The sequence below is a fragment of the Novosphingobium sp. Fuku2-ISO-50 genome, from assembly GCF_001519055.1.
Lineage (GTDB): Bacteria > Pseudomonadota > Alphaproteobacteria > Sphingomonadales > Sphingomonadaceae > Novosphingobium.
This window is the reverse complement of sequence record NZ_KQ954294.1, coordinates 115,344-173,014: the sequence shown is the minus strand read 5'-3', so window position 1 is coordinate 173,014 and position 57,671 is coordinate 115,344. Positions and strand designations below refer to the sequence as shown.

At 62.9% G+C, this 57,671-nt stretch carries 38 protein-coding genes and 1 tRNA gene (2 of these 39 cut by a window edge); 25 read left to right on the top strand and 14 right to left on the bottom strand.

Translation table 11 applies throughout. The features are described from left to right. Positions 1 to 261: the beginning of an aromatic ring-hydroxylating oxygenase subunit alpha gene (locus AQZ50_RS13745; protein WP_067747026.1), read on the bottom strand. The gene continues 606 nt to the left of window position 1, outside the view; the window shows 261 of its 867 coding nt (coding positions 1-261); the start codon lies at positions 259 to 261; its stop codon lies off the left edge, out of view. Between the two features lie 358 nt (positions 262 to 619). Here AQZ50_RS13745 and AQZ50_RS13740 point away from each other — a divergent pair, with 358 nt between their 5' ends. From AQZ50_RS13740 to AQZ50_RS13725, 4 genes are all read left to right on the top strand, one after another. Beyond that, positions 620 to 3,094, top strand: coding sequence for a TonB-dependent receptor (locus tag AQZ50_RS13740; protein WP_231730293.1), 2,475 nt, complete (start codon positions 620 to 622; stop codon positions 3,092 to 3,094). Positions 3,095 to 3,264: 170 nt separating this feature from the next. After that, positions 3,265 to 4,623 carry an NCS2 family permease gene (locus tag AQZ50_RS13735; RefSeq protein ID WP_082703654.1) on the top strand — a complete coding sequence of 453 codons (1,359 nt, stop codon included), beginning with the start codon at positions 3,265 to 3,267 and terminating at the stop codon, positions 4,621 to 4,623. Positions 4,624 to 4,735: 112 nt separating this feature from the next. Further along, positions 4,736 to 6,337: an MBL fold metallo-hydrolase RNA specificity domain-containing protein gene (locus AQZ50_RS13730; RefSeq protein ID WP_067747024.1), complete on the top strand. Its 1,602-nt coding sequence runs from the start codon at positions 4,736 to 4,738 to the stop codon at positions 6,335 to 6,337. Positions 6,338 to 6,453: 116 nt separating this feature from the next. After that, positions 6,454 to 7,173 (top strand): alpha/beta family hydrolase, encoded by a 720-nt coding sequence (locus tag AQZ50_RS13725; RefSeq protein ID WP_067747023.1) that lies wholly within the window; start codon positions 6,454 to 6,456, stop codon positions 7,171 to 7,173. 1 nt (position 7,174) lies between these two features. Here AQZ50_RS13725 and AQZ50_RS13720 read toward each other — a convergent pair whose 3' ends face one another. From AQZ50_RS13720 to AQZ50_RS13700, 5 genes are read right to left on the bottom strand one after another with little or no spacing between them, the layout of a single operon-like run. After that, on the bottom strand, positions 7,175 to 8,071 hold the full coding sequence (locus AQZ50_RS13720) for an HpcH/HpaI aldolase/citrate lyase family protein (RefSeq protein ID WP_067747022.1): 897 nt from the start codon (positions 8,069 to 8,071) through the stop codon (positions 7,175 to 7,177). Next, positions 8,058 to 9,329 (bottom strand): MFS transporter, encoded by a 1,272-nt coding sequence (locus AQZ50_RS13715; protein ID WP_067747021.1) that lies wholly within the window; start codon positions 9,327 to 9,329, stop codon positions 8,058 to 8,060. Before AQZ50_RS13715 ends, AQZ50_RS13720 begins: the two co-directional genes overlap by 14 nt. Beyond that, positions 9,326 to 9,778 carry a DUF2141 domain-containing protein gene (locus AQZ50_RS13710; RefSeq protein WP_231730292.1) on the bottom strand — a complete coding sequence of 151 codons (453 nt, stop codon included), beginning with the start codon at positions 9,776 to 9,778 and terminating at the stop codon, positions 9,326 to 9,328. Before AQZ50_RS13710 ends, AQZ50_RS13715 begins: the two co-directional genes overlap by 4 nt. After that, the gene (locus AQZ50_RS13705; protein WP_067747020.1) at positions 9,775 to 10,485 is read right to left on the bottom strand and encodes a sterol desaturase family protein; all 711 of its coding nucleotides are present in this window, start codon (positions 10,483 to 10,485) and stop codon (positions 9,775 to 9,777) included. Before AQZ50_RS13705 ends, AQZ50_RS13710 begins: the two co-directional genes overlap by 4 nt. A gap of 60 nt (positions 10,486 to 10,545) precedes the next feature. After that, the gene (locus AQZ50_RS13700; protein ID WP_067747019.1) at positions 10,546 to 11,928 is read right to left on the bottom strand and encodes a DEAD/DEAH box helicase; all 1,383 of its coding nucleotides are present in this window, start codon (positions 11,926 to 11,928) and stop codon (positions 10,546 to 10,548) included. 334 nt (positions 11,929 to 12,262) lie between these two features. Here AQZ50_RS13700 and AQZ50_RS13695 point away from each other — a divergent pair, with 334 nt between their 5' ends. Then, positions 12,263 to 12,838: a TMEM165/GDT1 family protein gene (locus tag AQZ50_RS13695; RefSeq protein WP_067747054.1), complete on the top strand. Its 576-nt coding sequence runs from the start codon at positions 12,263 to 12,265 to the stop codon at positions 12,836 to 12,838. Between the two features lie 10 nt (positions 12,839 to 12,848). Here the strand turns inward: AQZ50_RS13695 and AQZ50_RS13690 are convergent, their stop codons facing one another. Beyond that, complete coding sequence (locus AQZ50_RS13690; RefSeq protein ID WP_067747018.1) at positions 12,849 to 13,352, bottom strand: MmcB family DNA repair protein; 504 nt, start codon at positions 13,350 to 13,352, stop codon at positions 12,849 to 12,851. Between the two features lie 136 nt (positions 13,353 to 13,488). Here AQZ50_RS13690 and AQZ50_RS13685 point away from each other — a divergent pair. After that, positions 13,489 to 13,565 (top strand) — tRNA-Arg (locus tag AQZ50_RS13685). A 179-nt stretch (positions 13,566 to 13,744) separates the two neighbouring features. On the opposite strand, the gene AQZ50_RS13680 is transcribed toward AQZ50_RS13685, so the two are convergent. Next, on the bottom strand, positions 13,745 to 21,835 hold the full coding sequence (locus AQZ50_RS13680) for a hypothetical protein (RefSeq protein ID WP_067747017.1): 8,091 nt from the start codon (positions 21,833 to 21,835) through the stop codon (positions 13,745 to 13,747). Between the two features lie 971 nt (positions 21,836 to 22,806). On the opposite strand from AQZ50_RS13680, the gene AQZ50_RS20505 reads away from it, so the two are divergent. From AQZ50_RS20505 to AQZ50_RS13640, 9 genes are all read left to right on the top strand, one after another. Next, positions 22,807 to 23,022, top strand: a complete 216-nt coding sequence (locus tag AQZ50_RS20505; RefSeq protein ID WP_156427365.1) for a hypothetical protein — start codon at positions 22,807 to 22,809, stop codon at positions 23,020 to 23,022. Between the two features lie 221 nt (positions 23,023 to 23,243). After that, the gene (locus AQZ50_RS20120; protein ID WP_082703653.1) at positions 23,244 to 23,492 is read left to right on the top strand and encodes a LuxR C-terminal-related transcriptional regulator; all 249 of its coding nucleotides are present in this window, start codon (positions 23,244 to 23,246) and stop codon (positions 23,490 to 23,492) included. A 1,759-nt stretch (positions 23,493 to 25,251) separates the two neighbouring features. Further along, complete coding sequence (locus AQZ50_RS13670; protein WP_156427364.1) at positions 25,252 to 27,582, top strand: beta strand repeat-containing protein; 2,331 nt, start codon at positions 25,252 to 25,254, stop codon at positions 27,580 to 27,582. A 68-nt stretch (positions 27,583 to 27,650) separates the two neighbouring features. Further along, entirely contained in the window at positions 27,651 to 32,315 is a 4,665-nt protein-coding gene (locus AQZ50_RS13665; protein ID WP_156427363.1) for a beta strand repeat-containing protein, read from the top strand. Between the two features lie 319 nt (positions 32,316 to 32,634). Further along, positions 32,635 to 33,843, top strand: a complete 1,209-nt coding sequence (locus AQZ50_RS13660; RefSeq protein ID WP_197412492.1) for a glycosyltransferase — start codon at positions 32,635 to 32,637, stop codon at positions 33,841 to 33,843. 481 nt (positions 33,844 to 34,324) lie between these two features. Beyond that, the gene (locus AQZ50_RS13655; protein WP_197412491.1) at positions 34,325 to 35,644 is read left to right on the top strand and encodes a TolC family protein; all 1,320 of its coding nucleotides are present in this window, start codon (positions 34,325 to 34,327) and stop codon (positions 35,642 to 35,644) included. Beyond that, positions 35,641 to 37,761, top strand: a complete 2,121-nt coding sequence (locus AQZ50_RS13650; RefSeq protein ID WP_067747012.1) for an ATP-binding cassette domain-containing protein — start codon at positions 35,641 to 35,643, stop codon at positions 37,759 to 37,761. Before AQZ50_RS13655 ends, AQZ50_RS13650 begins: the two co-directional genes overlap by 4 nt. Beyond that, positions 37,758 to 38,930 carry a beta-barrel domain-containing protein gene (locus AQZ50_RS13645; RefSeq protein WP_231730290.1) on the top strand — a complete coding sequence of 391 codons (1,173 nt, stop codon included), beginning with the start codon at positions 37,758 to 37,760 and terminating at the stop codon, positions 38,928 to 38,930. Before AQZ50_RS13650 ends, AQZ50_RS13645 begins: the two co-directional genes overlap by 4 nt. 46 nt (positions 38,931 to 38,976) lie before the next feature. After that, positions 38,977 to 39,687, top strand: coding sequence for a S1 family peptidase (locus tag AQZ50_RS13640; RefSeq protein WP_067747010.1), 711 nt, complete (start codon positions 38,977 to 38,979; stop codon positions 39,685 to 39,687). A 54-nt stretch (positions 39,688 to 39,741) separates the two neighbouring features. Here AQZ50_RS13640 and AQZ50_RS13635 read toward each other — a convergent pair whose 3' ends face one another. Beyond that, positions 39,742 to 40,713 (bottom strand): GlxA family transcriptional regulator, encoded by a 972-nt coding sequence (locus tag AQZ50_RS13635; protein WP_067747009.1) that lies wholly within the window; start codon positions 40,711 to 40,713, stop codon positions 39,742 to 39,744. An 89-nt stretch (positions 40,714 to 40,802) separates the two neighbouring features. On the opposite strand from AQZ50_RS13635, the gene AQZ50_RS13630 reads away from it, so the two are divergent. From AQZ50_RS13630 to glnT, 10 genes are all read left to right on the top strand, one after another. After that, the gene (locus AQZ50_RS13630) at positions 40,803 to 42,056 is read left to right on the top strand and encodes a sarcosine oxidase subunit beta family protein (RefSeq protein ID WP_067747008.1); all 1,254 of its coding nucleotides are present in this window, start codon (positions 40,803 to 40,805) and stop codon (positions 42,054 to 42,056) included. Between the two features lie 12 nt (positions 42,057 to 42,068). Next, complete coding sequence (locus AQZ50_RS13625) at positions 42,069 to 42,329, top strand: sarcosine oxidase subunit delta (protein WP_067747007.1); 261 nt, start codon at positions 42,069 to 42,071, stop codon at positions 42,327 to 42,329. Continuing rightward, the gene (locus AQZ50_RS13620) at positions 42,326 to 45,313 is read left to right on the top strand and encodes a sarcosine oxidase subunit alpha family protein (protein WP_067747006.1); all 2,988 of its coding nucleotides are present in this window, start codon (positions 42,326 to 42,328) and stop codon (positions 45,311 to 45,313) included. Before AQZ50_RS13625 ends, AQZ50_RS13620 begins: the two co-directional genes overlap by 4 nt. Next, positions 45,306 to 45,818 carry a sarcosine oxidase subunit gamma gene (locus tag AQZ50_RS13615; protein ID WP_067747005.1) on the top strand — a complete coding sequence of 171 codons (513 nt, stop codon included), beginning with the start codon at positions 45,306 to 45,308 and terminating at the stop codon, positions 45,816 to 45,818. Before AQZ50_RS13620 ends, AQZ50_RS13615 begins: the two co-directional genes overlap by 8 nt. 19 nt (positions 45,819 to 45,837) lie before the next feature. Beyond that, a complete protein-coding gene (gene purU, locus AQZ50_RS13610) occupies positions 45,838 to 46,692 on the top strand; it encodes a formyltetrahydrofolate deformylase (protein ID WP_067747004.1) in 855 nt (284 codons plus the stop codon). Continuing rightward, a complete protein-coding gene (locus tag AQZ50_RS13605) occupies positions 46,692 to 47,555 on the top strand; it encodes a bifunctional 5,10-methylenetetrahydrofolate dehydrogenase/5,10-methenyltetrahydrofolate cyclohydrolase (protein ID WP_067747003.1) in 864 nt (287 codons plus the stop codon). Before purU ends, AQZ50_RS13605 begins: the two co-directional genes overlap by 1 nt. 106 nt (positions 47,556 to 47,661) lie before the next feature. Beyond that, entirely contained in the window at positions 47,662 to 48,537 is an 876-nt protein-coding gene (locus AQZ50_RS13600; protein WP_067747002.1) for a class II glutamine amidotransferase, read from the top strand. Next, entirely contained in the window at positions 48,537 to 49,223 is a 687-nt protein-coding gene (locus AQZ50_RS13595; protein WP_067747001.1) for a GltB/FmdC/FwdC-like GXGXG domain-containing protein, read from the top strand. Before AQZ50_RS13600 ends, AQZ50_RS13595 begins: the two co-directional genes overlap by 1 nt. An 11-nt stretch (positions 49,224 to 49,234) precedes the next feature. Beyond that, positions 49,235 to 50,563 carry an FMN-binding glutamate synthase family protein gene (locus tag AQZ50_RS13590; protein WP_067747000.1) on the top strand — a complete coding sequence of 443 codons (1,329 nt, stop codon included), beginning with the start codon at positions 49,235 to 49,237 and terminating at the stop codon, positions 50,561 to 50,563. A gap of 22 nt (positions 50,564 to 50,585) precedes the next feature. After that, positions 50,586 to 51,875 carry a type III glutamate--ammonia ligase gene (gene glnT / locus AQZ50_RS13585; RefSeq protein WP_067746999.1) on the top strand — a complete coding sequence of 430 codons (1,290 nt, stop codon included), beginning with the start codon at positions 50,586 to 50,588 and terminating at the stop codon, positions 51,873 to 51,875. Between the two features lie 236 nt (positions 51,876 to 52,111). On the opposite strand, the gene AQZ50_RS13580 is transcribed toward glnT, so the two are convergent. The 5 genes from AQZ50_RS13580 to AQZ50_RS13560 all read right to left on the bottom strand — a co-directional run. Continuing rightward, positions 52,112 to 52,561 carry an allene oxide cyclase family protein gene (locus tag AQZ50_RS13580; RefSeq protein WP_067746998.1) on the bottom strand — a complete coding sequence of 150 codons (450 nt, stop codon included), beginning with the start codon at positions 52,559 to 52,561 and terminating at the stop codon, positions 52,112 to 52,114. Between the two features lie 46 nt (positions 52,562 to 52,607). Beyond that, a complete protein-coding gene (locus tag AQZ50_RS13575) occupies positions 52,608 to 54,086 on the bottom strand; it encodes an APC family permease (protein WP_067746997.1) in 1,479 nt (492 codons plus the stop codon). Positions 54,087 to 54,111: 25 nt separating this feature from the next. Beyond that, positions 54,112 to 55,536 carry a gamma-aminobutyraldehyde dehydrogenase gene (locus AQZ50_RS13570; protein WP_067746996.1) on the bottom strand — a complete coding sequence of 475 codons (1,425 nt, stop codon included), beginning with the start codon at positions 55,534 to 55,536 and terminating at the stop codon, positions 54,112 to 54,114. A 111-nt stretch (positions 55,537 to 55,647) separates the two neighbouring features. Continuing rightward, the gene (locus AQZ50_RS13565; RefSeq protein WP_067746995.1) at positions 55,648 to 56,574 is read right to left on the bottom strand and encodes a LysR family transcriptional regulator; all 927 of its coding nucleotides are present in this window, start codon (positions 56,572 to 56,574) and stop codon (positions 55,648 to 55,650) included. 69 nt (positions 56,575 to 56,643) lie between these two features. Beyond that, positions 56,644 to 57,671, bottom strand: the 3' portion of a protein-coding gene (locus AQZ50_RS13560) for an aminomethyl transferase family protein (protein WP_067747053.1). It continues 106 nt past the right edge of the window; only the last 1,028 of its 1,134 coding nucleotides appear in the window; the start codon falls outside the window, past its right edge; it ends in the stop codon at positions 56,644 to 56,646.

Genomic DNA, 57,671 nt, shown 5'->3' with positions numbered 1-57,671 from the left:
GCGATCGGGCTCATCGGCTTCGGGAATGGGCAGAATCCCGCGCGTCGGTGTGCCGAGGCAGACCCAGACGAGGCCGTAGCGTTCGTCCTGATGCAGCGCAGCATGATCGACCCGCTGCACCGCGATCGTGCCGTCCGCATTGATCGTCACGACAAGCGGCACGCCCAGCAGCATGGTTTCATGCGCGCGCGCCGGATCGAGCATGCAGCGCGCTGCCACCGGGTGCCAATCGTTCCACAAGATCGGGTCTACAGGTGTCATCGGCCCCACTGTCGTTATCGCGGTTCATGCATTCGCGCCGGTTGGCTAGGCCGCGCGGCGACAAAGTCCAGCGCGTTTTTTCGCATCCGCCGTTGCGCTCTTTTGCTGGGGGATATGGGCGCGGCGTGCTTTGGCCTGCATCAAATTGCCACAAAGGGTGCGTGCGCAAATTTGTGACACTTTTCCTGAAAAACGATGCTGTGCGTTTTTTTCGTTTCGCAAACGCGAAAAATGGCATTGGCGAGAGGCATGCCCCGCAGCTAGGGTCTGGGGCTGAGGGAATGTGTACGGGTTGGGGCCAAGGGGGGCGCCGCCCGGCGGGCCGGTCGATCGGTCCAGATCAGAACAGGGAGAAATCATGAGGAATTGGGATCGCATCAGCGGGGCGGATTCGCGTCTGGTCGCTCGGGGGCTGCGTGGTGTCTGCATGGTTTCGGCGACTGCCCTGACTTTTGGGGCCCTGATGCTCGGCATGGCCGCAGCGCCCGCATTCGCCGCCGAAGCGAGTGCGCCGGCCGATAGCGCCGCGCCGATCACCGACATCGTGGTCACTGCGCAAAAGCGCGAAAGCAATGTGCAAAAGACGCCGCTGGCGATTACCGCGCTGCCGGCGGAACTGCTCAAGCAGAACGCGGTGGCCGATGCGGTCGATCTCAACGGACTGGTTCCCGGCCTTGTCGTGTCGACGTCCGAAGGTTTCGAACGCAATCTCGCCATTCGCGGGATCGGCTTCAACGTGCCGCAAAATGACAGCGCGCAGCCGTCGATTTCGTACCATGTCGATGGCGTCTACATCGCCAATCCGGTCGCGCTGAATACCAATTTCCTCGATGTCGATCATCTCGAAGTCGTGCGCGGGCCGCAGGGCACCGTCTATGGCCAGAATTCGACCGGCGGCACGGTCAATCTGGTCACTGTCCAGCCCAAGCTCGGCCAGACCACCGGCTTTCTCAAGGTCGATGCCGGGATGTATGCGCTGGGCCAGTTCGAAGGCGCGCTCAACCTGCCGATCGGCGATACTTTGGCGGTGCGCATCGCGGCGCAAGGCACGCATCATGACGGCTATGCCCGCGCGACCAATGTGCCGGGCACCAACGGCAATTACGCGCTGTCGAACGAAAACAGCCTGCACGGGCGGATCACGCTGCTGTTCCAGCCCGACGACAAGTTCAGCCTCGAACTGCGCGCCGAATATGCCCGCGCGCGCAATCACGAGACCGAAGGCAAGAACATCTTCGACCCCAATCCCAATCCCTGGCAGCAGACGTCGGACTGGCCGGGCCGGATCGAATATGACAACGACTTGTTCAGCGCCACGGCCAGCTACGATTTCGGCTTTGCCAAGCTGAAGGCGCTGGGTAGCTGGCAGATGGTCCGCCAGAACGGCTCGGTCAACGAAGACGGTCTCGACGTGGCCAACGCGGTCGCGATCTATGGCTATACCGACCCGACCAACCCGGCCAATGTCTACAACGACGTCCACGATATCCAGTATTTCTTCCACCGCTCGACGGCGCGCACGGCGGAAATCGATCTGGCCTCGCCCGGCGGGCAGACAATTGACTGGATCGTCGGGGGTTTCTACCTCAGCTCGGACTATCGCGTCGGTTATGATCAGTACGCGATCAATTCGTTTCCAACCACGGGCGATCCCGGTTCGCTGCTCAATCAGCTCTATCCGATCGTCACCGACCCCAACGCGCTGGGATTTGGCGGGAACAACGGCTTTTATTATCCCTATTTCTATTCCTATTCCTACCTGACGCGCCATTCCTGGTCGCTTTATGGGCAGGCCACGGCGCACCTCTCGTCAAGCCTGCGGCTGACCGGCGGCGTGCGCTATACGCACGATTCCAATACCACCAGCATTTGCGACTATGCCTGCGGCGCGCCGGTCAATGTTGCGCTGAGCAATACGGCATGGACGGGCAAAGTCGGCGTCGAATACGACGTTGCCGCGCGCACGATGGCTTATGGCAGCTGGTCGACCGGGTTCAAGCCGGGCGGCGGCAATATCTCGGCCACGCCGATCGTGCTGGGCTATACCTACAACCCCGAAACCATCAAGGCGTGGGAACTGGGGATCAAGACGACGCAGGCGGGCGGCAAGCTGCGGCTCAACCTCGCCGGGTTCTACTACTTCTACAACAACCTGCAATTCGAAGGCGAAGACGCCATCGCCTATCAGGGCGGGGTGGCCAATATCCCGGCGATGCATGTCTACGGGATCGAGGCGGAAATGAACGCGGTGCTGCCCGCCGGTTTCCGCTTTGACGGCAATCTGACTGTCGAAGGCAGCAAGATGACCGGGCATTACCAGCTGCTCGACAACATCACCGGTTATAACATCGACAAGAAGATCTTTGCCCAATACCCCTCCCTTGGCGACACCTGCGTGTTCGCCAGCCCCACCTGTGCGGCGCAGGACGTGGCGGCGCGGTCTTCGGCCTATTACGATGTCTATGGGAATCCGGCGCCGAACCTGCCGTCGGTGACCGCGACCGGTACGCTCAGCCACACGCTCGATCTCGGCAACGGCTCGTCGTTCCTGACGGCTGTGCAGGGCGAATATCGCCACAGCTATGTCAACGCGCCCTATGGCGATGTCGTGATCGACGGCGTGCACGTCTATCGCACGCCGGGCTATGTGTTGTGGAACCTGTCGCTGCGCTACAAGCCGAGCGATCCGCGCCTGACGTTCTCGGCCTCGGTCAAGAATGTGTTCAACACCGGCGCGGTGCTGGGGCAGTTCACCAACCAGTTCGGCGGCGAAGTCACGCGCCAGTACGAACCGCCCCGGCGCCTGATCGTGTCCGCCGAATACAAGTTCTGAGCATTCCCTCTTTCGCCACTCCCGCGCCCTCTTTCGTCACTCCCGCGAAAGCGGGAGTCCGGTCTGCCGTCTAGACCGGATGCCCGCGTGCGCGGGCATGACGAAAAGGGCGGGGCGTGGGTGATGCCCGGCCTTTGCCAAATCCCGCCCACCCCCTAATGGTTGAGCCCATGACCAGCGCCGCATCGCCCGCCTTTGAACCTGCCGCATCCACATGGCTTGACCGTCGCTTTGCGTTTCGGGCGCGCGGCAGCGATGTGCGCACCGAAGTGCTGGCGGGGTTCACCACGTTTTTCACCATGGCCTATGTCGTGGTGGTCAATCCGGCGATCCTGGGCATGGCGGGGATGCCGATCGCAGGCGTGGCGACGGCGACCTGCATCGGCTCGCTGCTTGCCTGCCTGATCATGGGGTTTCTGGCCGACGTGCCGGTGGCGATGGCGCCGGGCATGGGGCTCAATGCCTATTTCAGCTTTACGGTGGTGCAGCAGATGCACTTGCCCTGGCAGGTCGGGCTGGTCTGCGTGTTTTTGTCGGGGCTGTTCTTTCTGGTGCTGACTCGGCTGGGCGTGCGGCAGATGGTCATGTCGGTGATCCCGCATCACTTGCTTGCGGCGGTCGCGGCGGGGATCGGCATGTTCATCGCGCTGATCGGGCTGAAAAATGCCGGGATCGTGGTCGCCAATCCGGAAACGATCGTCGCGCTGGGTAAAATGACCGCGCCGGGACCGCTGCTCAGCCTGGTCGGCCTTGCGCTGATCATGGCCTTGACGCTGCTGGGCGTGCGCGGCGCGATTCTCATCTCGATTCTCGTCACCACCGTGATCGGCATCGCCACCGGCATGGCCCCGGTCGCGGCTGCGCATCAGGGCTGGGCGGACATGGGCTCGACCATCCTTGCGCTCGATCCGGCCTGGGCCTGGCGCCTGTTCGGCCATGGTTGGGGCGTGCTCGAAGTCGTGTTCGTGTTCCTGTTCGTCGACTTGTTCGAAAACATCGGGACACTGGTCGCCGTGACGCGCAAGGCCGGTCTCGTGCGTCCGGACGGATCGATCCCCGGGCTCAATCGCATGCTCTATGCCGATTCGATTTCGTCGATGATCGGCGCCTTGCTCGGCACGACGACAGTGACCAGCTATGTCGAAAGCGCGACCGGGGTCGAAGTCGGCGGGCGCAGCGGCCTGACCGCAGTGATCACCGGCCTCCTGTTCCTCGTCGCGCTGCCGTTTGCGCCTTATGCGCAGCTCGTGCCGCTGGCGGCGACCGCGCCCGCGCTGATCGTGGTCGGCGCGCTGATGATGGCGCCGCTCATCGAAATCGACTGGAACAAGAGCGAAGAGGCGATTCCCGCTTTTCTCGCGCTGGTGATGATCCCGCTGACGTTTTCGATCGCCAACGGGCTCGCTTTCGGGATTACCGCCCATGCGCTGATCAAGGCGCTGCGCCGCGAATTCACCCGCGAAAACGCGCTGCTGTTTGTGCTCGCGGTGCTGTTCGTGTTTCGCTTCGCCTATATCGCCGGGGTGTGATTTCGGCAGGGTACTTGCCGCAAATCAAACATCAGCCGGCTTCACCGTTGCAATCTGCGGGGCAAGGATCATCACGGTGATCCACCAACGCGGATTGGACGGGAGAGCGGGCATGGCTTTGAATTTCACGCTGCATGGCGCGGGCCGCACGGTTACCGGATCGACGCTTGAATTTGCGCACGGGGCCACGCGGATTCTGGTCGATCACGGCATGTTTCAGGGCTCGCGCTCGCTGGAAGAGCTCAACCGCGCTTCGACGCTGGACGATCCGGGCGCGATTGCCGCAGTAATCCTGACCCATGCGCATATCGACCATTGCGGGCTGCTGCCCCGCCTTGTCGCCGATGGCTATACCGGGCCGATCTGGTGCACGCGCGAAACCGCCGATCTGATCGAATACATGCTGGCCGATTCCGGACGAATCCAGGAATCCGAGGCCTTGCGTCAGAACCGTCGGCGCGATCGGCGGCACAAGGAAGATGTCGAACCGCTCTATACCGAGGCCGACGCGCTGGCCGCGTGCAAGCAGGCGCGTGTGATCGGCCTGCACGAATGGTTCGAGCCCGCGCCGGGATTTCGCGCGCGGCTGTGGAATGCGGGGCACATCCTTGGCGCGGCCTCGGTCGAGCTGGAATGCGACGGCGTCCATTGGCTCTGTTCGGGCGACATCGGCCCCGACAACAAGGCGTTCGAGCCCACGCCCGAGGGGCCGCAGGGCCTGGACTACGTGATATGCGAATCGACCTATGGCAATCGCGAGCGGACGCGTGTGACCATCGAGGAACGGCGCGCCCTGCTCGCCGGTGTGATCAACGAGGCGCTGGGGCGCGGGGGCAATCTGATCATCCCGGCCTTTGCGCTCGAACGCACGCAGGAACTCTTGCTCGACATCGCCACGCTGTCGCGCGAGGGGCATATCGGCAATGCGATGGTCTTTGTCGATTCCCCGCTCGCCAATCGCACCACGCAAGTCTTTGCCCGCTATCAGAACGAGCTTGAGGATACCGGCGGCAAGGACGTGTTTCACCACCCGTCGATCCACTATGTCTCCGAAGTCATGGAATCGATGCGGCTCAACACCGTGTCGGGCGCGATCATCATGGCGGCGTCGGGCATGTGCGAGGCCGGGCGCATCCGGCACCATCTGTTTCACAACCTGCACCGGCGCGAATCGACTGTGCTGTTCGTCGGCTTTCAGGCGCAAGGGTCACTGGGCCGCGTCATTCTCGACGGGGCGCAGCATGTCCGCATTTCGGGCCGCGATGTCGAAGTGCGCGCGACCATTCGCCAGATCGATTCCTATTCCGCCCATGCCGATCAGCGCGAATTGCTGGCCTGGATCGCCGCGCGCGGGCCGATCGCCGGAAGCCTGATGCTCGATCACGGCGAAAGCGATGCGATCGACACGCTTGCCGGGCTGGCAAGGGACCAGCACCTCGCCGCATCGGTGGTAATCCCGGAAATCGGCGAAACCTTTGAATTGAACGCCGGCCAACCGGCGCACCGCATCCGCGCCGCCGATCCGGCGCTCGCCCATGCGATCGGCCGTGACTGGCAGAACGAATATGCCGACCTTGCCAGCGGGCTCAAGCACCGGCTCGAAGCGATCAAGGATGCGGAGCGCCGCAAACAGGCGATCGCCGAAATGCGCAAGGTTCTCGACAGCTACACCGCGTTTCGCGAAGCGAAGAAGGACCGATCAGGCGCATCGTGACCACCATGGCGGCAATGGGAATTGAAATATCGCCCTGTTCTGACACTATCGCGGTCTCTGCGCCGGAGTGTCCGGTCTGAAACCTTGCTGTATCCGTTTGCGGCCCGGATTTCCCCATGACCATTCTTCTCCAGCCGACAACCGTGCCAACGCTGGTTTTTCTCGGCCGCAATGACCGGACGAGGAAATCCGATCTCATCGCGGGGATTGCCCGGCGGTTGGGCGATCAGGGTTGCACGCTGCACTGGTTCCGATCCGATCGGGCGCAGGCGTCAGACCGTATCGACCAGTCGATTGGCAAGCGTTGGCCGGTGCTCGGGGGGAGCCGTGCGCTGATGCCGCTGCATCGCCGGCTGTTGCGGGCGGCTGTCAAGACGGCGCTGGCCGTGGCGGATCGCAACCGCTGGGCCGTTCTGAAGGCGGCGATCGTGACCGAGCCGGTGATGGATGCGCGCGAACTGGCCGAATTTCTCGATGACCTGCCGTCTTCGCAGGTGCATGTGGTCGGCCACTCTGCCGGGGCGATCGTGGGGACGATGGTTGCGGCCCATCCCAAAGTCGCCGGGGTGATCTGCTTCGGCTATCCCTTTCGGCACCCGGCCCGCCCGCCCGAGCCCTATCGAACCAGACCTCTCGCGAGGGTGCCGCGGCCGCTGCTCGTGCTGCAGGGATCGGGCGACATCTATGGCTCCGATCCGTCGTCGATCATTCGGCTGCTACCCGCATCCGGCAAGCTCGTGATGCTGGTCTGCGATCACGATTATGACCGGGTTGCCCCGGCTGAGTTCGACAAGGTCTGGTGCGCCGTGTGCGATTTCCTGAGCGAAACGCGCTGACTTATTGCGCGCGCGCCGCGATCGCTTCGGCCCTGGCGATCAGGCGCGCGGCGATGTCGCGGTGGAGAAGTTCGGCCATCTTGCCCTGAACCTTGAGCGCGCCTTTGCCCGCATTGGCCGGGTCGGCAAAGGCGGCAACGATCGCGCGCGCTTCGTCGAGTTCGGCGGGATCGGGGGCGAACACGCGGTTGGCGGTGTCGATCTGCGCCGGATGGATCAGCGTCTTGCCGTCGAAGCCGAGATCGCGCGCCTGGGCACATTCGCCTTCCAGCCGGGCGACATCGTCGATCGCGTTGCACACGCCGTCGAGCAGGATCAGGCCGTTGGCGCGCGCCGCCAGCACGACTTGCACCAGCACCGGCAGAAACACCGCGCGCCCCGGCGCCTGCACCATGCCGGTATCCTTGGCGAGATCGTTGAGCCCGAGCACGAAACCGGCGAGGCGGGTCGATCCGGCCATCGCGGCAATCCGCTCGATCGCCAGCACCGCGCGCGGCGTCTCGATCATCACCCACAACGGCACATTCGCGGCATAGCCCGCCGCATCCATCGTTTCCGACAGCGCGGCGATGTCGAATTCGCTATCGACTTTGGGCACGAGCAGCGCTTCGATCGGCGCTGTGGCCAGCGCGGCGATGTCTTCGCCGCCCCATGGCGTGCCGATGGCATTGACCCGCGCGATCAGCCGGCGATGGCCAAATCCGCCCGCGCAGGCTTCCTCGATCAGTGCCGCGCGCGCCTGGGCCTTGGCCTCGGGCGCGACGGCGTCTTCAAGATCGAGCGCAACCGCATCGCAAGGCAGGGTGCGCGCCTTGGCCATCGCGCGGGGGTTCGATGCGGGCATGTAGAGCACCGAGCGGAGCGGTGCCGAAAATTCCGATGCGTCAGGCAGGCTCATGCGCTTTCTCCCCATCTTCGATACGTCCTTCTTCGCGCGACGGCATCGGCGCGATCAACCGCAGGATCAGCGTCAGCGCCAGCCAGGCCGCCGCCAGCCGCAGCGACGCGACCAGCCCGACATGATCGGCCAGGGCCCCCCACACCCATGCGCCCAGCGCCATGCCGCCAAACGCCACCGCCTGATAGATCGACAGACACCGCGCCAGAATGGCCTCGGGCGAACGCAGCTGAATCGCGACATTGAGACTGGTCATCACCGCGACCCAGCCCGACCCGGCCACCAGCGCGGCGATCATCGCCGGACCAAGCGCCTGGGTCGACGACAGCATGACTTGCGCGCCCAGATAGACGACCGTGCTGACCCCGACCACGTCTTCGCTGCCAAAGCGGCGGCGCAGCCTGCTGACAAACAGAGCGCTCAGCACCGAGCCGAGCCCGAATGCGCCGACCACGAGGCCATAGCTGACCTGATCGCCGCGCAGTTGCAGGCGCACGACCACCGGCAACAGCGCCTGAAACCCTGCTGCGCCAAAGCCGAACACCAGCCCGCGCAGCAGCACGCGAAACACCGGCCCCGATCCGAAGCAATAGCGCATCCCGTCAAGAATCGCCTCGCCCATCGGCAGGCGCACGGGCACCGGCATGTCCGGGCGCCAGCGCGCCAGCACCACGATCATCGCCAGATAGCTCAAGGCATTGAGCGCAAAGGCCATGTTGACGCTCCACAGCGAAATCACCAGCCCGCCAAGCGCCGGACCGAGGCTGCGCGCCAGATTGAACGCGATGGCATTGAGCGAGATCGCCTGGGGCAAGTCCGGGCGATCGACCTGTAGCCGCACCGAGGCCTGCCAGGCCGGGCCATTGAGCGCGGTGCCCATGCCGACCATCAGCGTCAGCAGCAGCAGGCTCCACGGCGTGATCGCCCCGGCATAGCCCATGACCGCCAGAACCGCCGAGACGAACAGCATGAACGCCTGCGCCCAGAGCATGACCAGCCGCCGGTCATAGGCATCGGCAATCGCTCCTGCAAAAATGCCCAGCACAAGGATCGGGATCGTGCTCGACGCCTGCACCAGCGCGACCAGCAAGTGGCGACTGGTCAATTCGGTCATCAACCAGGCGGCGGCCACCGCCTGCATCACCGAGCCGACGCTGGAAAACAGGTTTGCGCCCCAGATCGCGCGGAACACCGGGTATCCAAACGGGGCCAGCGCCCCGCCGGGGCCATGGCGCACCTGGTCCGTTGCCGCCGTCACAGGATGTAGCGGAGCTTGATCGCCAGAGTCATGTCGCTGCTGCCGATGGAAACTTTCGCGGCGTCGAATTTCGGCGGGCCGAAATGCACCGGCGCATCGCGCGAAAAGCCATAGCCTTCGGACGGAATGCCCATCGTCTTGTCGAGCCGGCCATTGCCGTTTTCATCGTGAAACAGCGACACGGCATATGTCCCCGGCGCGACATGGCGAAACACCAGCGCCGGGCCGCTTTGCGCGGGCACGCTCAGCCGCAGCGATTGCGGATCCTTGTCGCATTCGGGGAACGTCGCGGGCTTTGTCGTCAGACAGGCGCGGATCAGGCCTTTGGTGTTGCGCAGGCCCGACACGGCGACCGTGACAGTTACCCCGTCGTCTCCGGGGGCGGCCAGGGCGATTTGCGGGATCAGCAGGCACGTGGCCATGGCGAGATGGCGGAGAGGGATCGTCATGGATTGGAAACGCCGCGATCGGTGTGGCACAGATGATCCCAGATGCGGAAATAGAGGCCATAGTTGCATCGGTACTGCTCGTGATGACGCTGATGGTGGCTCGCGGTGATCAGCCAGGCGCCGATCGGCGAATGCACCAGCCAGCGCGGAAACATTTCCCACCCCATGTGATTGGTCACGCCCATCACGGTCATGATCATCAGCACGCCCGCGAGCACACCCGCCTGTATGGGCACGACAAACACCAGCGCGGGGATGAACAGCCCGACGATCGCGGCCTCGACCGGGTGAAAATTCATCGCCGCCCAGGCCGTCGGCGGACGGCTGGCATGATGGATCGCATGGACGGCGCGAAACACCGCCGGGCGATGCATCCAGCGGTGCGTCCAGTAAAACCAGCTATCGTGCAGCACGAGATAGAGCAGCAGCGAGACCGGCATCCACCAGATCGGATAGGCATGCGGATCGCTGTAGATCCGCGTCCAGCCGCGCTGTTGCCAGCCCCAGGCAATGATTCCCGCAGGCAGGCCGTAAATGACGCTGGCGATCAGGCTCCAGCCCACTTCCATGCGGATCTGGCGGCCAAGCCCGGCATAATGGCCCGGACGGACCCGCGCCGTGGCCCAGGCAAAGGCGCCGCTGACGATGACATAGCGAACGGCCACGATCACCGTCATCACCAGCGCGGAAAGGATTATGGGCATCATGGCGCGCCTTATGCCTTGGCGCTGCCATGATGCCCAGATGCTTTGACCCGTTTATTCCGATCAGTTGACCCGCGTCACCTTGTTGCGGTGCTGGCCGACGCCGGGGGCGCCGCGCGGGCGGAACCGGCGCTTGGCCTGACCATCGGCACCGGCATCGCCGACGCCGCCTGCGCGCGGGGCGCCATCGCGGCGCGGTTGGCCGCCGCGGCGATCCTGTCCGTTGCGGTTATGCCCGTGCGAGCGATCGCCTTCGCCTTCGGGGCGGCGCGGCGGCTGCGGCAGGCGCGATGCTTCGGCCAGGAAATCGGCGGGCAGCGAGATCGCTTCGAGCTTTACGCCGGTCAGGCGCTCGATGTCGCGCAGATAGGCCTTTTCGTCCGGTGCGCACAGGCTGATCGCCGCGCCATCGGCCCCGGCGCGCGCGGTGCGGCCGATGCGGTGAACATATTGTTCGGGCACATTGGGCAGTTCGAAATTGAACACGTGGCTGACACCCGCCACGTCGATACCGCGCGCGGCGATGTCGGTCGCGACCAGCACCCGGCAGGCGCCCTGGCGAAACGCTTCGAGCGCGGCGGTGCGCTGCGCCTGCGACTTGTTGCCATGGATGGCGCGGGCATCGATCCCCGCTGCGCCCAGATGGCGGGCGACACGGTCGGCGCCGTGCTTGGTGCGGGTGAACACGAGGCTGCGATCGAGCGTCTTGTCGGCCAGCATCGCGCGGATGCGCAAGCTGAGCAGCGCCTGCTTTTCGGCCTGGTTGACGAACGTGACGTATTGTTCGACGCGTTCGGCAGTGGTCGCCTGCGGCGCGACTTCGACGCGGGCCGGATCCTTGATGAACTGACGGCCAAGGTCTTCGATCGATTTGGGCATCGTTGCCGAAAAGAACAGGCTCTGGCGCTTGGCGGGGAGCATCGCGGCAACCCGCTTGAGCGCGTGGATAAAGCCGAGGTCCATCATCTGGTCGGCTTCGTCGAGCACAAAGATTTCAACCCGGCCGAGCGTCAGCGCGCGATTGTCGATGAGATCGAGCAGCCGCCCGGGCGTCGCGACCAGCACGTCGGTGCCGGGAACCAGGCGCCGCGCCTGCTTGTTGATCGGCACGCCGCCAAACACGCAATCGACCTGAAGATTGAGATGCTTGGCATAACCGCGCATGTTTTCGGCGATCTGCGCCGCCAGTTCGCGCGTCGGCGACAGTACCAGCATGCGGCACGAAGCGGGCTTTTTCACGATCGGATCGGCGGCCAGCCGGTGCAGCGAGGGGAGGGCGAATGCGGCGGTCTTGCCGGTGCCGGTCTGCGCAATGCCGAGCAAGTCGCGCCCTTCCATCAGGGCGGGGATCGCCTGGCGCTGAATCGGGGTGGGATCGGTATAGCCCTTGGCTTCAAGCGCGCGCAGAATGGGCTCGGCAAGGCCGAGTTCGGAAAAATAGGACATGGATAAAGCCTTCGCATCAATAAGGCCGTTCGTCGGGCGCAGTGGCCCAAACGCGGCACAAGGGGGTCGAACCACAAGGGGAATAGCCCCAAGGTTCATGGAGCGACCCGTGCGTGAAAGGGAAGCGGCGGACGTCAAGATCGTTCAGCCGGGGCGGATCACAACCGATGTTTGCCGGTGGATCTCACGCTGCCCGGGCCTGCGGCAAATGGTATTGCCGCCGTCCTTGCAATGCGTGCCCTACGCGTAAATGCTTTCGCAAGCAACAAAAATTGTGCAGGGCAGCAAATGGCCGGGCCTGTCCGCCCGGCGCGGACGAGAATGCCCCTCCATGATGTTCACCGCTTTCTTCACTTCTGCCACGGTCGTCGCGCTCGCCGAAATCGGCGACAAGACGCAATTGCTCGCCGTGGTGCTGGCGACCCGGTTTCATCGGCCCTGGCCGGTGATCGGCGGGATTCTGGTGGCGACGCTGGTCAATCATCTGCTCTCTGCGCTGGTCGGATCGGAAGCGGCCTCGCTGCTCGACAGCCTGTGGTTTCGCGCGGCCGTCGCGGCGGGGTTCGTCGGCATGGGGCTATGGACGCTGGTGCCCGACAAGCTCGATGCGGACGAGGCGGAGGCGGCCGAAGGCAGGGGCGCGTTCGTGACCACGCTGATCGCCTTTTTCCTCGTCGAAATGGGCGACAAGACGCAGATCGCGACGATCGCGCTCGGCGCCCGGTTTCATGATACGCTGGCGGTCGCGGCAGGCACGACGTTGGGCATGATGGCGGCCAATGTGCCGGCGGTGTTCCTGGGGCGCGAAGCGATCCGCCGGGTGCCGCTTGCGCGCATCCGCCTGATCGCCGCGTTTTTGTTCATCGGGCTCGGCCTGTGGCTCGGCGCGCAACTGGCCGGTCTGGTTTAGTCGGTCTGGTTTAAAAACCGCCCCCGCGCGGCATGCAGTGCGGATCGCCCGCGATCGTCAATCGGCGCAAGGCGGCGCGCGCCAACCGTTCCACTTCGACTTTGCGCCTTGCGGCGGCGAGCGGCAGCAGGGGGGCGGGGCGCAGGATTTCGGCATCATAGCCATCGGCGACGATGATCCCGCACGTCTCTGGCCGAAACGCCTCGGTCTCCATCACCGCGCGATCGAGATGCGCCGCCAGGCCCCAGTAGAACCGGTCGCAATGATCGAGATAATCGGGCCATTTTGCATCGCCCAGCAGATCGGCCCGGCTCACCTTGATCTCGACAATGATCACGCTCCCGCGCGCATCGATCCCCATCAGATCCGCCCGCCGCCCGCCTTTGAGCGGCATTTCGGCCACGCACCAGATGTCATTGCGCGCAAACAGCCGCGCAATCCCCCGCGCCACTCCCAAAGCCTCGCGCTCTTGCGCATTTCCCGAAACCGGGCTCGCGTCCGATGAATCGACCATGCCGCTTCATAAGAACAAATCGAAAACATGCCAACCCCGTGCCGCGCAAACGCGAACAAATCTGCGGCGCATCCGGGGCGACGTCAAAAAGGCTGGCACGACCCAATCTTTGCTGCTAACTGCCCCGCTTCATCGGGCACCCGTAGCTCAGCTGGATAGAGTACTGCCCTCCGAAGGCAGGGGTCACAGGTTCGAATCCTGTCGGGTGCACCATTTCGCAATGCCCTGGCGCATTTTGCGCGGCATTGTTTCCCTCATCGGGCTTTTTCAAATTGTGTCGGGCATTGACCGCTGTCCGCCGCGTTGCGCGTCCTTGTGTCGCCCTGTCCCATGCAAAAAGGCGGCCGGTCTGGTGACCGGCCGCCTTTTGCGTGTGGGTAAGGTTCGACCGATCAGAAGGCGAAGTTCAGCGCGGTGTGGACGCTGAACGAGCCGTCGGTGCCCGCGCCGGCGTCGGCGCTGAACGTCAGCCCCTTGGCGAGAGCGGTCCGCGCACCCAGCGAAGCAGTGCCGCGCGTGGGGTTGAGGCCCGGGTTCTGAATGGTGAAGTTTACGTTTTCGGTGCTGACATTGGCGGTCAGGTCGTGCTTGGCATAGGACAGATCCTGGATCAGCCCGAGCTTGGCGTAAATCCCGACCGACTTGCTGACCGAATAGTCGACATTCACGCCCGCCTTGATCAGCGAGGTGGTGTTGTGCTGTTCATGGACGCTCATCGCATCGAGCGGCGACAGGAACCCGCCCGATTCGGTAAAGCCGTCGACCGTCTGGTGCAGGCCCAGCCATTCGACCGTGCTGTCGATCGCCACATTGCCCGACACATGGCGATATTCGAAGCCGGCGCCGTAAAACTGGCTCTGCGCCTTGACCCCGGCGATGCCGGCCTTGCCGCCGTTGGTGGTGCGGTCGCCCTTCACCGAATAGTCGCCGTAGACATAGCGCACGGTCGCCCGCAGCGCGCCGTTCAGCGCGATCGGCGCCGATGCACCCGCCGCGAACATGTTGCCGCTCAATTTGTCGCTGAGGTATTGCCCGTTCAGCCCGTCATCGGTGTGGCCGAAAGTGGCCTGGACCTGCACCGCAGCGAACTGGTGCGCAAATCCGGTGGTGAAGCCGTTGGCGCTGAAGCGGTTGTCGGCATAGCTGTCGATATGGCGCGATTTCGACGTCGAGTGGTTATACCCGCCGATCATCACGGTCTGCCCGTTGGACAGGCTGTCATACCCGCCCAGTTCGGTCAGATTGGCCAGCATGCTGTCGCGCATGTCGTCGAGAATGCCGCTGTAGGCTTCCGGCGACCACCGGGCAAAGGCCGCATTCGACCCTGCCGTGCCCTGGTTGAGGCCGGTGGTGACATAGTCCATCAGGCGACCGCCGTAGTACTGGTTCACGCCGCCGTTGCCGTTGACCATCAGCTGGTTCATCAAGGCTGCCTGATTGGCGCCGGTCGATACGGCCTGGACAAAGCCGGCGGTGGTGTAATCGCCAAGGCCGATCACTTCGCCGGTCGGGATGTTGTAGATCACCTGCTTGGCAAAGCCCGTGCTGGTGACCGAGCCGAACGATCCCGATACCGCGCCCGGCGTAAAGGCAAAGATCGGCACGGCCTGCCCGAGGGTCAGTTCAAAGCCGTTGTCGTTCTGGATGTTCAACACCGAACCGGGCAGCAGCTTGAGCTTGCCGGTCACGACCGCCTGGTCATAGCCGCCGTTGGCCATCGACAGGCCCGCGCCGTTGGCGCCTTCGACCTGCATCTGTGCCACGCCGCCGTTGTCGAAGGTCAGGTCGCCGTTGAAGGTGATCACGCCCGGCGAGTTGCCCGGTGCGAGAGTGCCCGCGCTGGCGCCGCCGATCACCGTGCCGCCCGAGACCGTGCCGACACCCGTCAGCGAGCCGCCGCCGGTTACCGTCATGGTGGTGCCGTTCAGCGTGCCGCCTTGCGAGCCGTCGGCATTGCCAAGGTGCAGCGTGCCGCCCGAGGTGACATTGGTATTGGTGGTGTTGACCGTACCCAGCACATCCATAACCCCGCCGACATTGACCGTGGGGGCATTGAGCGTGCCGGTGTCGGCAATGGTGACGAGCGCGGCGGGCTGGACCACGAAATTGCCCGCCGTCGAGTTGATCGTGTTGGCGAGCGTGAACGAGCCGGTCGATACCTGCACATTGCCGCTGCCGGTGACGGTGCCGTTGAACGTGCCGCCGTTGGCGAGGTAGAGGTTGTTGCCGTTGAGCGCCAGCGTACCCGTGCCGGTCAGGTCGTGGACCGTCTGATCCCCGCTCTGCAGGCTGATCGTCGCGCCGCTGTCGACTTCGACATGGAGGGCCTGATCGAGGATGCCCGCACGCGCCAGCGCCAGCGTGCCCTGCGTGATGTCGAGCGCAACGGGGCTGAAGGTATCGACCCCGCCTGCCAGCGTCAGCGTGGCGGCGCCCGCCTTGATGACCGCGCCTGTGCCGGTGATCGTGCCGCTGTAAGTGCCGTTCGCGGTCTGATTGATCGTGAACAGCGCGCCGTTGCTGAGCGTGATGATGCCGCCGGTGCCCGACAGGCTGCCGGTGTTGAGCGCCGCCGAAGTGGTCAGGGTGCCGCCGTTCTGGGCATAGGCGCCCGTCACGTTGACAATGCCCGATGCGGCGATCGTCCCGGCGTTGGTCAAGGCGCCAAAGCTGTTGGCGGTGTTGGCGCCGATCGTCACGGTGCCCGCGTTGGTCAGCGCGCCGAAGAAGTTCGACGAGCCGTCACCCAGTGCCAGGACGCCGCTTTGCGCGTTGTTCACCGTGCCCTGCACCACCAGGGTGGCGCCGTCACTGTTCACCGTACCGGCATTGATGAGGTCGCCCGAAATCGCCGTGGCGGTGCCCGACGCCAGGTTCAGCGTGCCGCCCTGGAGATTGCCGACGCCGCCGTTGACGAGCAGGCTGGCGGTGTTCGCCGGTGCGACATAATTGACATTGAAGGTGCCGCCATTGGTCAGCCCGGTGCTCAGCCCGATCGCCGCATCGGCATTGACAGTGCCATAGCTGGTGATCGCGCCGATCGTGTCATCGGTGCCCAGCGTCAGCGTCGATCCGGCATCGACATTGACCGCCAGCGTGTCGGCCAGAGTGCCGCCGCCGGTGGTATCGAGCGTCGAATTGCCGGTGACGTCGAGGCCGCCGGTAAAAGTGCTGGCCCCGGTCAGGCCCAGCGTGCCGCCGCCGGTCAGGGTCAGCGAGCCCGCTTGGGCAAAGGCGCCGGCATAAGTGCTGGTGCCCGACTGGTTGATGATCAGCCGATTGGCCATCGTGCCGTCGGAGCCGCCCAGATTGACGATGCCGGTGGCCGCGCCGCCAAATCCGGTAGTGGTGATGGTGTGCGTTGCGGCGGTCATCTCGCCGAGGTCCGCGCTCAGGTGGCCCAGAACCACCAGGGTGCCGTCATTGGTCACGGTCGAGCTGACCGACAGGTCAGCGGCCAGCACGAGCAGGGATGCGGCGCTGTTTGTGACTGTGCCGGTGACCGTGGCATTGCCCAGCAGCGCCATCAGGCCGGTGTTGCCGATGGTCAGGGTATTGGCCTGGTCGTAAAACAGCATTTCGCCGCTGTTCTGCACCGTACCCGTATTGGTGACCCCGCCAAAGCTAGCGGCGCCGGCATTGACGATCGCGCCGACGGTGGTCGCCCCGGTGATCGTGGTGGTGCCTGCCTTTGCGACGGTGAGCGTCAGCCCGTTTTCGATGGTGTTGTCGCCATTGACGGTGAGCAGCCCGGCATTGACCGTCAGCGCCGAGGGGGCGAAGCTGTTGGCGCCCGACAGGCCGCTGAGAGTCAGCGCGGCGGTGCCGTTCTTGACCACCGAGCCCGTGCCGGTGACGACGCCGTCATAGGTGCCGTCAGCGGTCTGGTTGATGGTGAACGTGGCATCGCCGTTCAGCGCGACCGTGCCCCCGGTGCCCGAGAAGCTGCCGGTGTTGAGCGCTGCCGTGGTGGTCAGCGAGCCGGCATTCTGGGCATAGGCGTCATCGACGGTGATGGCCGAAGCCGCGTCGATCGTGCCGGTGTTGGTCAGCGTGCCGAATTCATTGGTCGTGCCCGATGCAATCGTCACCTGGCCCGCATTGACCAGCGCGCCGAGCAGTGTGTTGGCCCCCGATTGCAGCGCGATGGCGCCGGTTTGGGTGTTGGTGGCCGTCCCGATGACGGTCAGGCTGCCGGCGCTGTTGATCTGGCCCGCATTGGTCAGATTGCCGCTGATACCGGTGACAGAGCCGCCGACCGTATTGATCGTGCCGCCCAGCAGGTTGCTGCCATCGCCTGCCACCAGCAGGCTGGCCGTCTGGGCCGGGGCGACAAAGTTGACATTGAACGTGCCGCCGTTGGTGAACCCGCCGCCCAGCGCGATCGAGGCATTCACATTGACCGTGCCGTTGCTGACAATCGAGCCGATCGTGTCGTTGGTGCCCAGCGTCAGCGTCGATCCGGCGTCGACATTTGCCGCCAGCGTGTCGGCCAGTGTGCCGCCGCCGGTCGTATCGAGCGTCGAATTGCCGGTGACATCAAGCCCGCCGGTGAACGTGCTGGCCCCGGTCAGGCCGAGCGTGCCGCCGCCGGTCAGGGCCAGTGCGCCCGCGCCGGTAAAGGCGCCCGCATACGTACTTGTGCCCGACTGATCGATGATCAGCTGATTGGCCAGCGTGCCGCTGTTGCCGCCCAGATTGACAGTGCCATTGGCCCCGCCGCCAAAGCCGGTGGTGGCGATGGTGCGTGTGGTGGCGCCGATTTCCGCGCCGGTGTCGTCGAGCTGGCCCAGCACGAACATCGTGCCGTTGTTGGTCACGGTGCTGCTGGCGGCAAGGTCGCCGCCCAGGTTATAGATACCGGCGTTGGTCACCGTGCCCGAGGCCGTCAACGAGCCCACTTGCATCACCGCGCCGCCGGAAAGGTTGGCAACGCTGCCCGAAGTGCTGGTGCCCGACAGGAACAGTTCGCCGCTGTTGGTGATCGCGCCGGTGGCATTGGTGCCCGACAGGCTGATTACGCCGGTGGCGGCGTTGGTAATGGCGCCGGTCGAATTCTGGCTCTGCATGGTGATCAGGCCGGCATTCTGGATGTCGCCGGTGGTATTGGTCCCGGTCATCGCAATCTGGCCGGTGGCCGCGTTGGTGATCGCGCCGGTGCTCGCATTGTCCAGAAACGCGATATTGCCCGCATTGGTAATCGCGCCGGTGGTGACCGGGGCAAAGGCGTAGAGCGTGCCGAGCGCGGCGACATTTACCGCGGTGAGCTTTTCCGCGCCGTAAAGATCGACTTCAGCCGCGCCGGTAATGGTCAGAAAGCCGCCGTTGGTCGCATCCATCAGGCGGCCGATCTGCGAAACCGCGCCATTGGGGGCGATGCCGGTGCTGACGACGCCGTTGTTGACGGTCAGGCCCGACAGGCTGTTCTGGCCGTTGAAATAGATCGTGCCCGAATAGCCGTTGTCGTTGAGCGTGAGCTGACCGTTGCTGAAACGGCCCGCCATGACCGCATAGGCGGTGTTGTTGGCCTGAACATTCGATGTCTGGCTGGCCAGGTCGGAATTCATGACCGAGGTGTTGTTGTAGACCGCGATGTCGCCGTTCAACCCGTTGAGATTGACGTTGTTGAGCAAGGTCACAACGCCCGTGCCGGTGTCCGAACCGAATACCAGCGTCGAACCATTGGGCACGAACCCGCCGGAATTCCATGTCAGGGTCTGGCCGGGAGCGTTGCTGATCGCGCCGAAATTCAGCGTGAGCCCGGCGCTGCCCGCCGCGAAACCGCCGCTGCCGTCCCACGACAATTGCGTGGGCAGATCGCCGACGCGGCGTGTGATGACGCCCGTGGTCTGCCACACACCGGCATTGAGGCTGGAAAGGCCGTTGCCGATCGTGCCGAGCCCGGCAAAATCGACATGGCTGTTGGCATTGATGCCCACGCCGTCATCGGCCTGAAGCGTCGCGCCTTCGATGAACGTCGTGCCCGAATAGGTATTGGCGCCGAGGAACTGCACGACGCCGCCGCCGGTGATGTGAATGTCGGCGCCATATCCCGACGCCCACGATGCGTTGGAAATGCTCGCCGCGCTGTCGTCGCCAATCGTGCCCTGGAACGTGATCGTGTTGCCGACGCCGGGGGCGAGCACGACATCGCTGCCCTTCATGATGAACAAGTCGGAGCCCGCTGCGGCCCCTGCGGCCCCGCCATTGTTGCTCGACCCGCCAAGCACGGCGTTGTTTTCGAAAATCGAATTGCCGCTGATCGTCAGCCCGCCGCCGGCGCGCACGAAGACCGCGCCGCCATAGCCCGAGCCGCCGCCGCCGCCCGAACCGTTGGACGAGCCCGTGCCCGCGCCAAAGCCTGCCGTACCGCCGGAACCATCCGAACCGGGTGTGCTTTGCCCGTTGGCGCCGCCTGCGCCGCCCGCTCCGCCCGAGCCGCCGCCCGAGCCAAAGCCGCCCGCGCCGCCCGAACCACCGCTGCCGCCTGCGCCGCCGTCGGTGATCGACAGCGCGCCTGCGCCGCCGCTACCGCCCGAGCCGCCCGCGCCGCCGCCAAAGAAATCGGACCCGTTGCCGCCATTGCCGCCCGAACCGCCTGCGCCGCCGTGCCCGACCTGACCATTGGCCAGATCGATGCCCCATTTCACGAGGTCGGCGGTGGCCTGCGCCAGCGAGACCCAGTCCATCGCCACCGAAGCCGCCTTGGCCGCAGCCGCCGCGCCGTCGGGCGGGAAATCGAGCAACAGCGCGCCGTCTTCGGCGGTGTCCTTCACCGTTGCCGCCAGCGCCGAGACGATGCCTGCGGTCAGGTCAAAGTTGAACGGGATGCCGTTCGACCCGCTGCCGCCATTGCCGCCGCTGCCACCCGCCGCATTGGTGCCGTTGCCTGCGTTATAGCCGTTGTTGCCGGCTTCGCCTTCGCCGTCGTGGAAATACGTGTTGTACCAGCCGCCGTTGGGGCCATTGCTGCCGCTGCTGCCCGTCGATCCGGTGGCGACCAGCCCGTTCATCGTGCCGCCCGTGGTAACCCCGGCGGCGGCGTTGATGCGATAGGAGACGATGCCGGTCGTGGCGTTGATGCCGGTGATCACGGCGTTGGCCGGAATGCCGCTGTTGCCCGTCAGGATCGCGCCGACTTTCAGCCCGGCCACCGACGACAGGCTTACCGTGCCGGTCGAACCGCTTTGCGTGATCGAAACGACTTTGTCGAAGGACATGGTCATCGTGCCCGCCGAGATGGCATCGAGCGTGGCCTGCCCCAGCGCGCTGCTGAGTGTGACGGTATTGCCGTTGATCGCGGTGATGGTGGTGCCGGCGGGGATGCCCGTGCCGGTCACGGCAACGCCGACCGCCAGGCCGCTGACCGAACCGAGATTGATCACCGCGCCCGAGCCGCCGTTCGAGGCCACTGCGGGCTGCGAGGCGGTGAACGAGGTCATGTTGGAAATGGTGTTCGAGAACGTGACGGTGCCGTCCGAACCGATCGCGGTGATCGTCGTTCCGCTGGGCACGCCGGTGCCCGTCACGATCATGCCCACGGCAAGGCCGGTGGTGGAGGCGGGCTTGACGGTCGTGCTCGACAGCGTCTGGAATTTCGACACATCAAGCGAAGAGATCGCGACGACATCGAGAGCGACCTGATTGTTGGTCAACTGCGCCGGATCGACCGCCGCGCTCAGCGTCATCGAGGTGATATTGCCGCTGTTGTCATACGTCAGCGATTGCACGGTCGTGCCTGCCGGAATGCCCGACCCGGTCAGCGCCATGCCCGCCTGGATCTGGCTCGACGTATACGTCGGCGTCGCAAACGTGATCGTGCGGTCGTTGCCCGACAGCGCGCTGCTCGCAGCCGTTACCGTCAGCTGCGAAGATGGCGCAACCGCCACGGCCGATGCGAACGTCAGCGTGCGTCCGTCGGTGGAAATGTTCGAAATGGTCGAGGCGACCGACGAACCGTCCAGGCTGATGTCCGAATTCTGGGCGATCAGCGGGTTCGAATTCGACAGGGTCATGCCGGTGATCACCAGCTGACCATTCTGGGTGGCCAGAATCGGCGTGGCGTTCAACACCTGGATCGACGTGGCATCGACCGTCTGGTTCTGCAACGCGATGGAAATCGGCGAAAGCGCGATCGAGGCGGCGCTGCCGCCTTCGCCGCCTTTGGCGACGTTGCTCGAAAAGGACACGTTGTGCAGGGTCAGCGTCGAGCCGTTGTCGATAAAGAAGACGCCGCCCAGACCCGCGCCGCCGCCGCTGCCGGTGCCGCCTTGCGTGTAATAGCCGGTAAACACCGTCTGACTGTTGGCATCGCCGACAGTCACGTTGCTGCCGGTCGAGACGGCGGCCGCGCCGCTGAGCGAAATTGCGCCGCTGTCGGAATTGATGACGTTGGGATTGGCCGACGATGTCTGGATCTGGTCTGTAATGACAAAGCCGCTGCCGCCGTTTCCGTCGATAACAGTGGCCGCCTGACTGGCCATGGCGATGCCTGGAACAAGCAGGGCCCCCATGGAAATGGCAGATGTTGCGCAGAGAAGCTTGTATATGTTCATTTCACTAGGCCCCACGATCTGAAAACCCTGTCAATTCCCACAAGTCATCACAAACTTCGCTTGTGCATTCATCGACAAAATTTTGTGCTGAATTGATCGTGTAAATGCCTTTGGGTAATTTTAAGATTCCGGACAGTGAGTATTTCCACTTACTATTTACACTGTAGCGACTTTGGAAGTCTTCAGTTTTGCGGCAGGGACGGTGGTTTCCGGATGAAGCAAGCCGCGCGGGTGATCCGGGCACAAGGGGCCCCGCTTATGCTTAAGTACCCGGCGCGCGCGGGATTTCCGGGGTAACCCAATGTGCCGGGTTATCCGTTGCGCCGTGCGAAGGGTGGCGAGCGAGGCCCTGGTGATTTCCGGCATTTTGAGGACGATGCGGTTGGCCGTGTCGCGTGGCCGGTCTGGCAGGTTCACGCCCGCCGTTCGGTGCGATTTTCGCGACAACCTGCCATGCGGCGGCTTCGCGGCAGCGAACGGCGCCTTGGCACAGGTCCAACAAATATTCCTGAGTTCCGGCAATTCAGGAATTTCGACCAAAAATCTTTAATGAGAAGTTTCACTTGCCCCCATGATGCCGTGCATCAGCGTTTGCGTAATATAAATGTGATATACATGGGTGCCGCGATTTGTGCATGCATATAAGTTTACGCGATATACCTAGAAGAAATATCATATTGTGAGATGTTAGCTTCTGAAGCTTGTTAGTGCGGATAAATGTTTATGCATGAATTGGTACATTTCAGCTCACGAAGAAAATCTTGTGCATTATGAATAATATCGAAAGTCGATATTGGTGATGTTAAAGGATGTAATCGAATTATCACGATTCTATCTGCCTAGATCAGAATTAAATAAAAATAGGTATTCGCATATTTCATATATCAAGTGAGGCGATTATGAAGATTTTGATAATTGCCATTGCAATATGGCTGGCTCTGCAGTTGCCTGTCGGTTTTATTTTTGGAAAAATTCTTAAAAATCTGGACGATGGCGCCGGTTCTGACGAAGGCGATGTTGGATTCGCTGAACGGAGTGGTGGTATCGGTATCGCTCCCGTCGACAAGGGCGGTCAGCATTCGGTGGTCGTCGGGATTGAGGGGAATTTATCTTAATACCGATGTGAATTGCATCGAGATCTGAAATGGATCTCAGTGCCAATTATGTGGTTTTCGCCTTGTTTGATTGGGCGAGAATCATGATTTTTATTCAAAATTTGATCCCGAAAATCACATCTTTAAATGAATCTACCGCTTAAATATATCGTTCAAATTCGGAATGATCGCGTTTAAATCATTTAAAAATGTGGCGCGCTGCAATGTAACAGGAGGACACTTTGGGAGGAGTAAGAGGCCTATCGCCACAGCAGCGGCGTGTTCTTGATCTGATGACTACCGGGTATACGAATAAGGAGATTGCCAAAGAGTTGGGAATCAGTTCGCGTACGGTCGAAGTTCATCGTGCGCTCGCCCTGCGTTGTCTTGGTGCCCGGACCTCGTTCGAAGCGGTTGTTATTTGGGATCGGGCGAAGCGCGTGACTTCTCCGCTATCCGATGAAGGCGGGCGCGATCTGCGTCATGCCTGAGCACGACCCTTGAGGTTCTGCACGAAATTCTGACAATATTCGATGAATGATTGTTTTTTGAGGCATCTGTCGGATTCGCATCGGGTCCGGATTTGCAGCGGGGAGCGCCTGGTCCGGTTGGTTCTCGGGCGCCCTGACATGGACCCGATGACAGGGACCCGATTTTCGCGCTGCCGGAAATGGTGGACTTCATGCCGCGCTTTGCCGGAGAGGACGCGGGCGATCGGCGTTGCCGTGGCGGACTTCCGGGCGGGGGTGCCGTTCCACTGGTCGCAGTTGCCATATCTGGGCTGGGCATCTTGCCGAGGCATCCTGCAGGGCAAGCGTCGGAGTGTGCGGTTGATGATCGATCGGTTCTGATCGAACCGCTGGAACCTTTTGATTATAGTAAATTTTCTGTTTTTGACATTTGCTTCCCGCTATCCGGATAGCATGGTCGCAAATGTCAAAAACAATCCAAGGGGGCTTTCTGCATCGATTGCCGGAAAGCTGCTCAAAATGAGTCGCGCCGCTTTGCCCGGATCGCTCTGGGCGCTACCCGCCAGCCAATTTGCGCGTCATGCCCGAATGGGAATTAATACACGCACTTGCTGCGATGATCATTTTCAGAATTAACTATAACAACCATTTGTTCGCTTAGAAGTTTATTAAAAACGTTATAGAATCCTCGATAAGATAAGCCAGATTTTGACGGATAATATTTTATGGATCTCCCGGGTTCGGATTTTATTATATGTAGAAGGCGCGCATCGTTCGTCAAAAGTTTGACGTCCGATTGTGCCTCCAATTCGTATAACGCCTGAAGATTCTTTGATAAATCCGGTGCCATGGCCCCCGCCTTGTGTGAGCTGTCAGACAGCGCCTCCTGGAAATGGAATGACGGGGATCAAAAAATATTCAATTAAAATTATATACATTTTACTACATAACCTTCCTTGCATATCAATTTGCAAACGATTGCTAGCGTAATTGTGCATTAATCAGCGAAAAATGAATCGTACTGGTATAAATAAATACAATATGTCCGTTGACTTTACTTATTAATCGAGTGATTAGCCGAAACTTTTTCGCCGTGCCCGGCCAAGCAATCCCTCGTCAGGCCTTTGCTGCAAACTTTCGGATCGGGTCGTGAAAGTGCTCGCTCAATCGGTTAATGGCCGGCGGTTAATGGCCGGCGGTTAATGGCCGGCGGTTAATGGCCGGCGGTTAATGGCCGGCGGTCAATGGCCGGATGCGAGGCTGCGCGCGGCCTGGATGATGGGTGCCGCCGCTTCGGGGTGCGGATCGCCATTCCGCCTTGGGCGATTCCCGCAAGGCCGGGTTTCGTGATGGCTGCGCTGTTCCTGTGTGGGGCCGGCTGCGGGCAATCGCCCGTTCGCGCCGTGAGGCGCTGTCGCGGTTGCGGCAAATGGCCACGCCGCGCGTCACCCGCAGGGTGAGGCATAATCCCACGAAATCATAATGGTGCTGTTGAATTGAAATAAAAAATAGAATCTACATCGATGCATGCAGTTATATACATATATAAATCACAGTATTGCGAAGTGCATATTTAATTTGACCTGGCGTTTTAGTAAAAACCACTTGCTATGACGAAGTCGATATTGCAATAAAGCGGCGAGTGCCATCGAAAAGGTCATTTATGTCTGCTCATAAAGTTACCCATAAAAGGGCCGCTGGCCGCGCGGCGGTGGAATTGCATGCCAAAGCGCACAAGCATGGCGATGTAGCGCAGCCATCGGATGATCGGCATGATGCCGTGCTTGCCAAGGGTTCTGATGGTCAGGGGAATGGCGCTGCTGCAAATGAGGCCGGCGCCAAAGTTGCCGTCGGGCAGGCGGCGGTGTCTTCGGATTCTGGTCAGGGTGGCTTGGGGCAGGCGCAGATCGCCGCAAATGACCCGGTGGATGCCGGCGCGATCACTGCAAGCCCTGATTCGCTGAACGGCTTGCTGGAACCGGTTGATTCGGATTCGCATGGCGGCGTCAGCCCGCTGCTGATCGTGGGTGGCGTGATTGCTGTTGGCGGCATCGCGGCTGCGGTGGCTTCGTCCGGCGGTGGTCATAATTCGGCGCCGGCTCCGGCCCCGGCATTTTCAGCGGCGACGCAGACCGTTTCGGGCCAGGAAAACGCTTCGGCCATTGCGTTGACGGCTGTTGCCAGCAATGCGACCAGCTATTCGGCTTCGACACCTGCTCATGGTACGGTTTCGGTTACGGCGAGCGGGACGGTGACATACGTGCCGACGCAGTTCTTTTACGGAACGGATACTTTCACGGTTACTGCGACGGGCAGCGGCGGGACTGCGACCCAGGCTGAAACGGTCAACGTGGCGCAGGTTCTGCCGACGTTTGCCAATGCGACTGTGACCGAAACGGGCAATGAGAACAGCGCGGTTGCCTTTACGGAAAGCGCGTCGGACACTGTCGTGAGCGGTGCGACCGCTACGTATACGGTGCCGACGACCGGCACGGGTGCCCCGGCCCATGGTACGGTGTCGGTGAGCGGCGGCGTCATCACCTATACGCCCGATCAGTTCTATTACGGCACGGACAGCTTTGCGGTGACGCTGAGCGACGGCCATGGCGGCACGACCACGCAGACGGTCAATGTCACCGTGGCGCAAGTCCCGCCGACCATCACGGACGCCGATTCCGGCGCCTTGACAGTCAGCGAGGCCGGTACGGTGGGCCTGAGCACGACGGGCGCTGTTACCGGTTCGACGATCACCACCAGCGCGACGGACGCGATCACCACCACGGTGGTATCGGGTGCGACGGCGGCGGTCAGCGTGCTGACGCAGGCGACGCACGGCACGGCGACTTATGCCAATGGTGAAGTGACCTACACGCCGAATGCCTATTACACCGGCGCCGACAGCTTTGTCGTCAGTGTGTCGGACGGGCATGGCGGTACGACCAGCGAAACCATCAATGTCACGGTCGCTGCGCAGGCCTTTACCGATACCATGGCGATCCCCGTCAACGGAACCAACGTCGCTTCCGCGCTCAGCGATGGGGCCGCCCAACTCGCAAACGGCGACAGTTATGTCTACACGCTGACCGATACGCAGGCTGCCAACGCGGAGATCACGAACTTCCACGTCGGCAAGGACACCATCGATGTGTCGGGCGCGACGAATGCGTCGCAATGGTCCTATTCGGCGGATGCTGGCGGTGATCTGACTATCACGCATACTTCTGGCGGCGTGACTGAAGAGATCGTGCTCGATCACGTGCTGACCGGTACTGCGGTGGTTTATGACTATGCCAGTGCCGAAGCGGCGCTTGGCTACAATTTCATGGACTTTGGCGGTTCGCTCGGCGGCAGCGGCGACAATTCGGGCATCACGATCACCAACGGGAATCTCAACCCGGCGGGTATCAACCCGAACGGTTCGGCGGTCGTCACCAGTGGCGCGGCGGGGCACATCGCCTATACGCTGGATGAAGCGAGCGCGACCAATGTCGCGATCACCAATTTCGGCAACGGCGACACCATCACGGTTTCGAATGGCAGCGCGAGCGATTACAGCTTTGGCACTGCCAACAACGGCCACGACATCGTGATTGACCACACCAGCGGGGGCGTGACCTCGGTGGTGACGCTGGTCGGCGCCGACACCAGCGGCACGATCGTCGACAGCCTGGCCACTGCGGAAGCGGTGGTCGGCTATAACTTCTTCACCACTGCCGGCGGTTCCGGGAGCGGTGGGTCGCTGACCACGGTGCATCTGGCAACTGGTCTGAGTGGTGCTACCAGCCTGGATGGGTTGACTGCCGCAACGGCAATTACATCTACGGGTAGTTCCAATTTTGTTGATAACATCACGACTGATGTCGAGGCTGTTATCAACAACTTTGCCGCGACGGATCAGATTGATTTCAGCGGGGGTACTGCGGCGAATGTCAGTTACACATCGCTTGTCAGTGACGCGTCGGGTAAAGCTGATCTTATCATCTCTTATGCCGTAGGTAACGGGCATAGTAATGAAATCATCTTGCATGATGCGGTATCTGCTACGGCATTCATAAGCGATGCCGCGACTGCGCAGGCTGCGGTTGGTCACAACTTCGTGACATTCGCTTAATACTTTCAGGGGTGGTGGGCGGTTTTACTGCCTCCAAGTGGTAATTCAGGGTACTCAGGAGTCAAACTATGTCTCGTCTTATTCTCGATCCAAATGAGAGCTTCACCATTGGCGCTTCAACCGTTGGCGGTTTGCCGGATGTCGTCGCCGTTTTCGGTGATGCGGCTGGCGGTGACACGGTAACGATTGATACTGGGGCCAGCGTGGTTCTCGATCCGTCGTTCAACAGCGGCAAGGATACGATTATCCTGCAGGGCAATGCTGCCAGCTACACGGTGCAGCAGAGCGGGTCGTCGGTCATCCTGACCGACGGCACCGGTGCCACGACGGTCATTCCGGTCGGCACCGCGGGTGCGACCGTGAAGTTCGCCGATGCGAACGAGACGCTGGTTTACAACACGGTTGCCGGCAAGATCCAGCTTGGCTCGCAGGTTGTCACCACCACTGCGGCCGCCGTCACCGGCGGTACGGGCACTGTCGTTGTGGCGGGGACCACGTTCACCCTGACGCCTGGCATCGATACCTTTACCAGCGCGGCGAATTCGCAGAACAACGTGTTCACCGGGTCGGACACCGGCTTCACCGCTGCGCCGGTGCTGACCAACCTTGACGCGCTGACCGGCAATGGTCTGGCCGCCGGTGCTGGCGGAGACACGCTGAACCTGTCGTACACCAGCAATGTGATCGACACGCAGCTGCTTCCTGCCATTTCGATCAGCGGCATTGCCACCGCCAATCTGGCGACCTCGGTGCAGTCCGGCCCGTCGGGCTACAGCATCCGTGCCGACACCAATTCGTGGTCGGGTCTTCAGGACCTGAACGTCGCGTCGGGTTCGTCGAACCACCACAGCGGTAAGGTGCAGGTTTCCGCCGCACAGACCACCAACATCAACGCGGCCTCGGCTGGTGGCGACGTTACCATCAACGGCGGCAACAACGTGGTGGTGTCGGCCGTGAATGCCGATGTGACCGTGGGCAACAAGTTCACCTCGCTGGCCCCGGATGAAGCGGTGGTTTCGGCCGGTGCGGTTGTGGTTGCCGAAACTCAGACCGGCTATAACGATGTCAGCGTCGATGGCGGCACCAATGTTACCGTGCAGACCCTGAACGGCACCGGCAACAACGACATCACGATCGGCGACCAGGTTGCGCCGACCGGTACGGTCAATGTCACCGTCGGCCAGGATGCGGGCAATCACCAGCGGGTTGACATCACCGGCGGCACCACCGTCAATGTGATCGAAAACGCCACCAATTCCTTTGGCCATGTCACGCTCGGCACCGTGGACGTGCACGGCACTTCGACCACCACCAGCGTTTCGGTCACCCAGACCCCCGATCCGGTCGGCACGGTTACCGATGGCCATGTCTACATCACCGACGGCAACTATCACACGGCCACAGTGGGCACGATCAACACGGTCAGCCTGAGCGGCCTGTCGTCGGGCTGGGATGTCATCCGTGACACCGGTCTGACCACCCTGTCGATCTCCAACGCGGACGATGGCACGAACATCGCGCTGCATGACGGTGCGGTGGCCGATTCGGCAACCAACCTTGACCTGACGTTGGCCAATGACGCCGGTCTGCGCATTTTCGAGGATGGCACCTACACCTCGGCGACCGTGCACACCAACAGCGATTCGACGCTGAACTTTGTCGATGCATCGAACCTTCAGACCGTGCACCTGACCGGTACCGGCAACCTGACGATCGACGCCGCCAATGTGGCTGACAACGTGCAGATCGATGCGTCGGGCACCAGCGGCAATGTCACCATCTGGGAACACCTGGGCGACGATCAGGGCTTCAACAGCGTCGGCAGCAGCGGTTCGGACAACATCGGCCTCGACGCGACGACCCAGACCATCGCGCTGGGGTCGGGCGACAACATCGTTCGCCTGAATGCCGATGCGCTGGGTGTGGGCGGTTCGATCTACGGTGGTTCGGGTACGGACAACACCTTGGTGATGGACCACTACGATGGTGCAGCCAATGCGGCTGCGCTGTCGGCAACCCTCGCGCCGATCACCGGGTTCCAATACCTCGATATCGGTGAAACGGTCGGCAACAACCCGGTCACCATCAACCTGAACAATCTGGGCAACATCAACAATGTCCAGTCGCATGGGACAACCGGCGAAGTCGGCACGCCCAATGTCATTCAATACGAATGGCAGGCTACGGCGCTGACTGCCGGTCAGTCGATCACCATCGACGGCGTGACGGTTACGGCCATTACCGCGGCGAATGCCGGTGATGTGGCCGACGCGATCGTGGCCGAACTGCAAAATCCGGGTTCGAACGAAAACCTGCCGGGTGTTCTGGACGTTTCGCTCAACACCAGCGATGCCACGTACAATTCGCTGTACACCGCATCGCATGGGTCGGACGGCACGCAAGTCCTGTTCACTTATGCGACCCCCGCCAACGGTGGTTCGGACGGTTACGAGGTTGCGCCGGGTCTGACCGAAGCGGTCAATGGCGCTGCGGCGGCACCGTTGGTTAGCGTCACGGACGGTCTGGCCAATGTGACCGCTACGGCGACCATCGACTTCGGTACGGATACCTCCGGGCTTTCGGCTGTGTCCGCCTCTTCGGTCGTGGCTGGCAGCCTCCTGCACGTGGCGCATTCGTCGTGGGTGTTGACCGGGCTCGCGGTCGGTGAATCGTATACCATCGATGGTGTTACGGTCGCGGCTACGACGGGCGCCCTTAACGCTACACAGGTCGCTCAGGCATTTGCTGCTTATTCCACATCGGGCGATCAGACTTATGCGGATGGTGCCCAGGTTACTGGCGTTCTCGGGACCGTTGGTTCGGGCCTCGGTACTTGGGTCGCGCCGACCTTCTCGGCTTCTTCGGGTACGGTAACGCTTACGAACGGGGCCAACCCTTTCGCAGTTGCTTATAACGGCACTGCAACCAGCAACGGCGCTGTCTCGCCGGAATTGAGCGGCGGCGCCGGGTCGACCATCACGATCGATGGCGAAACGGTGACGATCCTCAATCCGACCGGGGTGACATCTGAAAACCTGGTGGCGGCGTTCCTGACGGGCAACACCGATGGCGGCCACCTGGCGATCAGCGGCACGCTGAACACGACCGAATGGACGGCATCGGGCAGCGGCAGCGCGATCGTTCTGACCAGCTTCACGGCGGATGCGCCGGTGACGGCTTACAACTCCGTCTCGACGGACGGGAAAGCGACGGTCACCACCAACGGCGGCGCTCCGGCTCTGACGCCGGTGCTCAGCACGCCGCAAGGCCAGACGGCGACGAACGAAACCGCGCAGGTGACGTTTGGCCTTTTGACGACCGGCCAATCGATCACGGTCAACGGGATCACCCTGCTGGCGACCACTGATGTTTCGGCCAACGACGTCGCTTCTGCGGCAGCGGTGGTCGGCAGCGGCGGCACCTACATGGGCACCAGTTTCCTGGTGTCGGGTACGGAGACCAACACGGACTGGAACATCGGCACCGCGACGGTCAGCAATAATGTCGTGACTTTCGTCGGCACGCTGAGCGGGACGGGCGATGCCTTCTTCGCGACCGGCGGCGGCGGCTCTGCAAGTGTCGCTACGCTTTCGGGCAGCGATAACTTCGCGCAAGTCGCCGGCACCGGTATCGGGGCGGCTCCGTTGATCCTCAACGGTTACACCTCGGGCGGTTCGCTTGAACTGTTCGCCGGTTCCGCTGTCGATGCCAGCATCACCGCCAACCTGACGACACCCGCGGCTACGAGCACGTTCAATATCCTTCTGGATGGCGGCGTGACCACCGGGACGGATGCGGCGATCATCGTGAACGGTGCGGCCACTCTGGACATCACGTCCGCCGGGCTGACCGGGAACGATGTTGCCATCACGGACAACGGCCTGATCACGCTGAACTACACGGCGGGCAATGTCGGGGACACGATCGATCTTTCGAGCACGTCTCTGACCACGCTGAATATCGCAGGTGCCGGCAACGTCACCTTCATCGATATGCCGGCGGCCGGGCATCTCACAACCATCAACGCGCATGCCTCAAGCGGCGCTGTCGATGTGACCGGGCTGGCTCCGCTTGAATCGACGACCGCTGCGCTGTCCTTCACCGGTGGTGCAGGCATGTTCAGCGCGGATGGTGTGTCATCGAGCTATGCCGAAACCATCACCGCAGGTACGGGCGGCGTCACCTTCTTGGCGGTGGGCAATCCGTCGCTGGCAGAAGGCCAACTGACCTTCAACCTGGGCGCGACGCTGCACACGACCGCAGGGAACGACAACACGCTGACTTTCCAGGATGGGTCGGCCAACTATGCCTTCCCGGCGGTCGTCAACGGCTTTGTCGACTTCGCTACGGCAACGTCGCTTGGCGATGCATCGGACAGCCTGCACTTCGCCACCAGCCCGGCCAGCGTCCTTGGCGTAAGCGCGCTTGCCAACACGGTTGTGAACGGGGTCGAGTATACGTCCAGCGCACATGGCCTGCTGTCCTTTACCGGTATCGGTCTTGCCAGCGCGACGGTTTCGGACCTCATCAATGCGGCCGAAAGCATCGTCAATGCTGCGGGTGTCGGCACGACTGCGGAGTTCGTTGATAACGGCAACACCTACGTCGTTCATGCGGGCAACGGGCTCAATGCGCAGAGCGATACGGTTATCGAACTGGCCCATGTCAGCGAAACCGGACTGGTGTTGGCGCATACCGCGTCGCTCACCCACGGGTATGCCGTGATCGGCTGATTGCGTTGTCGAAATATCCGGTTGCTTGTGGATAGCCGGGTATAAGCGACAGGGATAACGGGCCCGCCCCATAAGGGGCGGGCCCTTATTCGTGCGATTCCGGCGCCGCGACGGGTGAGGCCCCGTTTTCCCCGATAACTGGGAGGGTAATTTGGACAGCGGTTCAATGCCGGAGATCGCGGCTGATCAGTCAGTGGTATCTGTGCGCAGAGCCCCCCGCATTCTGTGGGCCAACATGTTCTGCCTGCTTGATACGACCATCGGGGCGTCGATCTCTGCCAGGGAGATGCTTCGCCAGCTTGCTTTCCGGGGTTATGAGGTGACCGTCATCGGGGCGACGGTATTTGGCGATCCGAAAGGCAACTTTCGCCTGAAAGGCCAGTGGAGCGCGATCCGGTTACGGCAGGGGCAGTTCGTCGATGTTGCAGACGGCCCTTTGACGCACCAATTGCTGGTGACCGGCAATACCGTGCGCGATGCGATCGCCACGCGGGAAGAGGATCAGTGGCACGGCCATTACAATGCCATCCTCGATACGTTCAAACCCGATCTCGTGATCTTCCATGGCGGCAGGCTGGTGGACATGGTCATCGCGGACGAAGCGCGCGTCAGAGGCATTCCGAGCGCGGCCTATGTAGCGAACGGCAATTATGGCGGCAGCCGCTGGTGCCGCGATGTCGATCTGATCTTTACTGAATCCGACGCGACCGCGCAGTTGTATAGGGACAAGGCGCGCTATCGCGTCACTCCGGTCGGCACATTCGTCGATCCGGCGACGGTCGTGGCCAGCGATCAGACGCGCGAGAATCTGTTGCTCGTCAACCCGTCAGCCGAAAAGGGCGCCGGCATTGTCATCCTGTTGGCGCTGGCGTTGGAACGGCGACGGCCGGACATCAGGTTTGAAGTGGTGCAGTCCCGTGGGAACTGGCAGGGGCTGGTCAAAGCGGTAACGACGGCCTTGGGTCGTCCGCGCGACAGTCTGGGCAATGTCATCGTAACCCCGAATACCGACGACATGCGGCCGGTCTACGGCCGGGCGCGGCTGTTGCTGGCGCCTAGCCTGTGCTGGGACAGCGGGCCGAGAGTTCTGGCCGAGGCGATGCTGAACGGGATACCGGCGATCATCACCGATCGTGGCGGTCTGCCTGAAATGGTTTTCGATGGCGGGATCGTCCTGAAGCTGCCGCTGCAATGGCATGAAGCGCCGTATCTGGCCTTTCCCTATCCGTCGCGGATCGAGCGGGTGGTCGATGCCATCATTCGCCTCTACGATGATGAACCCCACTATCAGGCGCTTGCCCGGCGGGCGCGGGCTGCCGGTCGGGCGGTTCACGATATCGAATTCAACGTCCAGCGATTGATCCGCGCGTTTGCGCCCTTGCTGGAACAGCAAGCCGGCGATCGGGATTTCTATGAAGCGCTGACCACGGCGCACAAGCAGGGGCTGACGCCCGATGTGCAGTTTCTTCCCGCCGGGCAGGCCGTGGCGCCGCTGGAACCGGACCTGACGGATGTGGCTGCCCAGTAGTTACGGCGCGCGCATCCCCTTATGAAATCGGCAAATTCCATCAATTTATCGCGACTGCGGGCCCATATTCTCCAATAAATTGAAAATTTTGAGTCATTTCATTGATTTGTGAAATAATTCACAAGGAGATATATTTCAAAGCAACAATATAAATTTAACTACATATAATTCAGTTTATATAAAATCCTATTTGATGCTGGATAAAATGTATAGCGCGGTGTACCCGCCTGCATGATCTTTTGGTCGCATGGTCGTCGTGTGCCATTGGATTGGTGAGCAGATGGAACCCGATAATCTTATGCGTTACGCACCGTTTATTTCCGGCGCGGTCCGGCCAACGATTGTTGTGATGGCATGCTGCATCGGGGCGGGGGGTGTTACCGCTCCTTTTGCGGCGATTGCGGAGCCTGTGGGGCAGGCGGCGAATACAGCGGGCCCGGTGGAGCACAGGGAAGCGCCAGGGGCGATCGGCGACACGCCGATGTCGGCGCCAAAGGGCGAGAGCCTTGATGGCGATGCCGCCCCTGATCTGCCCGCTGCCGACGCACCCAAAGTCTATGGTCCGTCGCTTGCGCCCGATGTGCGGGTGTCGCGGACGATGCCGGTGCCGGATTGGTCGGATTCCCCGGCGTTCATTCCCAGGGCGCTGGTGGAATCGATCAATATTTCGACGCGCTACAACGCCGCGGTCATATCCGCCTGGGACGCCGTGCGCGCGAGCCATGCCGACCTCAGCTCGGTGCGCTGGCAAAGATTTCCAAGCGTGACGACCGCGTTCAACCGCTATTCGGCGGGGGCCTATGCGTCCTACCCTTCGGTCCTGATCGATCTGCCGCTCGTCACGTTTGGCCGCATCGGTTCGCAGATCAAGCGTGCGAAATCGGCGCAGTTGCAAGCCGTCGCCACATGGCGGCAGAAAGTGCTCGATATCGCGGTGCAGACCGAGCAGGCCTATTTTCAGGTGATTGCCGCTGCCCGCAAGCAGCGCATCCTTGAAGAAGGGGTAAAGGAACACTTCCGGCTGGTCGAATCGATGTCTCGCCGGGTGGCGATGAACGTCAGCCCCCATGCCGATCTCCTGCTCGCGCAATCGCGGCTGGAACAGATCCAGAGCGATCTGGAGGCGGCCAGCGCGCAGCGTTCGACCGCGCTGCACAATCTGGCGGAACTGTTGCAGGGCCACCCTCAGGCGCTCGGCGCCGTTCCGCAATACGATCCCAGGGCGCTGGAAATCGACTGGGCGAATGCCACGGACCAGGCGGTCGAATACAATCCGTCCCGCGAAGAGGCGCTGGCCCAGGCCGATGGGGCCAGGGACGCGGTCTCGGCGGCCAAGGCGAGTGTCTTTCCGCAAGTCGATGCGCAATATTCCTATGATCCGATTTACGGGTCGCGCGTCGGGCTGGCGCTGAAATTGCAGGCGTCGGGCGGGTTTTCGGAATTTTCCCAGATCACCGCCGCGCAGGACCGGTTTCAGGCGGCCCTCGCGCAAGTGCGCGATATTGAACGCCAGTTGCGCCAGACGATCGAGGACCAGCTGGTTTCCAATCACAGTGCGCGCGTGCAGGCCGCGATCTCTGCCGATGTGGCCGCGACGACGCGCGATGTCAGCGAAAGTTACGAGCGGCAGTTCATCGCCGGGCATCGATCATGGCTCGATGTGATGAATTCGGTGCGTGAAGACATCAATTCCCGACTGACCAAAGCCACTGTCGAAGTCAATGCGATGGATACGGCGACCCAGCTCGAGATGGGAACCGGTCGTTGGCAGCCGGCGCTTGCAGAAGAAGCACAGAAATGACCGAGAAACTGATTCCCGTCATCGCCTTGTTTGCGCGCATGCGCGGCATCGATCTGCGCCCGGATTGGTCCGACGCGGCATCGCCGCTGGTCCTGCAGGGCGAACGGTCGCTTGGCGATTTTTGCGACGCCGTGGGCTGGGCCCGGCCGCACCGCTATGCCGAGCCGCCGCGCTCGCATGAATTTCCCGTACTGGTGTGGCACAGCCGCTATGGCTGGGCCGTCGGCGAACGGATCGAATCCGGCAGCCGGATCCAGGTCCAGGATGGTGAAAGCAGTTCGATCTGGTCGCTTGACAACGACTGCGTCCTTTATGACCTGACTATCCCCCTGCCGCCGCGCCAAAAGGTTTTTCACAACGCCTTTTCGGTGTTTTTCCAGGCGATTTCAGAGCGGAAACATTACCTTGTCGTGGCCGCATTGGCCACGGTGATCGTCAATCTGCTCGCCCTCGCCACGTCGCTCTATTCCATGCAGGTCTATGATCGGGTCGTGCCGCGCGGGGCCTTTTCGACGCTGTGGGTGTTGACCATCGGCGTGGGCGGCGCGCTGGTATTCGATTATCTTCTGCGGATCGTCCGGTCGCGGCTCATGGAAGAAGAATCCATGGAGATCGACCAGGAAGTTTCGGAATATTTCTTTTCGAAGGCGATGGATGTCAGGCTCGATGCGCGTCCGCCGTCGATCGGGACAATGGCCGCCAATCTGCGCGGGCTCGAAAATATTCGCGCGATGCTGTCTTCGTCGACCTTGTTCCTGTTTGCCGATCTGCCTTTTGCGCTGTTTTTCATCTTCATCATTTACACGCTTGGCGGCGATATCGCTTTCGTGCCGTTGATCAGCTTTCCGATTTCGCTCGGACTGGCCTTTGTGTTTGGCCGCATGATCCGCGAGGATGCGCGGCAGGCCTATATCAGCGGCAACCGCAAGAACGGCCTGCTGGTCGAAACGCTCGATGCGGCGGAAACCATCAAGGCCAATCGCGGGCATTGGTTCATGCTGACGCGATGGAACGTGCTGTTGTCCGAACTGCACCGCTCCGAATTGCCGATGAAGAACGTTCAGGCGCGGGCGAGCACGATTTTCGGAACAATCCAGCAATTTACCTATATCGGGATGATCGCCTGGGGCGCCGTGGAAGTCTTTCATCACGACATGACGATGGGCGGGCTGATCGCCTGTTCGATCCTGTCGGGCCGGGTCAATGGCCCTCTGGTCGGGCAATTGCCGGGCATCATGGTGCAATGGAGCTTTTCCCGCAGTTCGCTCGAGATGCTTGACGGCATCCTGAAGCTGCCCAGCGAACGGCCCGACGATGTCGAACTGCTTCGCCCGAGCCATGTCGCGGGACGGCTCGCATTCAAGGATGTCGTATTTGCCTATCCGGGATCGCGCGTCGCGCTGACCGTGCCGTCGTTGGTTATCAATCCCGGAGAGCGGGTCGGGATCATCGGCGGGATCGGGTCCGGCAAATCGACATTGCTGCGATTGATGGCGGGCCTTTATAATCCCGTGCAGGGGATGATCACGCTCGATCATCTTGATCTGGGCCATGTCGCCGAAGACACCCTGCGGCGCAACATCGCCTATCTCGCGCAGGATTATCGCCTGATCAACGGCACCTTGCGCGAAAATCTCACGCTGGGGCTGTCTGATCCGGGCGATGCCGCGCTGATGGAGGCGGCTGCGAAGACCGGGCTCATCCGGCTGATCAACGCGCATCCCAAAGGGCTGGACCTTCCGATCAGCGAAGGCGGGCGCGGACTGTCGGGCGGTCAGCGCGTGTTGAGCGGGATCACGCGGCAATTGTTGTCCGATGCCCGGATGTGGCTGCTCGACGAACCCACCGCGAACCTCGATCCGGAAACCGAGGCCCGCGTGCTCGGCGCGGTGCAGGCCAGGCTGGCGCAAAATTCGACTCTCGTTCTGGTCACGCACAAGCTGCAACTGCTGACTTTGACCGAGCGCGTGATCGTCATGGCGGAAGGGCAGATCGTGATCGATGGGCCGCGTGATCAAGTCCTCGCGCGGATCGCGCCCGGCGCCAATTCGGCAGACAGGGGTAATGGACCAAGACCCGTTTCTATCGTCAACGCACCAATGGGGCCAAAATCGTGAGCGTTTCTCGAAAATCCTCTCATACGTGGCTCGATCATCGTGCCGTGATGATCTACCTGATCGGCGCCGTGCTGGTGCTGGCGGTGGTCTGGTCGATATATTCGGAGCTGGATCAGGTCAGCCGGGCGCCGGGGCAGGTTATTCCATCCGGGCACGTGCAGGTTCTCCAGAGCACCGACGGCGGCACCATTGCCCAGATCCTGGTCAAGGAGGGTGATGTCGTGACGCGCGGCCAATTGCTCGTCACGCTCGACAAGGTGCGCATTCAGGCTGCGGTCGACGAAGCCGAAGGCAAAGTCGCCTCGTTGCGCGCGACGATGGTCCGCATCAACGCGGAACTGTTCGACAAGGCGCTGGTCTTCCCGCCGGAGGTGAGGAAATTTCCCGACCTGATGGCTGACCAGTCGCTGTTGTACGAAAAGCGGCGGCGGGCGCTGAACGATCAGTTGACATCGCTCCGCGCGATGCTTGCGCTGAACCAGCAGGAACTGGACATGAACCTGCCGCTCCTGAAGCAGGGCGATGTCAGCCGGGCGGATGTCCTGCGTCTCGAGCGGTCGGTGTCCGACCTTCAGTCCCAGCTCGTCAACGTCCGCAACAAATACATCTCGGATCTTCAGGCCGAATATACCAAGACCGATGAAGATCTTGTCGCCGCACAGGAAATTCTGGATCAGCGCAAGGACGCCTTGCAGGACACCGAAATTCACGCACCCGTGAACGGCATTGTCAAGAACATCCATCTCACCACGGTTGGCGGCGTGCTCAAGGCCAGCGATGAAGTCCTGAGCATTGTTCCGACCGGCGAGGAACTGGTCGTCGAAGCGCGTGTTTCGCCCAGCGACATTGCCAACATCAAGCCCGGCGAAAAAGCGTCGGTCAAATTCGACGCCTATGATTCCTCCATTTACGGCAGCGCAAACGGTCGCGTCGTCTATGTCAGCCCGGACACCATTTCGGAAGTTCAGCCTTCCGGCACGACGTCGTATTACCGTGTGCGCATTTCGGTCGATACGTCGCAGATGAAGCCGCATTACGCGGGCGAGAAGATTGTCATCCAGCCAGGCATGACCGTTACGGCTGAAATCCAGACCGGGCGCAACACGGTGTTCCGCTATCTGACGAAGCCGATCTCCAAGACCTTCGGTGAATCCCTGCACGAGAAGTGACGGAGTTTTGCATGGACCAGGGCTTGCGGCAGGCTTTGTGCGCGTGATGGCGCGCAAAGTCCTGCGCGGCCTGTGTGTCGTCATCGCGCCGGTTTGCGCCATGCCGGGCGAGGCGTGGGCGGGCGAGGTGTTCGGCACCGGCTTTGTCGTGGGCGACGGGCATTATATTCTGACGGCGCTCCATGTCGTTGCCGATGGAGGTCCGATCCGGGTCAACGCGCCAGACCATCGGGGGTGGGATGCGGCGGAGCTCGTTGCGAGCAGCCAGCGCCTTGATGTGGCCTTGCTGAAAACGACGACCGTGCGACCGGCGCTGCAACTGGGCAAATGGGGCGACGTGCCGCCGGGGCTCGATGTCTATGTCATGGGCTATCCGCAGCCGCGCCAACTGGGCTTTGCGCCCAAGATCACTGCGGGGCTCTTTAACGGCGACCGTGATGTGGTCGGTTCATTCGAGCTTTTTCAGATCTCGGCCGAAATCCAGCGAGGCAATTCGGGAAGCCCTGTGCTGAGCCCGGATGGTCTGGTGATCGGTCTGGTGAGAGCGCGGGTGGATGAAAAGGAATCTCTTTCGAAGATTGGGGAATCTTTTCAAAATGTGAATTTCGCACTGAATTCAGATTTGATTGCCAAATTTTTGCATGAAAACAAAATAGATTTTGTTCTGCGTGAAATTGATACCAATAAATATGCCAGACCGATGACGATTTATCGCATGGCGGTGGATTCCGTAGTCGTAATAAGGGCGGTGAAATAACCGGCGTCCCCTTTGCTGCAATCGCCGATGGATTTGGGCCGCGGATCGGAAACGCTATCCGTTGCGCAGCGCCGATGGCGGCACGCCGAAACGGTGGCGCATGCGCCGGGAAAAATGGGCCGCGCTGACAAAGCCGCAATCGAGCGCAATTTGCGTGATCGCGACATCGGTGGTGCGCAGGCGATGCGCGGCGCTGTCGAGTCGGATGGCAAGCGCGGTTTCGGACAGGCTCTGGCCGAGATGATCCTGAAACAGGCGTTCGATCTGCCGCAGCGAGCGCCCGCAGGCGGTCGCGATGGCTTCGCGCGAGGGCGGGCGATCGAGCGAGGCCTCGATGATTTCCAGCGCCTTGAGGACGACGCGGTTGGTCGTGCCGTGGCGCTCTGCCGGGCTTGGCCGTTGCGGCCCGGCAGCATCGCGCGGGCTCGTGCGGATGAACCATTCGCCCACGCGCCGGGCCAGATCCTCGCCATGATCGCGCGCGATCAGCGCCAGCGCGAGATCGAGCCCCGCCGTGCCCCCCGCGCAAGTGATGACCGGCCCGTCGATGACATAGAGCCCGCTTTCGAGCTCGACATCGGGAAATTCTTCGGCAAACACGAGGCGGTGTTCCCAATGGATCGTCGCCCGCCGCCCGGACAGCAGCCCGGCTCGCGCCATGATAAAGGGCCCGCCCGATACCCCGGCAATCGCGCAGCCGCCGCGCGCCATCTGACGCAGCCAGGCAGACGTGGCAGGATCGTGAAAGCGGCGCGGATCACCCCCGGCAAAGACGAGCAAAAGGCGGCAATCGAGCTTTTGCCCGACTTGCGCATCGACCATGATGCGCGCGCCGTTGGTCGCTTCGACCGCCGCGCCGTCGGGCGAGACATGCAGCCATTCATAAAGCGGCTGCCCCGAAAGGGTGTTGGCCGCCCGAAACGCCTCGACCAGTGCGGCATAGCCCATCAGCGCAAAGCCGGGGATCAGCAGAAGCCCGAGCCGGGTCGGTGGAGGAAAATCGGCATGGATGTCGCTATCAGACATGAAATTACCCTAAAGGGACAAGCGCGGGCTATGCAATCGGTATATTTTTCCCTTCAAGAACATTTCTTGGCCAGCGCGAAAGGCCTCTGATGCGTTATTCGATCCTGCAACTGGCCACCCAGGCGCTGCGCCGACATCGGGACTGGACCCCGGCCTGGCGCGACGCGGCCCCGCGCGAAGGCTATGACATCGTCATCGTCGGCGGCGGCGGGCATGGGCTGGCGGCGGCCTATTACCTGGCCAAAGTGCACGGCATTACCCGTGTCGCGGTGGTCGAGCGCGGGTGGATCGGCGGCGGCAATGCCGGGCGCAACACCACGATCATCCGTTCGAACTATGGCCTGCCCGGCAACGAACCGTTCTACGAATGGTCGATGAAGCTGTGGGAAGGGCTGGAGCAGGAGCTCAACTACAACGCGATGGTCAGCCAGCGCGGCGTGCTCAACCTCTATCATTCCGATGCGCAGCGCGATGCCTATGCCCGGCGTGGCAATGCCATGCGCCTGCACGGGGTCGATGCCGAACTGCTGGGCGCCGACGCGGTGCGGCAGATGGCGCCGTTCCTCGATTTCGACAATGCGCGCTTTCCGATTCAGGGCGGCCTGTTGCAGCCGCGCGGCGGCACGGCGCGCCACGATGCGGTCAACTGGGGCTATGCGCGCGCGGCTTCGGCGCTGGGCGTCGACATTATCCAGAATTGCGAAGTGACCGGCTTTTTGCGCGATACGAGCGGCGCGGTGGTCGGCGTGGAAACCAGTCGCGGGGCCATTCGCGCGGGCAAGGTCGGGCTGGCGGTCGCGGGCATGACCGGCCCCGTCGCGGCCAAGGCGGGCTTGCGCCTGCCGATCGAAAGCCATGTCCTGCAGGCGTTCGTTTCCGAAGGGTTGAAGCCGCTGATCCCCGGCGTGATCACGTTTGGCGCCGGGCATTTCTATGTCAGCCAGTCGGACAAGGGCGGGCTGGTATTCGGCGGAGACATCGACGGATACAATTCCTATGCCCAGCGCGGGAATCTGCCGGTGGTCGAAGATGTGTGCGAGGGCGGCATGGCGATCATGCCGATGATCGGGCGGGTGCGCCTGCTGCGCAGTTGGGGCGGGATCATGGACATGAGCATGGATGGCTCGCCGATCATCGATCATACCCCGATCGCCGGGCTCTATTGCAATGCCGGCTGGTGCTACGGCGGTTTCAAGGCGACCCCTGCCTCGGGCTGGTGTTTTGCCCATCTGCTGGCCACCGATACCGCGCACGAAACCGCGACCGCCTATCGGCTCGACCGGTTTCGCACCGGCCATCTGATCGATGAAAAGGGCGTTGGCGCCCAACCAAATCTGCACTGAGGAGCCGCGACCATGCGCATCCCATGCCCTTTTTGCGGCAGCCGCGATTCCCGCGAATTCGTCCATCGCGGTGATGCCGCGCCAATCCGTCCCGCCGGCGACGATGCCGACGCGATGTTCGATTACCTCTATCTGCGCGACAATCCGGCGGGTCAGTTCGAAGAGCTGTGGTATCACGCGCAAGGATGCCGCAACTGGCTGCGCGTGCGGCGCAATACGGTAAGCCACGCGATCGAGAGCGCGGACTTTGCCCGGATCGGGCACGCGGCATGAGCGCGCAGCCTTTTCGCCTGCACAGCGGCGGCCTGATCGATCGCGCAAGGACGCTGTCCTTCACGTTCGACGGCAAGACTTATCATGGTCATCCCGGCGATACGCTGGCCTCGGCGCTGCTGGCCAATGGCGTGCGGCTGTTTGGCCGCAGCTTCAAGTATCACCGCCCGCGCGGGGTGCTGACGGCGGGCAGCGAAGAGCCCAACGCCCTCGTCACTTTGCGCAGCGGCGCGCGGGCCGAGCCCAACACGCGGGCCACCACGATCGAACTCTACGACGGGCTGGAGGCGACCAGCCAGAACCGCTGGCCCAGCCTCGGCTTCGATCTGATGGCGGTAAACCAGTTGGCCGCGCCGCTGTTCGTTGCCGGGTTCTACTACAAGACATTCATGTGGCCCGCCAAGGCCTGGGAAAAGCTCTATGAGCCGCTGATCCGCCGCGCGGCGGGGCTCGGCGCGCTGTCGGGGCAGGAAGACCCCGACCACTATGAGCATGATCACGCGTTCTGCGATCTGCTGGTCGTCGGCGCGGGCCCTGTCGGGCTGATAGCGGCGCTCGATGCGGCGCGTGCGGGGCTGCGCGTGGTGATCGCCGATGAAAGCGCGGTGCCCGGCGGTCGGCTGCTGTCCGAACGGACCAGTCTGGGCGGGGCAGACGGCGCGCACTGGGTTGCGGCAGCGGTTGCCGAGCTTGCCGCGATGCCGCATGTGCGGGTGCTGACGCGGACGACGGTGTTTGGCCGTTTCGACGATGGCGAACATGGCGCAATCGAGCAAGTCGCCGACCATCTGCCGGTGCCTTTGCCCGGCCAACCGCGCCAAAGGCTTTGGAAAATCGTTGCGCAGCACACGATCCTTGCCACCGGCGCGACCGAGCGCCCGATCGTGTTCGAAGGCAACGACCGGCCCGGCGTGATGCTGGCTTCTGCCGTTTCGACCTATTGCAACCGTTTTGGCGTGGCGCCGGGGCGGCGCGCGGTGGTGCTGACGTCGGGAGACAGCGGCTGGGAGACGGCGGCCGATCTGCTGGCGGCGGGGGTGACTCTGCTGGCGGTGATCGACACGCGCGCCGCTGTGCTCGATGCGCTCGTCGCGCCGATCCGCGCGGCGGGCGTGCCGGTGCTGACCGGCGGGCAGGTGATCGCCGCCAAAGGCAGCCCGTTGTCGCGCGTCGAGGCGCTCGACGGTGCGGGGCGCAGGCACAGCTTTGCCGCCGATCTGCTTGCGGTGGCGGGCGGCTGGAATCCGCAAGTGGCGCTCGCCGCGCATCTCGGTCACAAGCCGGTCTGGCGCGAGGATATTGCCGCTTATGCCTTGGGCGAGGCGCCCGCAGGTCTTGCCGCTGCCGGTGCCGCCGATGGCGTCTATGGACTGGCCGGGGCGCTCGCTTCGGCGCGGCGCGCTGCGGGCGAGGTCGTCGCAGCGCTGGGCAAGACGGCCGTTGCCGCGCCGCTGCCGCAGGTCGAAGACGCGCCCCACGGCGTGAGCGCGGTCTGGGCCAGCGGGCCGTGCAAGGCCAAGGCCTTTGTCGATTTTCAGCACGATGTCACGGCGGGCGACGTCACTCTGGCCGTGCGCGAGGGCTTTACCAGCGTCGAACATCTCAAGCGCTATACCACGCTCGGCATGGCCACCGATCAGGGCCGCGTCAGCCAGGTCAACGGCCATGGGCTGCTCGCCGCCGCAACCGGGCGCGCCTTGGCCGAAACGGGCACGATCCGGGCGCGACCGCCGGTGGTGCCGGTGGCGATCGGTGCGTTTGGCGGGCATCATCGCGGGCGCCAGTTCCGCCCCGAACGTCACACCGCCAGCCACGAATGGGCCGCTGCGCGCGGCGCGGTGTTTGTCGACGCCGGGCAATGGAAGCGCGCGCAGTGGTATCCGCTTCCGGGTGAAACCCATTGGCGCCAGTCGGTCGATCGCGAAGTGCTGGCGACACGGGGCGGCGTCGGGCTGTGCGATGTGTCGACGCTCGGCAAGATCGAACTGATCGGCGCCGATGTCGGCGCGCTGCTCGACCGGCTTTATATCAACGGCTTTTCGGCGCTGCCGGTGGGCAAGGCGCGCTATGGGCTGATGCTGCGCGAAGACGGCCTTGCCCTCGATGACGGCACGGTCACGCGGTTTGCGCCCGATCGCTGGTTCATGACCACGACCACGGCCAATGCGGCGCGGGTGATGCAGCATCTCGATTTTGCGCGGCAGGTCTTGTGGCCCGACAGCAATGTGCAGGCGGTTTCGGTGACCGAGCAATGGGCGACCTATTCGATCGCCGGGCCGCGCTCGCGCGATTTGCTCGCTGCGGCCCTGTCCGACGTCGATGTGCCGAATGTGGACCTGTCCGACGCGGCATTGCCCTATATGGGCGCGGTGGAGCTGCGCTGGCGCGGTTTCAGGGCGCGCCTTTTCCGGCTGTCGTTTTCGGGCGAACTGGCCTTTGAACTCAGCGTGCCCGCCGGGCTTGGCGCCGCCCTGGTCGAGCATCTGTTTGCCGTGGGCGCAGCGTTTGGCCTGACGCCTTACGGCACCGAGGCGCTGGGCGTGATGCGCATCGAAAAGGGCCATCCGGCGGGCAACGAGCTGAATGGCTGGACCACGGCGACCGATCTTGGTCTTGGCCGGATGATGTCGGAAAAGAAGGACTTCATCGGGCGGATCATGGCCGAACGGCCCGCGCTGACCGATCCGGCAAGGCCGCGTCTGGTCGGGCTGAAACCAGCAGATGGCGTTTCGACGATCCGTGCGGGCGGTCATCTGTTGCGGCCCGGTGCCGCGCAGGTGGCGGCGAACGACGAAGGCTTTGTGACCTCGGCCTGTTTTGCGACGACTTTGGGCCATCCCGTCGCGCTGGCGCTGCTGGCGCATGGGGCGGAGCGGCATGGCGAGGAGATCGTGGTGCACGATCCGGTGCGCGGGGCGGACGTGCGGGCGCTGGTGAGCGATCCGGTGTTCTTCGATCCGACGGGGGAGAGACTGCGTGGTTGATGTTTCGGTACGCGAACTGGCCGGTTTCGGCCTTGCCAACGTGCTGCCGCGCGCGGGTATCGGCCCCGATGCGCTGGGTACGGCGCTGGGGCTTCGCGTGATTTCGGCGCCAGTTTCCAGCGAGGGGGTCGCCAGCGAGGGGGCGGGGCTGGCGCTGTGGGGCACCGGGCCGGGGCAATGGCTGGCCTTTGCCGATGCCGCTGCGCCCGATTGGGCCGAGGCGCTGGGCGACAGGCTGGCAGGGCTTGCCGCCGTGGTCGATCAATCGAGCGCCTATACTTTGTTGCAGATCACCGGGGCTGATGCGCGGCGCCTGTTGCAAAAAGGGGTGCCGGTCGACTTGTCGGCGCTCGCGCCGGGCGCGGGCGCGGTCGTGGTCAGCGTCATCGCCCATGTCGGCGTGATCGTGCATCAGACCGGCCCCGAAAGCTTTCATCTTGCCATTTTCCGCAGCTTCGCCGGCGGTTTCCGCGATTGGCTGGATGCCTCCATCGCGGCGCTGTGATCCTTTGAGGAACAATCCCATGACCGAGTATCTGCTTACCCTTTCGTGCGGCAATCTTCCGGGCATCGTTGCAGCGATTGCCACCGCGATTTTCAACCATGGCGGGAATATCACCGAGGCCTCGCAATTCGACGACATCGAAGCCAACCGCTTTTTCATGCGGCTGGTGTTTACCGTCGATGACGGCGCCGACGAGGCGGCGATCGGGCGCGATCTCGGCGCGATTGCCGAAAAATTCGCCATGGACTGGACCTGGCGGCGGCGCGATCACCTGCAAAAGGTGCTGCTGCTGGTCAGCAAGTTCGACCATTGTCTTGTCGATCTGCTCTATCGCCTGAAAATGGGCGAAATCGCGATGGATGTGGTCGGCGTCATCTCGAATCACCCGCGTTCGGCGCTGAGCGACATCAATCTGGGCAGCATCCCCTTTCACCATCTGCCCGTCACCCGCGAAACCAAGGCCGAACAGGAAGCGCAGATCCGCGCGATCGCGACCGAAACCGGCGCCGATCTGGTCGTGCTGGCGCGCTATATGCAGATCCTGTCGGATGAAATGGCCGCCTGGCTGTCGGGGCGCTGCATCAACATCCACCATTCTTTCCTGCCCGGCTTCAAGGGGGCCAAGCCCTATCACCAGGCGCACGAACGCGGGGTGAAGCTGATCGGGGCAACCGCGCATTACGTGACCGGCGATCTCGACGAAGGCCCGATCATCGAACAGGATGTCGAGCGTATCACCCACGCCGATCGCGCCGACGATCTGGTGCGCAAGGGGCGCGACATCGAACGGCGCGTGCTCGCCCGCGCGGTGCAATTGCATCTTGATGGCCGCAGTCTGTTGCATGGGAACAAGACCGTGGTATTCCGCGACTGATGGCACAAATTATCGATGGTCGCGCGATTGCGCGCGAAGTTCTGGCACGCACCGCCGACGAGGTTGCGGCGATGGTTGCCGCGACAGGGCAGGCGCCCGGTCTGGCCGTGATTCTGGTCGGGCATGATCCTGCCAGCGAAGTCTATGTCGGTCGCAAAGTCGGGCAATGTCGCAAGGCGGGCATCCGCTCGATCGAGCATCGCCTGCCCGAAACGACGCCCGAGGCGGACCTGCTGGCGCTGATCGATACGCTCAATGCCGATCCGGCGGTGCACGGCATTCTCGTCCAATTGCCGTTGCCGCGCGCGATTGATGCCGGGCGCGTGCTCGACCGCATTGCGCCGGGCAAGGATGTCGACGGCTTTCACCCGGTCAATGTCGGGCGGCTGTCGACCGGCACCGGGGGGCTGGTGCCATGCACGCCGCTGGGCATCATGATGCTGATCGACACGGTGATCGACGATTATCGCGGGCTCAATGTCTGCGTGATCGGCAAATCGAACATCGTCGGCAAACCGGTCTCGATGCTGCTGCTCGAACGCGAGGCGACTGTCACCGTCACCCATATCGAAACGCGCGATTTGCCCGACATTGCGCGCAAGGCGGACATCATCGTGGCCGCCGCCGGGGCGCCGCATCTGGTGCGCGGCTATTGGGTCAAGCCCGGCGCGGTGGTGATCGATGTCGGCATCAATCGCGTGACGGACCCGGACGGCACGACCCGGATCATCGGCGATTGCGCCACGCATGAGCTTGACCATGCCCGCGCGGTGACCCCGGTTCCGGGCGGGGTCGGCCCGATGACGATCGCCTGCCTGCTGGCCAACACGGTCAAGGCCGCCAAGACCGCCGCGATCGCGTGACAATCCCTCCTTTATATTCCTATTGGGAAATTCTGTTTCTTCGCGATTGACATGATCCCGGTCTGCGGACTATCCCGGTCGACAGGCGTTCGGGAGAATTGTGATCATGTGTGGAATTGTCGGCCTGTTCCTGAAGGACCCGGCGCTGGAGCCCGATCTGGGCCGGTTGCTGGCGGACATGTTGGTGGTCATGACCGACCGGGGGCCCGACAGCGCGGGCTTTGCCGTCTATGGCGGCGGCGATGCCGGTCATCTGAAAGTGACCGTGCGCGGGCCCCGGCTCGACGAAGTGGAAGACGCGCTGGCCGGGATTGCCCGGGCTGTGCGCCGCGACACCCATCTCGTGCTGTCCTTTGCGGTTTCGCTTGAGGAACAAGTGCGCGGCTGGCTGGCGCTGCATCGCCCCGATCTGGTGGTGACCGGCTCGGGCCAGCGCATCGAATTGTACAAGGAAGTGGGCCTGCCCCGCCAGGTCGCCGATCGTTTCGCGCTTCCCGCGATGGCCGGCACGCATGGCATCGGCCACACCCGCATGGCCACCGAAAGCGCGGTGACGACCGATGGTGCGCATCCCTTTTCGACCGGGCGCGATCAGTGTCTGGTGCACAATGGCTCGCTGTCGAATCACCGTTCGCTGCGCCGCCGGCTGGAGCGCGAAGGACTGAGCTTTGTCACCGACAACGACAGCGAAGTCGCCGCCGGGTATATCAGCTGGCGCTTGCGCGAAGGCGACAGCCTGACCACCGCGCTCGAAGCCGGGCTGGAAGATCTCGACGGGTTTTACACGTTCGTCATCGGCACCGAAAACGGCTTTGCGGTGATGCGCGATCCCATTTCGTGCAAGCCCGCCGTGATGGCCGAAACCGATCGCTATGTCGCCTTTGGCTCGGAATACCGCGCTCTGGTCGGCCTGCCCGGAATCGAGCAGGCCCGCATTTTCGAGCCCGAACCTGCTCATGCCTATGTCTGGGAGCGCAACTGATGCCCGCTTTCGACCTTGCCGTAACCACCAGGCGCGAACTCAACGCTGCGCTGCACGCGTTGCCCGCCAATACCAACGAAACCCATTGGCACGTCGCCAATCCCGAAGGCGCTCATGCGCTGGCCGCCGGGGTCAATGCCCCGGTCACGATCGAGATCGACGGCCACGCGGGCTATTACTGCGCGGGCATGAATCAACTCGCGACCGTGATCGTCAATGGCAATGTCGGGGTCGGCGTTGCCGAAAACATGATGTCGGGCCGGGTCCATGTCAAAGGCGATGCCAGCCAGGCGGCGGGCGCGACGGCGCATGGCGGCCTGCTGGTGATCGACGGCAATGCCTCGGCGCGCTGCGGCATTTCGATGAAAGGCGTCGACATCGTGGTCAAAGGCTCGATCGGCCCGATGAGCGCGTTCATGGCGCAGGCGGGCAATCTGGTCGTGCTGGGCGATGCCGGTGAAGCGCTGGGCGATTCCCTTTACGAAACGCGCATTTTCGTACGCGGCGCGGTCAAGAGCCTGGGCGCCGACTGCATCGAAAAGGAGCTGCGCCCCGAACACGAGGAAATCCTGACGAAACTGCTTTTGGATGCAGGGGTCGAAGGGGTCAGTCCGCAGGAATTCCGTCGCTATGGCTCGGCACGCGGGCTTTACAATTTCCACGTCGACAACGCCTCGGCCTACTGAGGAACGCCCAGATGGACAATTCCCACATTCCGCAGACTCTGCCGCGTTATTCCGCGACGTTCGATCCGCATACGCTGTCCGAAATCCGCCGTGCGGCGGCGACCGGCATCTATGACATTCGCGGCGGCGGCACCAAGCGTTCGCTGCCCCATTTCGACGACTTGCTGTTTCTCGGCGCTTCGGTGTCGCGCTATCCGCTGGAAGGCTATCGCGAAAAGTGCGCCACCGACGTGTGGCTCGGCACCCGCTTTGCGAAAAAGCCGATTCATCTCAAGACGCCGGTCACGATTGCGGGAATGAGCTTTGGCGCGCTGTCGGCGCAGGCCAAGGAAGCGCTGGGGCGCGGTGCGACCCTTGCCGGGACCAGCACGACGACCGGCGACGGCGGCATGACGCCCGAAGAGCGTGGCCAGTCGCAGACGCTGATCTATCAATACCTGCCCAGCCGCTATGGCATGAACCCCGATGACATCCGCAAGGCCGATGCCATCGAAGTGGTGATCGGGCAGGGCGCCAAGCCGGGCGGTGGCGGGATGCTGCTGGGGCAGAAGATTTCCGACCGCGTGGCGGCGATGCGCACTTTGCCCAAGGGCATCGATCAGCGATCGGCCTGCCGTCACCCCGACTGGACCGGGCCCGACGATCTTGAAATCAAGATCGAGGAACTGCGCGAGATTACCGATTGGGAAAAGCCGATCTACGTCAAGGTCGGCGCGACCCGGCCTTATTACGATGTCGCGCTGGCGGTGAAATCGGGCGCCGATGTCGTCGTGCTCGACGGCATGCAGGGCGGCACGGCGGCAACGCAGGAAGTGTTCATCGAACACGTCGGCATTCCGATCCTCGCCGCGATCCGCCCGGCGGTGCAGGCGCTGCAGGATCTGGGCATGCATCGCAAGGTGCAGCTGATCGTGTCGGGCGGTATCCGCAATGGCGCCGATGTGGCCAAGGCGCTGGCGCTGGGCGCCGACGCCGTGGCGATCGGCACGGCGGCGCTGATCGCGCTGGGCGACAACGATCCGCACCACGAGCCCGAATATCAGGCGCTGGGCACTACGGCGGGCGCCTATGACGACTGGCACGAAGGCAAAGACCCCGCCGGGATCACCACGCAGGATCCGATCCTGTCGGCGCGGCTCGATCCGGTGGCGGCGGGGCGGCGGCTGGCCAACTATCTCGCGGTGCTGACGCTCGAAGCGCAGACCATCGCGCGGGCCTGCGGCAAGAGCCACCTGCACAATCTGGAACCGGAAGACCTGGTCGCGCTGACCATCGAGGCCGCCGCGATGGCGCGGGTGCCGCTGGCGGGAACCAACTGGATCCCCGGTCAGCAGTTTTGATCCCTTTTCGAAAGATGCCGCGATGACCACCGATCTTGCCGAAATCGCCCGGGACAAGGGCATCAAATACTTCCTCGTATCCTACACCGACTTGTTCGGCGAACAGCGTGCCAAGCTGGTTCCGGCCTCGGCGATCGGCGAGATGCAGAAAAACGGTGCGGGCTTTGCCGGTTTTGCGACATGGCTCGACATGTCGCCTGCCGATCCCGATCTGTTTGCCATTCCCGATCCGGCCAGCCTGATCCAGTTACCGTGGAAACCGCAAGTGGGCTGGCTGGCGTCGGATCTGTGGATGGCGGGCAAGCCGGTTGCCGCATCCCCGCGCAACGCGCTCAAGGCGCAGATCGCGCGCGCGGCGGCGCTGGGCTATCAGCTCAAGACCGGGGTGGAATGCGAATTCTTCCTGATCAGCCCGGATGGCCGCACGCTGTCGGATGCGGACGATACCCATGGCAAGCCGTGTTACGACGAACAGGCCCTGATGCGCCGCTATGACGTGATCACCGAGATCTGCGACGCGATGCTCGAACTGGGGTGGAAACCCTATCAAAACGACCACGAAGACGCCAATGGCCAGTTCGAGATGAACTGGCACTATGACGATGCGCTGGTGACCGCCGATCGCATGGCATTTTTCAAGTTCATGGCCAAATCGGTGGCCGAAAAGCACGGCATGCGCGCAACGTTCATGCCCAAGCCGTTTATCGACCTGACCGGCAACGGCTGTCACATCCATCTTTCGCTGTGGCAGGGGGCGGACAACGCCTTTGCCGGGGCGGACGACATTACCGACGTGGCGCGCCATTTCATCGGCGGCCTGCTGCACAGCGCCCCGGCGATGGCGGCGATCACCAATCCCACGGTCAACAGCTACAAGCGGATCAATGCCCCGCGCACCAATTCTGGCGCAACCTGGTCGCCCAATTCGGTGACCTGGACCGGCAACAACCGCACCCACATGATCCGCGTGCCCGAGCCCAACCGGCTCGAACTGCGGCTCGCCGATGGGGCGGTCAATCCCTATCTGTTGCCCGCCGTCGCGCTGGCTGCGGGGCTCGACGGGCTGATCAACGCGCGCGATCCAGGGCCGCGTCTCGACATCAACATGTATACCGAGGGCGAAAAGGTCACCAACGTACCCAAGCTGCCGCTCAACTTGCTCGACGCCATTCGTGCGCTCGAAGCGAGCGATGTGCTGACACAGGCGCTGCCCGAACTGGTGCCGTCCTATACCAAGCTCAAGCATTCGGAATGGAACGACTATGCGCGCCACCTGACCGATTGGGAACGCGCGAACACGCTCGATTGCTGAGTCCGCTCAACACGTCGACATGAAAAAGGCTGCGGCGATCGGGTAGATCGCCGCAGCCTTTTTTTGATGGAGGGGAGAAGCCCCGCCCCTGAAGGCTACGTCATTCACACATCACGGCCATGAAAATTTACACCTGAAATCAATGAGGTATAAACCATCGTCATTCCCGCCTTCGCGGGAATGACGAACAAAAATGGAATGTGTGAACGCCATTGCCCTGAAGGGCAGGGGTTTTATTACTGCAGGCGATAGTGGAAATCGTAGCCCGTCGCCTTGGCATCGCGCGCGTGGATCAGCATTTCGCCGCGCGCACCGCGATACGCCCCGGTGCCGCCCATCACCGCCAGCACCGTGTCGCCGCCGTCATCGACCGGCCCGTCGACCATGATCTGGCCCTTGGCGAGCATCATGGTCCAATGGCATTCCCACGATTTGCCCACGATCATGCGCACGCAATAGCCGTGATCGACGCCGAGTTTCTTGACATTGGCGGCATCGTAGATCGGGTTGGTAAAGGTCATGACATCGCCGACATTGTCCGCCGCCGTGCCGCCCTTGATGCTGACGGTGTCGGTATCGGCGCGCTCGACGACATCGAGCTTCGTGCCGTGCGCGGGCGCGGCACAAGCCGGGCCTGCAAGGCTGAGCGCGGCAAGAGCGGCCCATACGGTGATTTTGTGTGACATCCTCGTTCGCTCCTCATTCGGGCGCCAAAGCGGGCGCCGGGTTCGTTCAGGCTTTTGCAACCGGGCGCTTGCGCAGCCAGGCATCGCCCGCAGGCGCGTCGCTGCGGTCATGGGGGCGACCGGCCAGCATGTAGAACAGCCCGGTGACGATCACGCCGCCAAAAGTCAGCGCCATGCCATAGCTGGTATACCACGGCATATCGCCATCGGCGGGGCGCAGCATGATCAGGATCGAGCCGACGCCCCAGACAATCCCGGCCAGATTGATCGGCAGGCCCCAGGCGCCCAGATGAAATTTGCCGTGCGGCTGCCAGCCGCGCAGGCGGGCGAACGTCGCGCCGAGCACCACCATCTGGAACCCGGCATAGATGCCCACCACCGCAAAGCTGACGATCGTCGCCACGGCATCGGCAAAGAACATGCCGAGCACGAGGATCGCGCAAGCGATCAGCCCCGAAACGACCAGCGCATTCATCGGTACGTGGTGCGTTTTCGACACTTTGCCGAGCCAGTCGCTCGCCACGACCATTTCGTCGCGGGCATAGGCATAGAGCAGGCGGCTCGCGGCGGCCTGCATGCTGAGCGCGCACGACAGGAACGAGACGAGCACGATCAGCACTACGCCTTTCGCCCCGATCGGCCCGAACGCGACAATCAGCGCATCCTCGATCGGATTGGCAATGCGCCCGCTGATCACGCCCATGACATCGGGCAGCGACAGGATCAGCGCCAACGCCACGAAAATCGATGCCGCCATGCCGACATAGATGGTCGATTTCATCGCCTTGGGAATGGCAACGCCGGGATTGGGCGTTTCTTCGGCGACATCGCCGCAGGCTTCAAAGCCATAGCAGGTAAACAGGCCGACAATCGCCGCCCCCAGGAACGCGGGGCCGTAAGACCCGTTCTTGACCAGACCATAAGTATGGAAAATCGCCCCGATCGACTGGTGGCGATGAAACAGCAGGAGAAACGCACCGACCACGATCGCGCCGAGGATTTCACAGATAAAGCCGAACATCGCGACCCGCGCCAGCGTGCGCGTGCCCGCAAGGTTGGTCAGCGTCGAAACCGCGACGATGGCGATGGCGATCAGCCCTGCTGACACCGGCGTCGTCTGGAATCCGAGCAGCGGGCCGACAAACGGCGCTGCGCCCGCCGAAACCGCCGCGATCGAGGTAAACAGCGCCCAGCCATAGACCCAGCCGGCCATCCATGCCCATTTCTTGCCGACCAGACGGCGGCACCAGGGATAGAGCCCGCCCGAAATCGGGAATTGCGAGACGACTTCGCAAAACGTCAGGCAGACGATCATCTGCCCGACGGCGGCGATCAGATACCACCAGATCATCGGCGGGCCACCGGCGGCCATGCCGATGGCAAACACCGAATAGACCCCGACCACCGGCGACAGATAGGTAAAGCCGAGCGCAAAATTTTCCCACAGGGACATCGAGCGCTCGAATTGCGCCGAATAGCCAAGGGCCTTCAGTTCGTCGTCGTCGGTGTTCGTCAAGTCGGTCATGGACACTGGTTTCCCCCCGGAAAGGTCAGAGCTTGATCATGATGTGGCGCGGGCAGGTATAGTCTTCGAGCGCATAGAGGCTCATGTCCTTGCCGTAACCCGACTGCTTGAAACCGCCATGCGGCATCTCGCTGGTCAGCATGAAATGGGTGTTTACCCAGGTGCAGCCATAGCGCAGCGCCGCAGCGACGCGCATCGCCTGACCAACATCCTTCGACCAGACCGAGGATGCAAGCCCGTAATCGGAATCGTTGGCCCAGCCGATCACCTGATCGACATCGTCAAAGCGCGTGATCGATACCACCGGCCCGAACACTTCGCGGCGCACGATCTCGTCGCTCTGCTGCGCATGGGCGATGACCGTCGGCTGGAAATAGAATCCCGGCCCGTCGCCCGGCGCGCCGCCGGTGGCGATTTCGATATGGGGCTGTTCGGCAGCGCGCGCCACGAACGCGGCCACGCGCGAACGCTGCCGTTCGGAAATCAGCGGGCCCAGTTCGTTGTCGTCATCGTTGCTCTGGTCAAAACGCAAGGTGCCGACCGCGTTCGCCAGTTCGGCGACGAGCCGGTCATAGACCGCATCGGCGCAATAGATGCGACAGGCGGCGGTGCAGTCCTGCCCGGCGTTGTAGAACCCGAAGGTGCGCAGCGCAGACACCACTTCGTCAATATCGGCATCGGCGAGCACGATCACCGGCGCCTTGCCGCCCAGTTCGAGGTGTGTGCGCTTGATCGTCTTGGTCGCGGCGGCAAGCACTTTGCGCCCGGTCGAAATGTCGCCGGTAACCGAAACCATGCCGACCGCAGGATGGTTGATGAGGTGGCTGCCGACGCTTTCGCCGCGGCCATGGACAACGTTGATGACCCCGGCGGGGAACAGCGCGGCGGCATCTTCGGCCAGCTTGAACGTGGTCAGCGGAGTCAGTTCCGACGGCTTGAGCACGACCGTGTTGCCGACCGCAACCGGCGCCGCGATTTTCCAGATCGCCATCATCAGCGGATAGTTCCACGGCGCGATCGCGCCCACCACGCCGATCGGATCGCGGCGGATCATCGAGGTATGGCCGGGCAGGTATTCGCCCGCCAGCGGCCCGTGCAGCGTCCGCGCCGCGCCTGCAAAAAAGCGCACGCAATCGACAATCGCCGGGATCTCGTCATTGAGCACGAGGTGATAGGGCTTGCCGCAATTGAGCGCTTCGAGCCGGGCGTAGTCTTCGGCCTGCGCCTCGATCCGGTCGGCCAGCTTGAGCAGGAGCGCGCTGCGTTCGCCCGGCGTGGTGCGCGACCATGAGGCAAAGGCGGCGGTGGCGGCGGCAACGGCGGCGTCGACTTGCGCCAGCGAGGCTTCGGCAATGTCGACAATCGCGGCGCCGGTGCGCGGATTGATCAGGCGCTCGGCCGGTTCCTGCCCGGTTTCAAAGCTGTCGCCGATGCACATCTGCAAATTCATGTCAGGCCCCCGATTACGGATAGTGGTGTGCGAAGATTTGGCGGAGCGAGGCGCCGCCTGCGCGGAAAAGCTATCCAAGCCATCGAGTCTTCACCATTTCAAATAGGGCAATCACGTTTTCGCCATTGGCGAAGGCAGGTCGGCTGCCTGCGGATTGCGCACCGCCGACAGAAAGCCCTTGAGCACCGGCGATTGTTCGGCGCCGCGCCGCCAGACGATGCTGACCCGCGCCGGACGGGGCGGATCGGCCAGCGCGCGCGCCTCGACCCGGTCGCCTTCGAGCGACCAGCGGCGAAAGGCCAGATCGGGCATCGCCGCCACGCCCGCGCCGGTGGCAACCAGGCTGCGCACCGCCTCGACCGAGCCGGTGCGGACCAGCACGTTGAGCCGCGCGCCAGCCTTGCGCCAATGCTTTTCGGCGGTTTCGGCAATCTCGTCGGTGGCGAGAAAAATCATCGGCATGCCTTCGAGCGCGGCGATCTCCACCGTGCTGTGGCGCGCCAGCGGATGATCGGCGGCCATCCACAGGCGATAGGGCGATGACTGGATATGCATCGCCTGCAAGCCCTGTCCCGGCTCGTCTTCGGGCAGGATCACCGCCGCCGCATCGAGCTCGCCGCCGATCAGCAGATGTTCCAGATCCTCGCGCGTGTCCTCGAGTATCGAGACCTGCGGATTGGGGAAAGACTGGCGAAACCGCGCCAGCAGTTCGGCCAGGACGTATCCTGCCAGCAAGGGCGTCACGCCCAGATTGATTCGCCCCGCAACGAGCGACGGATCGGTCTCCAGGCTGCGCCGCGCTTGCACCACGGATTCGAGAATCGTGCGGGCATGGCGCAGGAACTGCTGCCCCTTGATGGTCAGCTCCATGCCTCGTGCGCGGCGTTCGAACAGCCGGCAGGCAAGGCTTTCTTCCAGATCCTGGATCGCCACGGTGATCGAGGATGGCGTGACATTGAGCGTCTTGGCCGCGTTCGACAGCGAACCCAGCTCGGCAATCGCGACGAAATATTGAATCTGACGAAAGGAAAAGGCCATTGTTCGAATTTATCAACAGGTCGCGCGCCGTCAATCGCGTGACCTGCCGACGTTTAACAAAGGTGGTGCTCAGCCGACGGCGGTGCGCTTGGTCTTTTGCGGATCGTCAAACGGCAGGGGCTGCGCCTTGGCCGCGACACTGCCTTGCGCGCCGACCAGTGTCAGGTCGGTGCCGGCCACGGCAAACGCCGGTTCCAGCCGGGCAATGCCGAGCGAACGGCCGGTCAGTTTCGAGACCATGCCGATCGTGATCACGCCGACTTCGCGCCCGTCGACGGTCAGCTTGTCGCCGGTTTCGGGCGCCTTGTCCGAAGTCAGTTCGACGCCGTAGATCCTGAAGCGTTCCTTGCCCTTGAGGCGGGCGTGCGCGTCGGCGCCGCGAAACCCGGTCTTGCCCGGGCTGACCGTGAAATCGAGCCCCAGTTCCCACAAGCTGTCGCCGACCGAGCCGTCGGCAAAGGGGAAGTATTCCGACATGTCATAGGGATAGAACAGCAAATAGCTTTCGACACGCAGCAGGTCGAGCGCGGTGAACGCGGCGGGACCGATGCCCAGCGCCTTGCCCTTTTCAAGGATCGTGTCCCAGATCAGCGGGGCGTCGACCGAGCGGCAAAAGATTTCATAGCCGCGTTCGCCGGTATAGCCGGTGCGCGAAATCAGCACCGGCGCGCCAAACAGCTTTGCGCCCATGTGGCTGAAATATTTGAGATCGCGGATGCCGGGGACATGATCGGCCAGGAAATCGACCGCCGCCGGGCCCTGCAGCGACAAATCGTGCAAGTCATCGTCGAACAGCATCGCGACATTGCGCCCCTGGCTCGCCGCGACGAGCGCTTCATGCCCGGCCCCTGCGCCATGGACCACCATCCAGCTGTCGGGGCCCATGCGATAGAGAATGCAATCGTCGATGAAATGGCCGTCGTCGTCGAGCATCGTGGCATAGGCCGAACGGCCCGGCGCGATCTTGCCCACGCTGCGCGTGGTGACCATGTCGAGCACGCCATTGGCATGGGGGCCGACCAGATGCATCTTTTTAAGCCCGGACACGTCCATCAGTCCCGCTCGCGTGCGGATCATGGTATGATCGTCCTGCACAT

Bases quoted from the DNA above. Each gene is read 5' to 3' on its own strand.
- AQZ50_RS13740 (WP_231730293.1), top strand. From the start codon at position 620: ATGAGGAATTGGGATCGCATCAGCGGGGCGGATTCGCGTCTGGTCGCT.
- AQZ50_RS13735 (WP_082703654.1), top strand. From the start codon at position 3,265: ATGACCAGCGCCGCATCGCCCGCCTTTGAACCTGCCGCATCCACATGG.
- AQZ50_RS13730 (WP_067747024.1), top strand. From the start codon at position 4,736: ATGGCTTTGAATTTCACGCTGCATGGCGCGGGCCGCACGGTTACCGGA.
- AQZ50_RS13725 (WP_067747023.1), top strand. From the start codon at position 6,454: ATGACCATTCTTCTCCAGCCGACAACCGTGCCAACGCTGGTTTTTCTC.
- AQZ50_RS13720 (WP_067747022.1), bottom strand. From the start codon at position 8,071: ATGAGCCTGCCTGACGCATCGGAATTTTCGGCACCGCTCCGCTCGGTG.
- AQZ50_RS13710 (WP_231730292.1), bottom strand. From the start codon at position 9,778: ATGACGATCCCTCTCCGCCATCTCGCCATGGCCACGTGCCTGCTGATC.
- AQZ50_RS13705 (WP_067747020.1), bottom strand. From the start codon at position 10,485: ATGATGCCCATAATCCTTTCCGCGCTGGTGATGACGGTGATCGTGGCC.
- AQZ50_RS13700 (WP_067747019.1), bottom strand. From the start codon at position 11,928: ATGTCCTATTTTTCCGAACTCGGCCTTGCCGAGCCCATTCTGCGCGCG.
- AQZ50_RS13695 (WP_067747054.1), top strand. From the start codon at position 12,263: ATGTTCACCGCTTTCTTCACTTCTGCCACGGTCGTCGCGCTCGCCGAA.
- AQZ50_RS13690 (WP_067747018.1), bottom strand. From the start codon at position 13,352: ATGGTCGATTCATCGGACGCGAGCCCGGTTTCGGGAAATGCGCAAGAG.
- AQZ50_RS13680 (WP_067747017.1), bottom strand. From the start codon at position 21,835: ATGGCCAGTCAGGCGGCCACTGTTATCGACGGAAACGGCGGCAGCGGC.
- AQZ50_RS20505 (WP_156427365.1), top strand. From the start codon at position 22,807: ATGAAGATTTTGATAATTGCCATTGCAATATGGCTGGCTCTGCAGTTG.
- AQZ50_RS13665 (WP_156427363.1), top strand. From the start codon at position 27,651: ATGTCTCGTCTTATTCTCGATCCAAATGAGAGCTTCACCATTGGCGCT.
- AQZ50_RS13655 (WP_197412491.1), top strand. From the start codon at position 34,325: ATGTCGGCGCCAAAGGGCGAGAGCCTTGATGGCGATGCCGCCCCTGAT.
- AQZ50_RS13650 (WP_067747012.1), top strand. From the start codon at position 35,641: ATGACCGAGAAACTGATTCCCGTCATCGCCTTGTTTGCGCGCATGCGC.
- AQZ50_RS13640 (WP_067747010.1), top strand. From the start codon at position 38,977: ATGGCGCGCAAAGTCCTGCGCGGCCTGTGTGTCGTCATCGCGCCGGTT.
- AQZ50_RS13635 (WP_067747009.1), bottom strand. From the start codon at position 40,713: ATGTCTGATAGCGACATCCATGCCGATTTTCCTCCACCGACCCGGCTC.
- AQZ50_RS13630 (WP_067747008.1), top strand. From the start codon at position 40,803: ATGCGTTATTCGATCCTGCAACTGGCCACCCAGGCGCTGCGCCGACAT.
- AQZ50_RS13625 (WP_067747007.1), top strand. From the start codon at position 42,069: ATGCGCATCCCATGCCCTTTTTGCGGCAGCCGCGATTCCCGCGAATTC.
- AQZ50_RS13620 (WP_067747006.1), top strand. From the start codon at position 42,326: ATGAGCGCGCAGCCTTTTCGCCTGCACAGCGGCGGCCTGATCGATCGC.
- purU (WP_067747004.1), top strand. From the start codon at position 45,838: ATGACCGAGTATCTGCTTACCCTTTCGTGCGGCAATCTTCCGGGCATC.
- AQZ50_RS13605 (WP_067747003.1), top strand. From the start codon at position 46,692: ATGGCACAAATTATCGATGGTCGCGCGATTGCGCGCGAAGTTCTGGCA.
- AQZ50_RS13600 (WP_067747002.1), top strand. From the start codon at position 47,662: ATGTGTGGAATTGTCGGCCTGTTCCTGAAGGACCCGGCGCTGGAGCCC.
- AQZ50_RS13595 (WP_067747001.1), top strand. From the start codon at position 48,537: ATGCCCGCTTTCGACCTTGCCGTAACCACCAGGCGCGAACTCAACGCT.
- AQZ50_RS13590 (WP_067747000.1), top strand. From the start codon at position 49,235: ATGGACAATTCCCACATTCCGCAGACTCTGCCGCGTTATTCCGCGACG.
- glnT (WP_067746999.1), top strand. From the start codon at position 50,586: ATGACCACCGATCTTGCCGAAATCGCCCGGGACAAGGGCATCAAATAC.
- AQZ50_RS13580 (WP_067746998.1), bottom strand. From the start codon at position 52,561: ATGTCACACAAAATCACCGTATGGGCCGCTCTTGCCGCGCTCAGCCTT.
- AQZ50_RS13575 (WP_067746997.1), bottom strand. From the start codon at position 54,086: ATGACCGACTTGACGAACACCGACGACGACGAACTGAAGGCCCTTGGC.
- AQZ50_RS13570 (WP_067746996.1), bottom strand. From the start codon at position 55,536: ATGAATTTGCAGATGTGCATCGGCGACAGCTTTGAAACCGGGCAGGAA.
- AQZ50_RS13565 (WP_067746995.1), bottom strand. From the start codon at position 56,574: ATGGCCTTTTCCTTTCGTCAGATTCAATATTTCGTCGCGATTGCCGAG.